We start from the raw sequence: 55,316 nt of genomic DNA, 5'->3' as shown, positions 1-55,316 counted from the left end.
TTCGGCGCGCTCGGTTTGGCGATCATCAAGAAATCGGTGATGATCTCGTTGGCGCGGTCGATCTCCGGAATCACCACTTCCTTGAGCTGGCGAATCTTCGGGTCGGGCGAGTCGCTTGGCAGCAGTTGCAGGAAGCCCTTCGCCGTCGTCAGCGGGTTGCGAATCTCGTGCGCAATCCCGGCGGCGAACTTTCCGAGCACGGAGAACTTCTCGGCGCGGCGCACCTGCTCTTCCAAGAACAGCCGATCGGTCAGGTCTTCAAATATCCCGATGGCGCCGAGGATTTCGCCGTCCTCGCCCATCAGCGAGCGCGTCGACGTCTTCAAGATGCGCTCCACGCCGTCCGACGACGAAATCGTCTGCTGAATGTCGGTGAAATGACTGCCCGTGCGCAGCGTTTCATGCAACAGCGAGAGCGAGTCGTCCATCTGCAATTTCTCCAGGAACAGCGAGCCTTTGTGGTTGATGATCTCGTTCTTCGGGATGCCGAACAACTGCTCGGCGCGCGAGTTAAACGTGGTGATCACGTTGTCTTTGTCGAGAATCACCAAGCCCTCGGTCATCGCGTTAAAAATAAACTCCGTCTGCGCCTGCAAGATGCGGTAGTACTCCAGCTCGCGCACGATCGGATAGCCGATCAAAATCGACCCGCGCCCGTCGGAGAGCGGGATCAGCTCCTGCGTGATCCAGATCTTCTTCCCCGAGCGGGAATAGCCGGGGAACGGCAGCAAGTTGTCGAAATGGCGGCCAATCAACTCGTCCTTGTCCATTTCCATCAGTTCGAGCGCGGTGTGGTTGGCATAGGTGAGCAACCCGTTCTCGTCGTACGTCAAAATCGAGTTCGGAATGCTGTCGAGCACGATCTCCAAGTTCTGCAGATGCGTCTCTTCCATCTTGCGCTCTCGGGAACTCACATAGCGCTCCAGCAACGAGGAATGATTGATTTCCAACAGCTTCATGGAGGCGTCCATCATCTCAAACGGATCGCCCGCTCCGTTCGACAGCCGGCTGACTTCGCGCAGCACGCGGAACAAAATGCGCCGGGTGCCTTCCAACACGTCCCGAACCTGCTGCAAAGAAGCCCCGCGATCGCTCAGCAGATCGCCAAGAGCCACAAATTCCGGGTAGACTTCCACCAGCCCTTCGCCTCCGAGGAGGCCGTTCAACAACCATTGCGTAAATCCATGTATCGGAGCGTTGAGATGCGTCGCATCCGGCCCGAACCCTTCCGCACGGGCAGCCGCGTCAATCATCTCCCCCAACTGGTCGCGTACAAACGAGTTCAACTCGATGTGGCTCAAGATCCCACCAACCTCTTACTGTAAAAGTCGTTCCTACTCCATCGTGTTCTACATTCGGCGGTTGGGTGCATTTTCCTCCTTGATCATTAAAATTATCACTTACTTTTCTCGACAAAAAAAGACCCAAGCCTCAACAGGCCGGGTCGATAAAATTACTTGGCAAACGTCTGTGCCAGTTGAATCAGCGTGCGGGTGGAGAACGCCGTGCCGCCGTTGATCGTGTAGCCCTTGGTGGAGCTTGCGCGCGACGTGTTCGCCATGTCGATGTGGCAGAACGGAACGTCGTCGGCAAACGCCGCGATGAACACGCCGCCCGCGATCGCTCCGGCGTTGCGGCCGGAATAGTTGATGTAATCGGCGACTTTGGATTCGATCAGCTCTTGGTACTCCTCAAAGTTCGGCAGCGTCCAGAGCTTTTCGCCGACCGCAGCGCCCGCTTGGCGGACTTGTTCGACGAACTCGTCGTCGTTGCCGTACAGCGAAGCGGACACGTAGCCGAGCGCCGCGACGACCGCGCCCGTCAGCGTCGCCGTGTCGACGATGCGGGTTGCGCCCAAATGTTTGGCGTACGCGACGCCGTCGGCGAGCACGAGGCGGCCTTCGCAGTCGGTGTCGATCATCTCGACCGTCTTGCCGTTAAACGCCACGGCGACGTCGCCCGGTTTGAACGCGCGTCCGGAGATCATGTTTTCGGCGAGGCAGAGCACGCCGATGACGTTGACGTTCAATTTCTTGCGGGCAATCGCTTGCATCGCAAACAGCACGCAGGCGGCGCCCGCCATGTCGGTGTGCATCGTCGGCATGCCCGATTCCGGCTTGATGATGTAGCCGCCGGTGTCGAACGTTACGCCTTTGCCGACCATCCCGAGCACTTCCTTCGATTCCGGAGCGCCTTCGTACTTCAGCACGACGAGGCGCGGCGGGATGTCGGAGCCGACGCCGACGGAGAGGAGCAGGTTCAAGCCTTGTTCCTTCAGTTGCTTTTCGTCGAGCACTTCGACTTTCAAGCCTTCCGCAAAGCCGACTTCCCGCGCTTTTTCCGCGAAGATCACCGGGTCGAGCAAGTTTGCCGGCATGTTCACATAATCGCGCGCCGCGTTGACCGCTTCGGCGTGAATCTGTGCCGCTGCCACAACCGTTGCGAGGTCGCCTTCGGAGAGCACGAGCAGTTCGGAAAAACGCTTGTCTTCTTCCGGCTTCGATTTGTGCGCGGAATAGACATAGCGGCCGAGCAGCAGACCTTCGACGGTCGCCTGTGCGTATTCGTCGGTGAACGGCGCGACGGCGACGGTGCGTCCCTTGAGCGAGCGCGCGGCGCTGCCCGCTGCGAGGCGGACTTGTTCCGCGTCCAATTTGTCGGCTTCTCCGAGCCCGACGAGGAACAGATGCGTGGCTTGCAGGCGGCCGGACGTGCGGATGTGCGCGACAGAGCCGTTCTGGCCGGTCAGTTCGCCGTCGGCGAGCATCGCTTTCAGTTCGCCGCCCAGTTCCGTGTCGAGGTCGAGCAAGTCCGGCGCGAGGGCGTCGCTTTTCGTGTAGAACAGGAGCAAGGAATCGGCTGGTACCGCTTCCAGTTTGGTCTGGTTATGTACTTGTACGTTCATTTGAATGCCTCCTTGGTGCTTGTCATTCTCAGTATACAATACAGAACGGCTTTTTACGATTCATCTGCCGAACAGCGGGCGGGCTACCAGTTTCCGCCTCCTGCGTGCTATACTGGGGAAAAGCAACAAAGAGAGCCTGCATTCGGCTCTCTCTTGTTTTTTTCTAGGTTTTTCAGACATACACTATCGGCAGGAGGTGAGCGACATGGAACAAGAACAGGACCCGAAACCCAACCCCTACCAGACAAACGGCCGGGAAGCGTGGCAAGCGATCGGGTTGGTTTCCGCGATCGGGGTCGATCTGGCTTCGTGTGTGGTCGCGGGGGTCTTTCTCGGCAAATGGCTGGACGGGTTGTGGGGCACGGCTCCGTGGATGTTGTTGCTGGGGATTTTGCTCGGTCTCACCGGCGGGGTGCTTGGCGTCGTGAAATTGCTCCAGAAGTTCGGGCCGGAAGCGCAAGCCAAGAAAAAGTGACGGGGGCGGCTCAAGTCTCCGTGTTGAAGCGGTTGTTTTTGAGGACGTCCTCGATGCGCTGCAGCTCTTCGGCAAACGACCGCAGCCGCTCCGCCGATTCCGCCTCCGCCTCCGCGATTCCGAGCCGTTTGGCTTCGGCAAACTCATCGAGCACGATGTAGATGTGCCCCATCAGAATTTCCCGAGAGAGCCTCAAGTCGAAGTCGGGCGCCGGTTTGCGCTCGGCAAACGGGCCGTCGTCCATGATCAGGCCGTTTACGTACAACGTCCGGTACAACTCGCCTCGTATCGTTTGATACTTCTCCCCCCGCAATTGCAGGTCGGTGATCAGCGCGTCGATCATTTTGACCATCCTGCCGTCGCTTTTCTTCACCCGCATGTACTCAATCAATACGTGCAGCGACTTTCCGTTCTCATACATGTAGAAAATCACTTCGTCGTCTTTCACGTAGAGATGGAAGATCAACGTTTTTCCTTTGCCTTTCTCTTCCAACTGAATCCCGGAACGAGCAACCCGCGACTTCCAGAGGTCTACTTGGGCACGGGTCGTCTCGCCTGAAATGTTCCGATAGATAACAATCTGGTTCTCCATCTAGCGACACCCCTCCTTCGTGCCCTCGTGTAGTACCCTCAATATATGCGGGGGGGTGTGCTTTTTGTTAGGGATTTCCCCTTTGTTTTGAGAAAGAAAAAAGCCCTCAGGCGGAAGCCCGGGGCTTTTTGGTCATGCGTATCGGGTTCTGTTACTGCGGTTGGACGAGCGCCGACGTCACGTAGCCGTACATGCCGCTCTCCGTCTGCACGTAGTACCAGTCGCCCACTTGGTCTTCCACGGTGAGGACGTCGCCTTGGAAGACTTGCCCGATCACTTGGTACTCCGTGCCGGGCTTGGCGCGCAAGTTGACCGTCTCACCGGTCACGACCACCGTTTTGCCGGAGCCGGACTTGGCGGGTTTGCTGCTGCCGTTCTGGCTTTTCGTGCCGGAGCCGCTGGCGGCGGCGGAATTGCCCGTGCCTGAGGAATTGGAGTTCGAATTGGAATTCCGTTCCGCAGTGCCGGAAGCGTTCGCGGCGGAATTCGGGTCGTTGAGGATGCCCTGCACATAGTCGCGCACGAGGCCGACGTTTGGCATCAGCACCGCTTCGTCGCCTACGTAAGTCTCCGTAAGAGCTTCCACCGGCGGGATCTGTTCGGTCTTCATGTTCGAAGCGTCGAGCGAGAGCGCGAGCGTCCCCAGCGAGAACAAGTTGTCGCCGAGGTTCGATTGCGTGTACGGCTCGATCGTTTTGAGAATTTGCGGCGCTTTGACGAGCATGCCGGGGGATTTCATCTTCTCCGCGATCAGTTTGATCACTTCGCGCTGGCGTTCCGTGCGGTCGAAGTCGGCGCGCGGCGTTCCCCGGAAGCGCACGTATTCGAGCGCCTGCTGCCCGTTCAAGTGCTGCTGACCTTTTTTCAAATTAATGTCGTAGATGCCGTCGTCCGCGTGCACGAAGTCTTCCGGCACGTTGACGTCGATCCCGCCGATGGCGTCGACGATCTTGGCAAATCCCTCAAAGTCGGTCGCGACATAATAGTGAATCGGGATCTTCAAGAAGTTCTGGACCGTGTCGATCAGCAGTTCCGGCCCGCCGTCGGCGAACGCGGCGTTGATTTTCGACTTGCCCACGCCGGGGATGTCCACATAGGTGTCGCGCATGATCGAGAACACCGATACTTGCTTCGTGTCCGGGTTGATGCTGGCGAGCAGCATCGTGTCGGAACGCGGCCGGTCGTTCGGGTCGCGGCGGTCCACCCCCATAAACAGGATGTTCACCACACCCTTGCCCTCCCATTTTGCCGTGTTCAGCGGTTGGTTCCCCGTTGAGAACGGTTTGTTCGCGCTGACCGTATGGAAGAACGAAAACATCGAATACACGTTGTATCCGGCAAACAGCACCACGACCACCAGCACGAAGCTGATGAGGCGCCAGATTATTTTTTTCTTCACAGAAATCTCCTCCACTTCTATCTGTATTCCACGCCTTGGCGACAATTCCCTTTGTATCTGGAATCTGGTACTCTGAGTAGAGGACGACCATTCAACGGCCAAGGAGGAATTTCTGTATGGATTGCATCTTCTGCAAAATCATCGCGGGCGAAATCCCGTCCAAGAAAATCTACGAGGACGAGCACGTCTTCGCGTTCCACGACATCAACCCGATCGCGCCCGTTCACGCGCTCGTCATTCCGAAAAAACACATCCGCAACGTGTTGGAAATCGCTCCGGAAGACAGTGAAACGCTCCTGAAGATTCACCAAGGCATCCAACACGTCGCCCGCGAACTCGGCGTCGATCAGTCCGGCTTCCGCGTGATCACCAACACGGGCGAACACGGGCAGCAGACCGTCTTCCACCTGCACTACCATGTGGTGGGCGGCCGCCAGTTGAAATGGGACATGTAAAACTGGAAATGACTGTTGTTTTTTTCAATGAAATGATATACTGAATGGTACCTGATGCAGAGAAGAGAGGGATCATTCTGTGGCAAGATTCGCTCCGTTTTTCAACACGTTGCTGTTCACCGTGGTTCTGACTGTGAGCGTCTCACGGGTTTTGGCCAACACGGCGGCCTCGCCGTATCTTCCCTATATCAATGTGGCGCTTTGCATCTTAATCGTGCTGATCTTCTACCGCAAGATGAAGATCACCATCGAGCGCTACTACCAAGCGAGCGCCCGCCGTCGCCGCGACTCGTAGTCCAGGATCTGAACTCCATACAACTTTCATGAAAAAACCGCGCCCGTCACTCGGCCGCGGTTTTTCTTTGCAGTTTTGCCCGAATCTTGCGGAACAACGTCCGGTACTGCTCGACTTCCTCCGGTTGCAAGTAGAACAGTTTGCGCACCGGATAGCCGGTCAGACGTCCGAAACTGTAGGCGGAGACGAGGAACATCGTCAAGTACGCCGCCGTCTTCGCCCACGCGCTGCCCACCATGCCAAAGTGCGGAATCAACAGCACGGACACGACGACGTTGGTGAGAATCGAGACGGCTTGCAGCAGTGTCGTCACACGCGGGCGTCCCAACTGGTTGTTGAAAAACGTCGTGAGCACCGTCGTTAACCCGTACAAAGCAATTCCCGGCACCACGATGCGGAAGATCGGCGTGGCAGCTTCAAACTTCGCACCGTACGCCAGCTCCATCACCCAGACCATCACGGTGTACATCCCGATCACCGAGAGGATGACCACGACCGCCGTGTGGCGGAACGTGCGCGCTGTCAGCAGCGTGGAGTCTTTCTCTTCCAGCGTGGACATGCGCGTCAAGACGACTTGCAACACGGACGACGAGAGCACGTTCAACAGCTCGGCTGTGATGATCGCAATGGAATAGACACCCATGTTGGTCGGCCCGAGCAACCAGAACACCAATTGAAAGTCGATGCGCGCGTTGAGAATCCAGAGCAAGTTCGCGCCGACGAGTTGCAAGCCGAAGCTCATCGTCTCGCGGCGAATCTCCCGATCCCCCCGCAACGAGATGCGGAAGTTCGTCTTGCGCCGCACGACATAGAGCGAGAACAGCGACGTCAACACGTACGACCCAAACCACGCCGCGATCACGGAGATCGTCTGCGAGAGCTCTTGCGGACGCAGCACGAACACGTCGAGGAGCATCAGCACGAGGAACACCACCGCTTGCACGGTGTTCAAGCGGTTCAGCCACTCCAGTTCGTTCAGACCCCACATCAAGCGCGTGACGTAGACGTGGAACATCGCAAACGGCGCCATGATTCCGACGATCCACGCCCCGCGCGTCGCCAGCGGGTCGATGTCCCAGAAGCCGTTCCACAGCCACTTCGTCCCGAGCAGCGCCAAGACGAACAGCAGGCCCGCCAGCACCGCGTAGTATTGCAGAGAGGTGGAGAACACCGCTTGCGGATCGCGCTTTTTCTTATTGATCCCGTACGGGATGTATTCGCTGAATGTGCCGATCACCGGCGAATAATAGCTGAAATACGTTTGCGTGTTCGTCAGGTATCCCCGGCCGGTCGGCCCCAAGTAGCGGGCCGTGACGATCGACGTCACAAACGATATCCCGGAGAGGAAAAACTTATAGAACAACGCCCAAAAGATCCGCATCAACGGAGTCATGTCCTACACCTTCAATTCACTTGACTTTGGAACACCTTCACATTGTAGCACAGTGTCGAAAAAAAGGGCATCGTCCGACGCGCGGAGATGCCCTTTTTTATCCAATTTTCATGATTTCATCATCTTCCCGTTACAGACGATGGAACAGCGTCTACGCCACTTCCGAGTTGGCGGAGACCCTCATCTGCTCTTGGCGCAAGTTGCGTTGGAAGACGGTGTACAGAATCAAACCGGACAGCGTCGCCGCAAGACCTGCCAAGACGATGACCGGACGGATGGTGTAGAGTTTCGCCAACCAGCCGGAAGCCAGCATCGTCACGACCATGAAGCCGTTAAACGCGGAAGACATCGACATCCCCGCGCGGCCTTGATATGCGAACTCCACTTTGATCTGCTTCATCGCTTGCATGCCGAACGTGACCATGATCATGCCGAAGGAAAACAGCACCAACGAAGCGGCCGTCGCGTAGAACGAGCGGAACGCGACCATCCCGGCGAGAAACACGCCCACCACGATCAGGCCGACCGGCATCATGCGGTGCAAAGAGAGCTTGAGCTTGTTGACGAACAGCGACCCCACCAGCATCCCCGCTCCCTGAACGGTGGCGAGAAGCGCCATCCATTCCTTGGGCAGCCCGAGGAAATCGGTGATGATAAACACTTCCAGCACGTTGATGATGCCGGCTGCGAAGCCGTAGATCATGTTCGTGAACAAGATCGGCCGCACATACGGGTTCGACCACGAGTAGCGAAACCCGTCCTGGACATCCTTCCAGATGCCGGCAAACGTCCGTTTCGTTGACATTTCCGGCTGTTCGACGCGAATCGTGGAGACGAGGAACACCGCCACCAAGAACATGAAGATGGTGATCGCCAAACTGCCGCCCGCCCCCATCATCAGATAAAACGAAGCTCCGGCCGTCGGCCCGAGCAACTGCACGGACGACGTCGCCGTCTGTCGCATCGCCGTCGCGGTTTTGCGCTCTTCCACGCCTTCGACGAACAGCATGAGAAACGACTGGTTCGCACTGCGGAAGAACAGTGTCCCGATCGCCGACACGAACCCGCACACGTAGATCAAAAGCAACGAGCCCGCCAGATACGCAAGGATTAAAAAGACCATGATGATGGCCCGGAATAAGATAGCTCCCATGATCGTTCGTTGCCGGTTCCAACGGTCCGCCAGCGCGCCCACAAACAACCCGAACAGAAAGATCGGAGCAAACTCGCAAAACAAATTGATCGACAAGGACATCGCCGAACCGTTTGAGAGGTCCAGTACCAAGAACATCATCGTGATGTTGCGCACCCAGTCTCCGATTTCAGAAGCCCAACCGGCTAACCAAAATCGAAAGAACCTGGGATTGCTCTTTAAGAAAGCGATCATCCTGACACCCCTCCCCCATTCCCCGTTCTCTTACATCTTACAAATTTCTCAACGAGCGAGTCAAATACTTTTGTATGATACGATTGTATTCTTAACAAAGCTCCCCTGTAAAGAAGAAATTCTCTGAAAACTAGGGGATGCCGCTTTTACACTCCCCGATACATGTCCGCAGTCCGCGGCGCATAGACATGACCAAGAGGGACAACGGTGGTGGAGGGAGAGGATCGCGGTGCCTTTTTTCAGTACGGTGGTGTTGGATTTTTTCGTGGCGCTCGGGATCGTGATCGGCGGGTCGGTGGTCGGTGCCCTCGGCGCGTTTCTCATGCACCATCCCCCGATGAACTCCATGCTGAAGCTCGCGGAGCAGTTGAAGATCTGGGCGTTGGTTTCCGCGCTCGGCGGCACATTTGACACGTTGAAACTGATCGACAACGGCGTGCTCGACTTGCAACTCGGCGGCATCGTCAAACAATTTTGCTATGTGATCGCGGCGTTTCTCGGCTGCAATGCCGGGTTTTATATCGTGAAGTGGCTGGTGGGAGATATCCGATGAAGAACCGCCAATTTATCGCCACGCTGTTGGTCGGCACCCTGTTTGGCGCATCGGCTCTCTTGGCGTTGCGCGGACACGACTTGGACCTGCTCTACCTCAAATATCTGCAATGCCGGGAAAGCTACCGGCAAGTGCTGGAAGACAAGCAAAAGTTGGAGGACGAACTGTCGCATGCACAAACGTACAAAGACCGCCGCTTGCGCAAACTCAACATCGTCGTCGAGAACGCCCCGGACGAGTTCGCCAAAGTCGCCGTCCAGCGCGAAGTCAAACGCCAACTGAACTCCATGCTCGACAAAGAACTTACCCTGCTCGAAAACGACCCCGGCCTGTTCAAAAAACTCCTCGACGGCCGTTCCTTGGAGATCGGCGGGCAAGCGCTGCACTTGCAGATTTCGTCGGTGTTCATCGGCGAGACGACCACGATCTACGTCGACGCGCTCAAGGAAGCCCAAACCCTCAAGCACGAAACGGACCCCCCGACTCCCATTCCATAAAAAAAAGACCCGCTGCAGCACGAGGGTGCCGCACCGGGTCTTTTTTTCATTCAGCCGAGTTCGATTGGGTCAAAAACTGCGCTTGGGCGTTCATCCGGATCATCTGAACGCGCAGGCGGTGCAGTTCTTGTTCGTCAAGTTGGCAAACGAACGTCGGAACGTTCGAGAGGTACGTCACCAGCTCTTCACGTCCGGCGAATTTCGGCGGCACTTCGTCGCTCAGGACGAGAATGCCCAGTTCCCCGATCGATTCGAGCATCGCTTTGTCGGCGTTCCACTCCAAGCGGAACAGCGCGGTGTGCTCGGCGTCGCGCAGCGCGTAGTCGACGCGGCCGATCAGATGGAACGTGTCTTCAAACACCACGAGACCCGTCACCATGCCGTACGTCAATTCTTGCTCGTCGCCGGGTGCCAAACGAACGTGCACGCCGCCTTGGGGCACGAGCATCGGCCACGTGAGTTCTTGGTCCGGGATGTGCAAGATGCCGGTTCCGACGGGCAACGGGAACTTGCGAAGCTCGTCCAGAGCTTCCTGCCCGGAGAGCAGGCCGAGGTAGGGTTGTTTCTCCATGTGAGTCATTCCTCGCTTTGGGTTTTGCTGAATTCGTATTGCAGAATTCGTTTTGGTGAATTTCAGCGGAGTTTCAGTGGGGATTCAGCCGGATTTCTGCCGTTTGTAAGTTGTGTTTCTACTATTGAAGTTGCAGTTTCACCGTGAGCATGTCGGTGCGGGAACCGTCCTTCGCGCTCTTAGTGTAGAAGTCGACGAACAGCGGCTGGCCTTTGTATTCGGGAACGAGGGCGAGGTCCGCTTTGATCGTGCCCCATTCCGGCGCGCCGGCGCTGGCTTTGATCGGGCTCTCCGACTCGATGACGACTTTGTTTTTGTCGCGCACGCGGAAGTAACCGACCGCTTCAAACGCGCGCATCTTGCCGACGAAGGAGAGGGTTTTGCTCGATTCGCTCCAGTCGATGCGCTCCAGTTGAAACGAGTTGTTGCCAAACGCATTGCCTTTCAACGGATAAGAACCGCTGCCGGAGAAGGCGGACAGCGTGATGAGATCGGAGTTGGTGTTCGAATCGGGCGTCGTGGTGCCGCCCTCAGCCGGTTTCGGGCTGTTGGTGTCGTTGCTCGGGGTCGTGCCGTTGTTTTCTGGTGCCGGTTGCGGCGTGGCGGTGTTGTCGGACGGTTTGGACGGAGCGGGATCTGCCGGAGCGGTAACCGGAGTGTCGTCTCCCTTCGTGAAGCGGTACGCGGTGTATCCGCCGCCGAGAACGATGACGACCGCGCCTGCCGCTGCCCATTTCTTGAAGCTCATTCAAACGCCCCCTAAGCATCCACAAGAGTGGTTTTGTTTCTAGTCTATACCAAGCGGCCGTTTTAAGACAATCTCTGCGGTTGTGGTATACTGAAACTATCTACTTTCTGAAGGCAAGGAGTCTTACCTGATGGCGAAATTATACCGAGACATGACCCGCGAAGAATTAGAAGCTGAGATGACCCGTTTGCAAGACGAAGGGCACCGGGCCCTCGCCGACGAACGATACGAAGAACTCGACGTGTTGGAGCGCAAGTATTACTTGGCGAAGTCCTACACGATGCCGCTTGACTCCATTGAAATCGGCAAGACTTACACCGTGATCGACACGACCGATCGGCTGGAAGTCACGCGCATGGACGGCGTGATGGCGTGGGGGTATCGCAACGGCGTGCGTTTGGAAGAGGCGTACCCGATGGCGATGTTGGTGTAGACGATGGCCCGCAAGCATCGTCACCGTGAAAACGGCGTGACCAAAATGCACACGATCATCGGCGGCTTTGAGGCGGTATTTGACGACCTCGCGAAACTTCCGCAGGTGCAGTCGGTGATCACCGGCGTGATCTCGCCGAACAAGTCGGAGCATGAAGAGTTGACGTTTCAATACTTTACCGACAGCGGCTTGAAGCTCTTGGCGAAGACGACAGACGCCGTGCAAGAGGTGTTTCTCGTCGCCAAGGACAAACACGGCGCGCTCGCCGAACTGCGGGCGCGCGGCCACCTGAACGAAAGGGTGAAATCCACGATGAGCACGAACAAGAAAAAACAAGGCAAGAAACCGGCATCCGGCATCGCCGGCAACACGCCGCGCCGCGACCAGCGCTACAACCAAAACGACCTGCCCAAGGACAAACCGACCACGCTCAAAGACCTCCTCTCCCCCGAGCAACTCGCCAAACTGACAGAACAGTCCAATGAGTTGAAGGAGAAGGAAAAAACCGAGCAGGAAGCCAAGCGCAAAGCGGAAGTTGACCGCCGGGAGAAAGAGAAGAAAGAGCTGGAGAGCAACTTCGAGTATCTGCTGAACAACTCGAAGATGGATTGGAAGAATTTTAAGTAGGACGATTTCCAAAAAACAGGCCAACCCGTGAGAATGCGGGTTGGCCTGTTTTGGACAAATTGGAATATAAAGAAAAGGAATTTGTCCCTACATCGTGCGAGGGATGAAGGAAAACTCCCTGGCAGGTTTCCTATTGTTTATATATCTTGCGGTGAACCTTACCACAAATAGCGCATGTTTTTTGGTGCGGTTTAGAAAAATAGGAGCCCGTAGATCGAGAGGAGTCGGTCTACGGGCTCATTTTTGTTTATTCCACACGAACGCTACCATCTTCTGAAACCCAAAAGATTTCAAAAGGCATCGTTTGCTTTAGCCAATCGACTCTAGGAGAGAGGTTTGCATAGGTTGTGAAACCTTCTGGAAGAGCTAGAGCGAGTTTGGCAGTAGAACTTGCTCCACGGTAAAGGACGAGGTCAAAGATGGCATGTGAGAACCAATGACGGGCTTGTGTACTGGAGCGTTTGCCGTTATCAGGGAAGCCCTTCACGCTGATCCAAAGTTCGTTTCCGTCTGGTGCGAGGGCAACAATATCTTTCCCATGTTCCCGTGAAGCAGTGTCCGCTACGCTACGGATAGAATAGCCGTTCTGGACGAGGTAGCTCACCACTTTTCCCTGAACATTGCCTTCCCAGAACCAAGCATTGGTTCCATCTGGCTCATTTTGCATCGGCTTACGGAATGCAACTTTCTGTTCATCATAGCGATTGGTGTCGGGGAATCGACTAACATTTTTATTTTTGCGGCAATGTTCACATTCTCCTTTGTAACGGATAATGAGAGATACTTCTGACAATTGATTGCAAATTTTGAAGACGGTATTTCTCGGGTGAACACCAGATAAGTCAGAAAGACAGTCGTCACAAATTTCCGCAGTTGTCATGACGGAAAGGATTCGATCTTTGTTGGTCATGATGGACCTCCAGTAAGGGATCGTTTTTCAACATTCTACCATATTCATTAATAGAGAGCAGGATTTATAGATCGACTACTAGTAGCAGCCCCTCATCATCGCAACGATCACCTACTGTCCCTCTCCTCGAGCAACTGTCGCACGATCTCATAGCATTCCTCAACATGGGAGTTTCCGACATACCGCATTGCGCTAAACCCAACAACTGCTGACGTTGCCTGTCCGACAAATGGGAGATACTTGACGATCTGCTTGGTTGTATAGCGAATGCCGACCTTTTTCAGAATTTGCAGGACAACTTGTTCCGTGACCAGTTTTCCGATGAAATGACTACCTGCCGCTTGGATGAACCGCAGGACGAGTGCCTTTGTTTGGGGGTCAAACTGGTTGATCTGTTCCTTGTCGAGACCGAACCGTTTGCTGATAGCAGGGATGAGTTGAAGAAGCATCCCAACATCGGCGGCGATGTCTGTTCCCGGAATGGGAATCAGGGAGGTCGAGCCGGATACGACTGCTCGAACTGCTACCATGCGGTAGCAGTCCTTTCGAATGTAGTCGAGTTCTTCCAGAGTTTTGGGCAGCATGTGAATCTCTCCTTTAGATGGCGATGGTGAACGGACGAATCTTGCCGATCCAGTTGGCTCTCTTTCTGGGCATACGAAAAGCCCCTTCCGCGTTAGCAGAAGGGGCTTGACCCAGGAAATAAGTTTGCACTTCTTCATCGAAGCAGAGCTCGATGCTCTCGATCTTTCGTCGGTCTTTCTTGATCGTGATCTTTTTAATGATGAGCCGTAAGAGTGCCTTTTGTTGCTCAGGTGGCGCAGAACGAAGGAGCTTGTCAAACTGGGTAAGGACGGACTGGACAAATGAATAGGAGATCGGGTTTCGGTTTTGGTCTTGGAGTTGCGGCGATATTTCTTCCTTCCGCGCCTCAAGCTTCGCGTACTCGTCTTTTAGTGCGTCAAACCGTTTGCTCAGGTCGTCCTTGTCGATCAGGTCGTCTTCGTAGAGCTTGAACAGCTTTTGCTTCTTTGCGTCGATGCTGGCTAAGGATTTGTCGATGCCACGAAGCTCGTCTTCTAACGGTTTGATCTTGCCAGACATCGTGGCGTTGATCTTCTTGACTACATCTTCGAGGATGCTGGGGTGCAGAATGACCTCCTTCAATCGGTTGATTACGTAGGCTTCCGCGACTTCCTTGCGGATGGTGTTGGCCTTGCAAACGGCAGAGCCTTTGTTTTTGAAGGCTCCGCAGGTGTAGTAGAGAAGAGTCACATTTCCTGTCTTCCGTCGGCTGGTGTTTCGTTGCATGACCATGCCTGCGCCGCATTGCGGGCATCTCAGGAGACCTGTGAGGAAGAAATCGTTGTCGTGAACTCGCTTTTGCTTCCCGCCCTTGCTTCGGATGAGTTTTTTCACCTGCTCCCAAAGCTCTTCCGAGATGATGGGATCGTGCTGGCCGTCTACGATGATCGGGTCAGGGTTCCTACCCTTGCGGCGTTTTTCGTTCCAGTCCTCACGAACGTTGTACCGAATCTTGCCCACGTAGAGCGGGTTTTTCAGGATGCCTTCGATGGAATTGATACCGAAAGGCTTACCTCGCTTCGTTTGGTGTCCTTCGTGGTTTAGGAGGTTGGCAATCGCCTTGTAGCCTCTGCCGGACGCGTACAGTTCAAAGATGCGCCTGACGAGGGCGGCCTCTTCGGGGACGATCTGTAATGTGTCGTCTATCGTTTGATAGCCTAGCACGATACCGCCATTCCATTTCCCTTGCCGCGCTCGTTGCTTCATGCCGAGCTTTACGTTGTCAACGATTGTGTTGCGTTCGAGTTCACCGACCGCCCCCAGCATGGTGAACAGAAATTTGCCTGTAGGTGTTGTGGTCTCGATGTTCGGCTCGCTATAGCTTCGGAAGCCGATGTTGTTTTTGTTGAGGTGGTCAACGATGTTGAGTAGATCGACCTGATTGCGGGCGAGACGGTTGATCTTCCAGACGATGACCTCGTCAAACTCGCTATTTGTTGCTGCTTCGAGCATCGCTTGAAGTTCGAGACGGCCTTTCATCGACTTCCCAGAAACGCCCCGGTCTACATACTTCTGGACGACGACTTTCTGAGTGGCTTTGCAGTAGCTCTCAAGCGTCTCTATTTGAGCGTCGATACTGAAGCCGTGTTCGGCTTGTTCTTCGGTGCTGACGCGGGCGTAGATGGCGACTCGAATGAATGTTTGCATAGTGATCTCCTTTCAATGTTCGTCTACAAGGGAGGAAAGTTTCGTGATTTTAGGACTTTTTTCAGTTGGTTTACTTTTAGGAGGATGATCGGCGTAGGTTTTCACCATGTCGGAAAGGATGCGGATGAAACTGTCGTAGGTCGGTACGCTTTGGCTAATCATCATCGGATGCCTCCATTTCGGTTCCATAGTTATAATATAGGTTTGAAATATTGGCCCTTTCGGGCGATATTGAAGCCAATCTCCCCACTTTTTATGGGGGGAGATCCACCTAATCCTCCGCAAGATATAGAGCGAAAACCTTGAAAAACTCCGCTATTAGGGCAACCCCCCCTCTCCCCCTATATGTTTAGTCTTGAGAGCATTATTGTTCGGGTTACGATTTCCAAACTGCACTCAAGCTCCTTTGCTAGAGGTGGGAAGGGGGAGTCGCTGTTTCTTCATAGGCGACTCCTTAATTCTCATCTCCATATGCGGGGAGGGTGGGAGGTGACTAGGAAGAAATGTTGTGCCTATTGTTACTGGTTCTCCGCGTCATCCAAGATGTTAACCACGTAGAGGCGATTGGCAGACCCCTTAGGACGTAATGTTCTTTTACGCGTCAATTTGCCATGATCACAGTCCAACCACTTCTTGGATGCCCAGCTTTTGAGAATCACTTGACAGTTCTCAAAGCCACCTTCCGTCAGGAGTTTTTCCATTATGGGGCGAAGAACTAGAACTTGTTTCAACTTACCATCTTTATGAATTAAGGCTCCCCACTGTTCATGACTGTGCTCAGTGAATTTTGAATGATGTTGAGTGACGGTTTCCCGGAAGTAATCGTAAGAGCGTTGTCCGAGGTCACGCTCTGTGCTATTCTGCTGAATTTGACACAAGAGCATCTCTAGAATCTTGTCAAAATTGAAATCAAGGCGTAAGGCTTCTCTTGCAAACCAAGCTGTCACGAGAATGATAGCGAACTTGTCCGCGAGACGATCTACGAAGTGGTCAGGATTTGCAATTTTTTCGCGAATCAGCTTTCGATATTCGTTCCACTTGGATAGCAAGGTTTCATCTTCTAGTGACAACAGGTGTCGGACAAATCTAGGCCCTGCTTGTCCATAATTTTTGAGCAGCCCGTGTTTCAAGTTATCTGCGTTGGAGGCCGATTTGGTCCAAGTGATGTCTTGAAACTCGAAGAGCCGCATCCGAACTCCGTTGTTTTTCGAACTTTTTGCAAGAAGGGAATGCTCGGCAGTAGACAGGACAAGCCCGTTCCAATCGCCGTTTTCTTTCAGTTCAGATTCCTTGTTGAGTCTGGTCTTCTCTTGACCGCTTGCCAACTTATATACGAAGTTAGAGAATTTGCCCTCATGCATGGATGCCTCATCGAACGCTAATGGGAGTCCATGAATCCCGCGTAATTGTGCGAACAGACCGTTGGAAGTTGAGTCCCATGTTCTGACAAGCCCTCCATTTTTTGAGTCGGGGCAACCAAATGGTGAAACGGCAAGTCGAATCGCGGTGGTCTTGCCTTGGGTACTGTCTCCACAGAGATGAACGAAGAGAACTTCTAGGCCGGTATGACGAGCGATCAGTGAGGCCACGGGAGCGGATAGACCAAAAAGCAAGGCTAACTCCAAGGGGATGTTACCTAAGACCTCCTTCTTCACAAGAGCCTTCCAGAGTTTGTATTTGCCCAATGGTTTGATATTGAGGGGGCCTTGGTACAACGATTCGAGAGATGGAAGGCCATGAGCTTTCCAGTGCTTGTAAATCGTCTTCCCTTCAAACTCTCCGAAACCCACATTGCTATGAACATAAGTTGGGGAACAATTCTTTTCTTGCTCGGAAAGATACTTGTGCATGTCATGGGCTGTGTGTTCGAAAAAATCCATTCCGAAGTTAAGGAGTTCTCGACTCTTCGAACGGGAAAAAAGGGACTCACGAGAAACCGTTCGAGTATAGGTGGTATTCAGGTAGTCATAAGTGACTTCAAGTAAAATTTCGTCAGTGTCGATGTTGCGTTTAATGCCAGTGATATTGATTCTTTGATTGATGTTCGAAGGCAGAATTGTCGAGTTTGGCTTGCTTGAATGAGGAGAATTAAATCTTGTCATGCGTTTTTTGTTGTTTGAGAGATTATTGTTAGGCAAGGGGAACAACTCCTTTTCAAAAGTTTTTCGAGCTTGGGTTCGAGGGTAGTAGCTTTGCAGGTCAATCTCACACAGAGATCATCCCCTTTTCTTGGAAGATGGCAGAGTGAAAAAAAAGACGCCATCAATAGCAAGAGACCCCCATAGGGAAATCTTGTTATTGATGGCGTCTTGTTTGGACGAATCGAATTCATCCAAGCATAATGACTTGAGTTCGCATGCACACGTTCTTCTCGTACTTTGAAGAACAGCAGAGGCGGCCTAAAACGTATTGATTTGTGACACCAATATATAACGGTCTTATTACGGTGTCAATGATGTTTTTTTCCATGAGTAAGAATAGGTTGTCACGACCATGAGAACTCAAGCCATATCCTCATTTTAGGAGAGTATCGGTGCTTTTTATCTCAGGGCAGTTCGATATCGTCAAGGTCAAACTGAGGCAAGTCGTCAGCGCTGTCGCAGAATAGGAGAAAGAGTTGGCCATCATCTTCGTGCCAGTAGCTCGCTTGACGATAGAAATGTCCGAAGATCATTCCGTGTCTAGCCATTTCCTCGAAGCTGTTTGAATCCACTAATTTCACTTTTTCGTATGGTCTTTTTTCGCAGTTCACTTCGAGGAATGAGGTATCCGGGCTACAGTACTCGTAGGTATCGTTTTCGATTGCTTCATGAACCAGAAGCTCTTGAGTGGCGTGGTCTGGGGTATCACCTCGGTAGAACAGGAGGTAGGGAACATAGGCTTCTTCCCACCAGCCGTCCTCTTCAGGAACAAGCACCTGAACCACGCCGTCGAAGTCGCGGTGGGCGATTCCATAGGACGCGACTCCGTCAAAGTCGTCCGACTCGGCCACGATGCGGATGAGGTAGTTTTGTTTCTCCTCAGTTTGCATGGCGAACCCTCCTAGACAGAGAAATAGCGTGGCGGGAACACTCCTTGTCCAGCCATGCTTCGATTTCATGGTCATGGATGCCGACTTCTGAGAAAAAGGTCATCGTGTAGGCATCCGAGTAGTTGATGTTCATGATGTAGACCGAACTGTCTCCAAGAGGTAGAGCGTCGATCCAATCCAGCCCGCCGAGCAAGCCTCCTTCGTCCCGATGGAGGCCGACCGTGCTCAAATCGCGCAGGTCGTCGCAACTTTGCAAGACCACGATGTACCCGTGACCGTCAAGCGAAAATTCCTCCTCCGTTTCGGTTTCCCGATGGCGGAGCGTGTCCATCAGGCATGTGAAGTTTTCTTCGATCAGGGCTACGTAGCTGTCAGGCAGTGCTCTGGAGCCTTTGAGACAGCGCAGGTTAGCCAAGGTTTTGATTGCAATCAACGATCATCACTCCCAACAACAAAAATGGCTCCCGTGTGGAAGCGTGGTTTAGTAGCAGAAGAATTCAATTCTCCTCCCCCTCGATGTGCTCACGAATCCAGGCAGCGATACTTTCGGTGTGCAAAGCGTACAGAAAGGCATAGCACTCGTTGTCCAAGAGATAGCACACCTTGCAGACTTCTGTTTGGCCAGAGGACAGAATCTCTGCGTACTCGGGCTTTCTGTACATGAGCGGCCCGATGAAGGGCGGAGAGATGAGGGAAGCGATCAGAGTGAAAAACTCAAGCTCCTCCTCCAGCACGAAAAAGCGGATGTAATGCTCATCGAGAGAGAGCGCATCATGAGCCGCTTCGGTGCTGTAGACTGACATAAGACTCTGGAACTCCGATTCAATGATGTCAGCAAGTTCCTTCGGGAAGTTGTTCACCAACTTGAATTGTTGGAGATGGGCGAACGTAGAGATGATGCGCAAATGTGGTAAACCTCCTAACTAGTGTTGTGTAATTCAAATTTATAATATATAATTTAAATATAATTTAATCCGATTGAGAGCCTGGAGGTGCCGCAATGTTGGACAAGTTCGAGCGGTTTGTGGAGGAGATAGAAGGTGAGCCAGAGATTGTTGAGGTAAAGGAGAAAATGCTTGTGACCGAATCAAAAATCAAAGTGGCAGCTGACGAATTGACATGGGATATGTTGCTGGAGTGGGAATCGCTTTGGGGGGAGTATGTAGAGATTTGTATTAGGAAATTTTTATTGAGTCAAGGTGTAGATATAGTGTAAGAATGGAATAGTATCCCAATAGTTGTATAAAGCACTTATGTTGTAGGTATCTAAAATAAATCTGATTATCCTTTATAGTGATTGGCGGCATATTCGCTAATCACTTTTATTATCAAACAAACCCCTGTTCGCACAAAGTTATTGAAATGATCTCGAATATTTGATATGGTTAGATTGACTCTATAATGGGAGGGATTATTTTGTCTTGTGAATTTACTTATTTAAAAGATTTTGAGGCTCGTGATGATTTGAATGAATACGGGGATGATGCTCTATTGCTTTTCGCCCTTTTAATGAGATATAGAATTGAAGACATTTACTCAGTGGCATCTGATGCTTTGGTAGATGGAGGAAATGATAAAGGTTGTGACCTAGTCTACATTAATCAGGAAAACGGCCACGTTGTAATAGCTCAAGGATATTTTTGCAAAAAAGAACGTTTGCCGGAAGCAGCGCCAGAGAATAAAGCAAAGATTTTAAACACAGCTATATCTTGGCTCTTTGCAAGGCCGATTGATGAACTTCCGAAAAACATTCGACCGACTGCGACTGCTCTTAGAGACGCTATTCTCTCGGATCAGATTAAGTCTATAAAAATTTGGTATGTGCATAACTTGAATGAATCTAAAAACGTCATGGAGGAATTGAAAACAGTTGAACATACCGCCCTTAATGCACTCCATAAAAACTTTCCTGGATCTGAAATTGAAATTGAGGCAGAAGAGGTAGGTAATAAAACTCTTGAGGATTGGTATACTGATTTAGTTGCAAATATTCTTGTAACTGACTCGTTTTCTATAGAGGTTCCTGGCGGATACCGTTTAGATAAGACAAGTTGGTCGGCGTTTGTTACAGCGGTTCCAGCACAATGGCTTCATGAAATCTACTCAACTTATAAGGATAAGTTGTTTTCTGCTAATGTAAGGGAGTACTTAGGTAGCCGAAGAAGTGATAAGAACATTAACCACAGGATCAAAACAACTGCGTCCTCTAACCCAGAGAATTTTTGGGTGTACAATAATGGACTGACTGTCTTAGTGCATAGTTTTGATAACCTACGCAATGAAAATGGTAAATCTTTTTTGGACATTACTGGTATCTCGATTGTAAACGGGGCTCAAACAACAGGCTCTCTTGGTTCCCTTACAAAGGCACCTTCTTCCGAAGTAATGGTTCCTGTAAGATTCGTAATGTGCAAGAATGCAGATACCATACAAGGTATAATTAAATATAATAACAGTCAAAATAAAGTTGAAGCTTCTGATTTTAGAAGTAATGATGCAATTCAACGTAGATTGAGGGAGGAGTTTGAAAAAATCCCTAACGCTACATATCTGGGAGGAAGGCGTGGAAATAATGATGATGCTATTAGACGCCCCCAAAATCTTATTCCTTCGGATTCTGTTGCAATGGCGTTGACAGCATTTCACGGGGATCCAATTGTTGCGTATAATCAAAAATCAAAAATATGGATGGAAAACAACCTATATCAAAATGTATTTAATGATAGTACAACAGCAGAACATGCAGTTTTTGTATATTCATTGCTTAGATCAATTGAGAACAAGAAGAAAAACTTGATTGCAAGAAATAATGCTGGGCTATTAAAAGATACAGAAAAACAGCATCTTGAATTTCTGCGTTATAGAGGCTCGGCATACCTTCTGTTGTATGCAATTTCTTACTGTTTGGAGGTTGTTCTCAATAAACCTGTACCAAATAAATTTCGACTTTCTTTTGGTACAAAGGTGCCTCCTGAAACTGCAGTAAAGCATTGGGACTTAGTAGTTTCATTTACTTTACCATTTGCCAACAAGCTCAAAGTAGCTGTTGAAAACAGTTTGAAAAACAGGGAAACTGTAAGAAAAGCAACAGTTGATTTTCGAAGCATGGTTGAAGTAATAGCAACAGCAACCCCTGATATCTTCGAGAACTTTGCAAAAAAAGTACAAGGATGATGATTTACGGTTACTCCCCTGCATCATGTAGGGGAGTTTTTGTAACAACATGCGGTAAAACCGTCACGGTGAACCGTATCATAAGTAAGGTAACGTTGAGATTCCATCACAAATTGTGGTAGAATGATCTCACACGCAACGAATAAACTAAAAAATGACCGCAGGTGCGGGAACACCTACGGTCGTTGCACAACTGATACCCTTCAAGGGTGTCGGCTCAATATGGTTTTGTTAGACGAAATAGATCGCCCGAGCTGCCAAACTCTAAGGGCGATCTATTTCTTTTTATTTTGGTTGTCTAACATATGCTTCATGATCGTCACGACTAAAGTAAGAGCTGCGATCAAAAACAGCCCAAACTGGAGCATGAGCGAAATGACTTCATGTGCAGACATGGCAACACCCCCTTTCTACAGGGGATGAGCCGATCACCCTTGAGGAGCCTATTCAATTGTGTTGGTTGTATTCTATCACAGAGAAATCAAAAGAGGAACGATTGTTCGTTAGACTCAGATAACAAATGTATCGGAGCCCCCTCCCTTGATAAAAAACTCCTCGGCGACCCGGTGGTCACCGCTTCCATGCAAAAAAGCCCCCGGTTCGCCGGAGGGCTTTTTCTCAATTCCTTATAAAAACGTATCCGTGAAATTGCTGACGAGCGCGTACAAAGCCAAGAACGGAGCACTTGCAACAGCGACGAAAGGCAGAAGCATTCCCAACAGAAATCCACCGAGTTTCTTCATGGCGAAATCCTCTCCTTCGTAGGAAGTTGGCGCAGCTCAGAACTTTTAAGTTGAACCCCATTATACGCCTCTCGCGGAAATTGTCAAAATAGCCTGTCTAATCTCTGACAAAAAGCGCCTCGCGAAACTCCGCTTCGATCTCCGCCAACTCGCGCACCGTTTCCACCAGCGCCTCCCGCTTCTCGGCCACACGCCCTTGCTTCACGCCGTGCTCCTCTGCGTACGCCCGCGCATCCTCATACGTGGACTTGAAGTACTGAATCGCCTTCGCATAGATGTCGTCCTCTCTCTTGAGTTTCTGTTTGCAGTGTAGCATGTGCGCGGAAGACTTTCTTGACGTTTTCCCACATTCGAGCACCATTTCCTACGAGTATAGAAAGTATTGTCGAAGTCCATTCTAACTTCGTCAAAGGAGGTGATTGATCCCATGACCGTCTCTCAACAGGTTAAAACAACGCTGGCTTCTTTGAAAAGCGCCCAAGCCAGCTTGGAAACGTTCGCTCTGGGAACGCAGAACCAAAAAGCCAAACAACTGTACACGCAAGCCGCGCAACAAACCCAATCCATCGTAAACTCGGTGCAGCAGCGAGTGCATGAATTGGAGAAGGAAGAACCGACCTACAAAGGATTTTAAGCGTTTCGAAGCCTGACCAAGGGAGAGGTGCAACGCCTCTCCTTTTTATGGAGGTGTTTGGTATGCCCGAATGGGTGTCGATCCTCATCCGCTCCTTCGTCTCGATTGCGGCCGTTTTTGTTTTTACCAAAATGATCGGCAAACGGCAACTTTCACAGATGACGTTTTTCGAATATACAGTGGGAATTGCCATCGGGGACATGGCGGCGATCATCGCCGACGATGTCAACGGGCCGATGTACAAAGGTCTGCTCGCGATGTCGATCTACGCCCTCTTCCCGATCTTGCTCGGCTGGTTGGCGCTGAAAAGCAAAACCATCCGCAACTTTGTCGAGGGCAAAGCCCGCATCTTGATCAAAAACGGCAAGGTCATGGAAGACAACCTCAAAAAAGAGCGCATGTCGTCCGACGAGTTGCTGGAACAACTGCGTCTCAAAAACGCATTTAAAGTCGCCGACGTGGAATTTGCCCTGATGGAGCCCAACGGCAAAGTGAGCGTCCTGCTCAAATCGGAAAGCCAACCGATCACCCCCAAGAAGATGGGCTGGAAAGTCTCGCCGGAACAAGAACCGCAAGCGGTGATCCTGGACGGAGAGATCATGGACGAGTCGCTCGCAACGGTCGGACTGAACCGACTGTGGTTGCAGGGAGAATTGGAGATGCAAGGCGTGGCGCTGGAGAACGTATTTCTCGGGCAGGTGGATTCCAACGGGGAATTGACGCTCGATCTCTTCGACGACAAGCTGCAAGTCCCCGCTCCGCAAACGCGCCCCCTCGCGTACGCAACGTTAAAAAAATGCCAAGCCGACTTCGAGCTCTACGCGCTCTCCACCCAAAACGAAAAAGCCAAACTGCTCTATGAAACCAGCGCCGCGCAATTGCAAGAGATCCTCGACGGACTCACGCCCCACCTGATGCGGTGAAAGGAGTGCCTGCCAGACATGGCCGACGCCAAGAAGAAAAAACTGACCCTCGTCCAACAGCAATACCAAGAGCTCGCCAAATCACACGAACCCCCCCGCCCCATCGCGATGAATTTTGTTCGCGCGTTTCTGGTCGGAGGGTTGATTTGCGCGCTCGGGCAAGGCATTCAAACGGTCTTCATCCACTACTTCGGTTTTGATCCAAAAACGGCGGGCAATCCGACCGTTGCCGTGTTGATCCTCCTCGCCGCGCTGCTCACCGGATTTGGCGTGTTCGACCGCATCGCGCAATGGGCGGGCGCGGGAACTGCCGTGCCGGTCACCGGATTTGCCAATTCCATCGTCTCCGCCGCGCTGGAGCACAAAAGCGAAGGCTATGTGCTGGGTGTGGGCGGAAACATGTTCAAAATCGCCAGCCCCGTCATCGTGTTTGGCGTCGCCGCCGCGTTTGTGGTTGGCTTGATTCGCACGCTGATCGAAATGGGAGGCTGATTCCCGATGCTCAAAGGACACCAATCGTGGGAGTTTGCCAGCAGACCGGTGATTCTGTCCTCCGCCGCCGTCGGCGGACCGTTTGAAGCCGAAGGGCCGCTTGCCGAGGATTTTGACTTGCTGCACGGAGATACCCTGATGAAACAAAAAAGCTGGGAGCAAGCCGAGAAAGTTCTCTTGGAAGAAGCGTGCGACAAAGCGCTGGAGAAAGCCGGAATCTCCAAGGAACACATCAACTTTTTTCTCGGCGGCGATTTGATGAACCAGATCATCTCGTCTTCGTTTGCCGCGAGGACGCTCGCCGCCCCCTACCTCGGATTGTTTGGTGCGTGCTCCACTTCGATGGAAGGATTGGCGCTTGCGTCGCTGTTGGTGGACAAACAATCCGCCGACTATGCGCTGGCGGGCACGTGCAGCCACAACTCGTCCGCCGAAAAACAATACCGCTACCCCACCGAATACGGCGCGCAAAAACCTCCGACCGCGCAATGGACCGTCACGGCAGGCGGAGCGGCCGTCGTCGGACGAAACGACGGCACGAGAAACCGCCTCCACGTCACGTCCGCGACGATCGGACGTGTCGTGGACATGGGTCTGACCGATCCGTTTAATATGGGCGCAGCAATGGCACCCGCGGCGTTTCACACCATCGAAGCGCACTTTCGCGACCGACAACTGCCTTATGATACATACGATTTGGTGATCACGGGAGACCTCGGGCGCGTGGGACACAGCATCCTGTGCGATCTGTTCCAACGGCACGGGATCAACATCCCCCTGGACACGTACCAAGACGCCGGAATTCTGATCTACGGCGACAACCCCGGCGTTTGGTCGGGAGGAAGCGGTTGCGGCTGTTCCGCCGCCGTCACCTACGGACATCTGTTGAAAAAAATGCGGCAAGGCGCATGGCAAAAAATCTTGGTCGTCGCCACGGGCGCGCTGCTCTCTCCGCTGACGTTTCAGCAAGGCGAGAGCATCCCCTGCATCGCCCACGCCGTCTCGATTGAAGCGTAAGAAGAGGAGCGAATGCAGATGATGAGTTTCGTGTGGGCTTTTTTGGTCGGAGGTGTCATCTGTGTGGTCGGCCAATTTCTGATGGACGTCGTCAAACTGACCCCCGCGCATACGATGTCCGCTCTGGTGGTCGCCGGCGCCGTTCTGGGCGGCTTCAATTTGTATGAACCATTGGTGAAGTTTGCCGGGGCCGGCGCTTCTGTGCCGATCACGTCGTTTGGAAACTCCTTGGTCAAAGGAGCGATTGCCGAAGCGAAGTTGCACGGGCTGACCGGGGTTTTGACGGGAATTTTTGAAGTGACCAGCGCCGGAATCTCGGCGGCGATCATCTTCGGTTTCTTGGCAACGCTGGTGTTTCGGGCGCGCGGGTAGCAAAAAGAGACGGAGCTGCGCAAGGGGCGCAACTCCGTTTTTTGCGGGTTGAAGTTTACGGATTGGGTCTACGGTTTGGTGTACGAGTACCACGCGGTGTCGTACTGCAGGCCGTTTTTGTTGTACGTATACGAATAGGAGACGTTCTGTCCCGAACTCAAACCGCCCGCCGTGTACTCCCAGCGTCCGGTGCCGGAGTTGTACGTCATGTTGACGTTTTGCTGCGCTTGACCCGGAATGGTGTAGTGCAAGATCACGTATTGCGCGCTGTAACCGTTCGGTTGGAAGTAGAAATTCGCTTGCGACGAAGAGACGTTGTTCACGCCGTAGGAGGTATCGGTCGTCGTGCCGCCGCCGCCGTTGCCCGGTTTCGTCCAGACGGTGACGTAATCGACCAGCATCGCCGCGCCGGAAACGGTCGAAGCGGTCGGGCTGCCCGGCCAGTCGCCGCCCATCGCGAGGTTCAAGAGAAGAAACCAGCCGTGATCGGTTGCGTTCGACCATGTTGTCGCATCGACTTGGTTGGAGTTCACCGTGAAGAAGTTCACGCCGTCGACATACCAGCGGATCTGTTGCGGCGAGACGCTTTTGTCAACTTCCACGGCGTACTTGTGGAACGCGGTTTGCAGCGACGGAGAGAAGCCCGTTTTGTTCCCGCCGATCCCCGACGTTTCGTTGCACGGGCCGCCGGGAGAGGAGCCGCAGTGCAGCGTGCCGTACTCCGTGTTCACGCCGTTGACGTTCTCCATGATGTCGATTTCCCCGACGCTCGGCCAGTTTTGGTAATTCCCGCGGAACGGCGCGCCGAGCATCCAGAACGCCGGCCAATACCCTTGCGCGGCGGAACCGGTTACGTTCGGAAGTTGCAGCGAAGCCTCCACGTGCATCACGCCGCCCGCCGGTGGTTGGAAGTTCGTCGATTGCGTTTCCACGCGTCCCGACGTCCAGTTTCCGCTGCCGTCGCGGGTCGCTTTGATCACCAGATGGCCTGCGCCGTCCTGGTAGACGTTCGACGTGGAGCTCGTGTACGACTCGATCTCGCCCCTCCCCCAGTTCCACGCACCGCCCGGATACGAGTGTCCGGTGTCATACAGCCAGTTCGCCGTATTGAGACCGCTTCCGGAAGCTCCGTTAAAATCATCGGTGAACACGTTCGTCCAGCCGGTCGGCGCGGACGGTGCCGAAGCGTGAGCCGGCAGCGGTTGCGAGACGGCAACCGTTGCGAGCAAAGCGGCGGAAAATGAGGCGGAAAGCAGGCGCAGCATCCTTTTTTTCATGTCGTATCTCCCTTTCTTTTCTGTGTAAACAATGTGTTAAGACATGAAAATCATATTCCAGCATCGCCTGCCGCATTCCTGAAAGTCCGAAAGCGGTTTCGTGATCAGACAAAAAAATGCCCCGGCACAAACTGACTGTGCCCAGAGCATTTTTTCTTCTATCGCAACCATTGGTCGAAGAACTTTTCGTACCCTTGCTTCATCACGGTGGCGGAGAAGTTTTCGAACCCGTACGCGCGGTTCTCGCGCGACACCCGATGCGGAGATGCGAGCGCCATGTTGACGAGATCGAACCAGTTCTTCTCGTTGCCCGCAAACGCGTGCTTGGAAGAGATGTGGTCGTAGCAGGGGTGTTCCGGCTTGACGACGATCTTGCCCATCGCCAGCGCCTCGGTGAGCGGCATGGCAAACGTGTCGAACTTCGAGCAGCTCCAATACACTTTGGAGGAGTTCATCAGCGCGAAGATCTCATCTTGCGTCAGCGCGAACTTCAACGTCACGTTGAACGGGATGTCGTACTTCTTCATGCTCTCTTCGTAGCGGCGGCCGCCGAAGACCATCACCACGTCCGTCTCCGGATTCTGCCGCGCATACTCCAAGACGAGGTCGGGACGGCGGTTCTCTTCGTCGCGCCCGATCCAGAGCACGCGGTTCTCCACGACTTGCGACGGGTCGAAGTGCCGCTTCGCCAACTCCTCGTTGAAGCCGATCGGAATCACGTCCACGTCGGTGACGCCGAAGTTGCGGCCCAGTTCCCTTTTTAGAAACTGCGTCTGCACGATCGCTTTATCCACAATCGAGTAGAACGGCTTCATCATCTCGTACCCGGTCAGCGCCGGATCGGGGAAGCTGTGCGGAAACAGCACGCTTTTCTCCACGAACAGTTTCAAGAACGTGAACCCGGAAACGGTGTAGATCACGTGCTCGATGTTGTGCGCGTGGATCTGGTCGAGGATGACGTCGTAGTTGACCAGATCGCCCCGTTCATGCTCATAGCCGGGCAGCCAATCATGTCCGCTGACGTGACGCTCCGGAGAGAGAAAGACGATCTCCACTCCGAAGTCCCGGCACAATGCTTGCAATCGCTCGGCAAAGACGCGCGGGCCCTGTGCTTCTGCAAATTGAATTTTGCGCATCACCAAGCCGACTTTTTTCATTCGTGTACCCCCATGCGATTCGATGCGGTTCTGGTTGTCGCTTGCTTTGTTCGCGGGCGGATCAGCACCAGATGTCGGTCATAGAATCCCTGCCGCGCCAAAAACGTATGCAGCGGGTCCTCGACGAACATCCGCCACAGCACGCGGCGGGTGCCGGACTCCGGGAAGATCACATAGCGGCGGATCGGCTCGGCGCGATGATCGGCGAGCCACAGCGACGTCGTGTCGCCGAAATCGCAAATCCGCTTGAAGAGCACCGCGCGGCGGCAGCGCGGGCAGACTTGCGCTTGCCACAGCACTTCTTCAAACGAGCCTTCCGACACGGGAATCTCGTCAAAGTGCGCGCCCTTCGCTTCACAGTGCGGGCAGGTCACCCGATCTCCGTACCGTTCCTCATAGACCATCATCTTGCCTCCACGCTCCTCTCCTCTGCTCCGGTCAGGAAAAAATCCCCATACACGCCATCCTAACGCAACGTCCGGCTCGGATGCAAGGTCCGCTTCGTCTTCATCTCAAACAGCCCGACCGACGACAACCGCACTTCCGGCAGATGCGCCGACGAGAGGAACAACAGCGTGTAGACCGGATCATAGTGCGGATGCCCCAAGTCTTTGAGCACCGCCAACAGCTCCTTCGACTTCTGCACCAGCTCTTCCACCGTCTGCGCGCCCATCGAGCCGCCGATGACGAGCGGCAGTTCATAGAGCACGCTGTGGTGCTCGTCGACGATGACGATGCCGCCTCCGATCTCCTGCATGCGCTCGACGGCGGCGGCCATCGCTTCTCGATCCCGTCCGATCACGAGGTATTCGCGGGCGCCCGTGTAGCTCGACGCAAGGCCCGCCACGTTCGTCGCGAAGTTTTGGATGATGCCGTTGCAGACCCACTCGGCGTTGCGCGAGAGCAACGAGACGTAGCAGAGGTCTTCCGAATTCTCGACCAGCCCGACGACGCGGCCGCTTTCGTCCGTCTCCACCGGCGTTTCGGCGAGGCGGGTGATCGCCGGGTTCGTCAAGCGCATCACCGGGAACGTTTCGCGGTCGGTGTACACGTCAAACCACTCCGGTTGAATCGGCTCCGCGAGCTTCTTGACCGGCGGCATGCCGATGTCCGCCCACGAAATTTCCTTCAACGGCTCGACCAGTTTGCCGTCCTTCGCCACGACGCGGCCCTCGGCGATGACCAACTCCGGCGTCGGGTTCAAGAGGTCGGACAGCAAGAGGATGTCCGCAATCCGGCCCGGCGCCAACCCGCCGATCTCCGCGTCGACGCCGTAGTACGTCGCCGGGTTGATCGTGACGAGTTGATACGCCGTGATCGGGTCCATGCCAAGCTCAATGGCGTGGCGAATCAGGAAGTCGGTGTAGCCGTTCTGCAAGTATTCCGGCGTCGGGCCGTCGGTCGTCATCATCACGCGGCTCCAGTTTTTGACCTGCGGAATCAACTCCGGCAAGATCTGCGGGAAGTCCGGGCGCAGCGACGAGTGGCGCAGCGTCGTCCAGACGCCGAGACGCAAGCGGCGCAGCGCTTCGTCCGCGTTGATCGCTTCATGGTCGGCGGTGATGCCCGCCGCCGCCAGCACGTTCAGCGTGTCCCACGAAACGCCGGCTGCGTGCCCTTCCACCCGCTTGTGCATGGCGCGCGCCGCCAGCGCGTTGTCGCGCATCTCTTCGTCGCCGTCCACCCACGATTTCCAGTCGGTCACTTCCCCGACTTGCCAGACGTAGGGGTTTTTCAACATCCGCGAGACGGGGATGTGGCCGAACTTGTGCCGCTTCTCCGGCAGATGCGCCTGCGGGTCGAGCCGCAAGCCCCAGATCATCTTGATCGGCAACTGCGCCATCCCTTCAAAAAAACGCCCCACCTGCGCAAACTCCATGCCGAGCACGAGCATCAAGTTGTCGTTGACGGAAAGCGTCGTCCCGCGCGCGAGAATCGTCTCCGCATAGCGCATCGGGTTGTAGAGCTGAAACGGATGGGCATGCGGCTCGATGTAGCCGGGCGACACCACTTTGCCCGTCGCGTCGATCACGTGCGCCTGTGTGCCTTCGTAAACGCGCGGCCCGACATACGCGATGCGGTTGCCGACCACCCAGAGGTTCGCTTCCATCAGTTCGCCGCTGTACACGTTCAGCACCGTGCCGCCTTGGACGACCAGATCCGGTTCAGACTTGCCCTTGGCACAAGACACCAGCCTGCCCCATTCTTCCTCCGTGATTCCACGCACTGTATTTGCCGCCATGCCGACCCCTCCTACCGGTTCTCTACCGAATGTGAATCTCTATTCATTACCACTACGACAAAAACGCCGTCGGCTCCTCTCCGGGCCGCGGCGTTTTTTATGAACATTATCGCAAAATTTGAGCGATCACGTAAAAAAGCAACGCGTTCACCACGCCGATCACCAGCCACAGCCACGTCTGCGACTGGCCGGAGCGGGCATGATAACGGTACGGCAGCAGCGCGCCGATCAGACCGGCTTCGACGACGGTGATCGACGAGATCGCCGACGCCATGCTTTGGTCCGGCGTGCCGATGTTTTTCAAGACGGAGATTCCGAGGTAGAACGCAAACATGATCGTCAAGACCAAGCCCGCGAGATAGATGACGAGTTTCGCGACGCCGCCGAACACGATGGAGTTGTCCGCTTGCAGCGCGCGTCGGCGAATCACCGCAAATAAAATCACCGCCATCGCGGCCCCGAAGATCAACGTGAACAAAAGCGGTCCCCAATGGGTCGCCGAAATCACCGGATGGTTCATGGGAATCCCGTTCATTGCGAGCTCTCTCCTTCTGGTTCGCGATCATCCGATTCGGACCACTCGCCTGCGAATCGTTCTACATATTGAGCAAACACCGCTTCGGTGATCGGGCCGAGATTGGCTTTGTACATGCCAAGCGAAATTTCAAACCCGTCGCGGTTGTCCCGACTTTCAAACTTCGCATGCAGCGTGCGGCCGTCCTCGACTTTGTAGGATGTGTGAAATGCCATAAGTTCGATACGCTCCTCTCTACTTTCTTACTATACTTCATTTTTTTCAGGAGAAAAACAGAGCCTTCAAAAAACACCCTTTGATTCTCTGTAGGCAAACCCATCCGAAACCTCTATACTATAATGGAACATCACAACGAAATTGAAAACTCAAAACCACCAGAAATGAGGTCAGACATGATCCTTCTTCCCACGCTGAACCCACGCTTGGAACAACGACTGATCGACTTGTACCGAGACCATCTCGAACGCGCCGCCGCCATCGACTGGAGCTACCACGAATTTGTGCCCTGGGGGCAAGGCCAATGCTTTCGAGAGAATCCTTGGAGCCTCGAACAGCGCAAACTTCCGCCTGCCATCTACACGGCGATTGAAACGGCTCTGTTGACCGAAGTTAATTTACCGTGGTTTACCACGTATCTGTGCCAGACTTTTGTCGGCTCGCTGAACGTCATGCGGGAGTTTATCCACACTTGGGTCGCGGAAGAGGACCAACACAGCAACCTCTTGGAGAATTATCTGATCCTCACGCGCAACTCCAACCCGTCCGACCTGCACCACCTGCGCAAATCGGTCGTGTACGGCGGATTTGAATCGAGTTTCACCACGCCGATCGAAGCGATCACCTACGCTTCGTTCCAAGAGTTGTCCACCTTGGTCTTCTACAACAACGTCGCCAAGGCCGCCACGCCTTACGACCGGACGCTGAGCACGCTGCTGCGCCGTCTCGCCAAGGATGAGTCCTTGCACTACGCGTTCTACCGGGACGCTGTGAAAGCGCATCTGGACTTGGAGCCGAACTACATCTACTACGTGCGCAACGTCTTGCTCGGGTTCTTCATGCCGGGCGAGAACATGCCGGACTTTGCAGAGCGCATGAAGACCATCGCCCGCGACGCCAACTACGGACCGCAGCACTACTACAAGCAAGTGGTGCAGGCGCTGGTCGACTACTGGGATTTCGAAAACCTCAAACCGACGGCTCCCGAAGCGGAACTCGCCCGTCAAGAAGTTCTCAAATACTGCAACCGCCTGGAGCGCATCGCCAAGCGGTACGCTTAAGTTGAAAAAACCGCCGAGCCGCCGCAAGTGGCTCAGGCGGTTTTTGGTTGGATGCGCAGAGGACAACCCACGTAAAAAAACGCCGAGCAGACACGGTGCTCAGGCGTTTTTTGGGGACGCGGGGACTATCCTCCATGTAAAAACCGCCGAGCAGCCGATGTGCTCATGCGGTTTTTTTTGTTGAATCCGTATGGGACTATTCCAACGCGGACGGATCGAGGCCGAACGCGGCGGCGATCAACTTGGAGTTGTTGTCGTTGTTGACGATCACCCACTTGTCGCCTTTTTTCTTGACGTCGATGGTGAGGTCGGTGTTTTTCTTCGGCGCGCTCGGGTCTTTCGCTGCTTTGGCGACCGCGTCTTGCGCTTTTTTCTCCATCTCGGCTTGATCCGGCTGTTTGGTCGGATCGGCGAGCGCCGCGCTCATCGCTTCGGTCATCATGTCGGACATCACGGTTTGCATCAGGTTGGTGAAGTCAACGGCGGAGATTTTCACGGCAACGGTCGCTTTGTTGCCGTCCGCTTTCACTTCGCCGATTTCGTAGGTCAACGCGCTCAGCATGTCGTTGAGCACTTGTTGCGATTCTTTGGTTTCTTCCGAAGAGAACATGTCTTTGTTGTTGTCTTCCGTGTACGCGGCGGCCCCCGTGAGGTCGACTTTCTTCAAGCTGTCCAGAAACCCTTTGACCGCGTCTTCCGGTACGGATTTCACCGCTTCTTGCTTGGTCGCCGTATCGCCGCCGTTCGACGACGTCGCGGTGGACGAGCCGCATCCAATCAACGTCGTGGCGAGTACCGCCAACAGACCCAGTGCCAGTGCTTTTTTCATGTTTCGAACCCCCGTATGATTCATTTCTATTTATATTCGCTTAAACTGCCTCTTGAAGAATAGCACACTTTTCCATCTCCGGCACCAACACGGACCGTACAAAAAAAGCGCGGGAGGCTCTCCTCCTGCGCTTTTCCTGAAATTGCTATGTTTTTCTAACTTTGCCTATTACTTCCGTACCAGTTCAAAAATGTCCGTCACCCGCACATAATCGTTCGCAGCGAGGCGACCGATCGGTTGCAGCCCTTGCACGTCGATCTTGCCGCCGGGCAGATGGATGGAGTCGTCGACGTGGATGTGAACCACTTCGCCGATCACGAGCGCCGACGCGCCCGGTTGATCGCCGCCGACTTCGACGATCTGGTGCAGTTTGCACTCGAAGTTGATCTTCGACTCCGCCACGCGGGGCGGTTGGACGACCGTGCTCGGAGCCGGAGTGAGGCCGGACTGTTCAAACTCGGAGACCTCCGGCGGGAATTCGGTCGCCGTGACGTTCATCGGGACGGCGAACGACTCGCTGACGATGTTCACGACAAATTCCTTGGTGGCTTCGATGTTTTGCAGCGTGTCTTTCTTCGCACCGTCGGTGCCGCGGCGCATGACGGAGAAGCAGATCGTCAGCGGATTCGCCGCCACCGCGGTAAAAAACGAAAACGGCGCGAGGTTGAGCGTCCCGTTTTCGTCCATCGTGGAGACGAACGCGATCGGGCGCGGCAAGATGGAGCCGTTCAGATACTTGTACGCGTCTCTCCACGGGAGGGACTTCGGATCGATTTGCATGAAAAAACGCCTCCGTTACGCTTGCGGATTCCAGGACATCATGTACTTGGGATCTTCCACGCGGCCCGCGAGCTTCGCGATTTTCAGCGGGCGGAACGTGTCGACCATCACGGCGAGCTCCTGCGTGTCCTTCTTCCCGATCGACGCTTCAATCGTGCCCGGATGCGGGCCGTGCGGGATGCCCATCGGGTGCAGCGTGATCGAGCCTTCCTCGATGCCCTTGCGGCTCATGAAGTTGCCGTCCACATAGTATAGCACTTCGTCCGACTCGATGTTGGAGTGGAAGTACGGCGCCGGGATGGAGAGCGGATGATAATCGTAGAGGCGCGGCACGAACGAGCAGATGACGAAATTGTGCGCTTGGAACGTCTGGTGCACCGGCGGCGGCTGGTGCAGACGGCCCGTGATCGGCTCGAAGTCCTCGATGTTGAACGCATACGGGAACAGATAGCCGTCCCAGCCCACCACGTCGAGCGGATGGAATTCGAAGAAGTACGCGGTCAGCATCCCGCGCGCTTTCACGCGCACTTCAAACTCGCCCTGCTCGGTGTGCGTTTCCAGAGAGGACGGCGGGCGGATGTCGCGCTCGCAGAACGGCGAATGCTCCAGCAGCTGGCCGAACTCGTTGCGGTAGCGCTTCGGCGTCTCGATGGCGCTCGCCGATTCGATGACGAGAAACTTCGAGGGAGTTTCCGTGACCACGCGGTACGTCGTGCCCATCGGGATCACGAGGTAGTCGCCCTCGCGGTACGGAATCGTGCCGAAGACCGTCTCCAGTTTCCCGGTGCCCTTGTGCACGAACAACACTTCGTCTTGCTCGCCGTTGCGGTAGAAGTAGTTCATCGGCTCGGTCGGCTGGCAGAGGCCGATCGTCACGTCGTCGTTGAACAACAGCGTGGTGCGACCGTCAATCGGGTCGCCGCCCTTCTCCAGTCGCGACGTGAAAAAGTGACGGTGCGCGAGCGGCCCTTGCGGTTCCGCTTCCAGCACGAAGTCGCGGACTTTCTCCACGCGTTTGACTTGCGTCGGCGGGTTGGTGTGGTACAAGAGCGACGAGATGCCGGAAAACCCTTTGGTGCCCATCAGCTCTTCACGATACAGCGATCCGTCCGCTTGGCGGAATTGAGTATGCCGTTTGTGCGGAATCTCGCCGAGGCTTTGGTAAAAAGGCATGGGATGATACCTCCTTTGTAGTAGAAATGCCAGAGTTGGCTTGTGGACATGCTGACAAGTTTTCGAACTTCAGGCTTTATTTCACGCGGTTTCGGAGCACGCCAAGGCGTTCGACTTCCAGCTCCACGACGTCACCCGGTTCCAGCCAGCGGTGCACATCCGTCGTCAACTCCAAGATGCAGCCTGTGCCGACCGTGCCGGTGCCGAGCACGTCGCCCGGATAGAGGGTCACGCTGTCGGAGGCGCGGGCGATCAATTCGCCCGCCGAGAAATAGATGTCGCGGAAATTCCCGCGCGACAATTCGCGCCCGTTGACGCGGGCGGTCATCGCGAGGTTCCAGCGGTCGCCGTCGCGCACGTCTTCCAACTCGTCCATCGTGAGCAGATACGGGCCCGTCGAAGTCGCGAAGTCCTTGCCCTTGGCGGGACCGAGTCCGACCGCGACTTCCCTCATTTGAACATCGCGGGCGCTCCAGTCGTTGAGCACCATCAGGCCGGCGATGTGCTCCCGTGCGTTCTCCGGCGCGATGTTGCGACCCTCCTTGCCGATCACGATGCCGATTTCCAACTCGTAGTCGAGCCGTTCCGTGTAGCGCGGTCGTTCTACGTCTGCATCCGGACCGACGATCGCTTGGTGGTTGGAGAAGTAGAACACGGGAAAGTCGTACCACTGCGGCACCATGTCTGCGCCGCGGTTGGCGCGCGCCGTTTTCACATGCTCTTCAAACGCGTAAAAATCGCGGAACGAGCGCGGGTTCGGCAAGGGTGCGAGCAGGGTCGTTTTTGCCAAAGGGACGGCAAAGGGTTCCTCGTGCCAGGCGGTGTCTTCCATCAGATACGCCGCCAATTCGCCCGCGTCGCAACCCAACTCCAAGAAACGGAGAAGGGACGCCGGGAAGGAACGTTGCGCTTGGCAACGTCCCTTCTCCTGCGCCCATTGCAGCCCCCGTTCCAAGTCGGCGATGTGCTCGCGGATCAAGAGACCCGCGCGCGCCACGCCATCTGTGTCGAGGTAGGTAACGTATTTCATTAGAGAGTTCCGCGCAGGGCTTGTTCTTTTTCAATCGCTTCAAACAGCGCTTTGAAGTTGCCCTTGCCAAACGAAGTCGCGCCCTTGCGTTGGATGATTTCAAAGAAGAACGTCGGGCGGTCCATGATCGGTTTGGAGAAGATTTGCAGCAGGTAGCCGTCTTCGTCGCGGTCGACGAGGATGTTGAGCTTCTTGATCGTTTCGATCTCTTCGTCGATGTCGCCGACGCGGGATTTCAGTTCTTCGTAGTAGGAGTCCGGTGCTTGGAGGAATTCCGCGCCGTTCTCTTTGAGTTTGGCGACGGTGGAGATGATGTCGTGCGTCATCAGCGCCATGTGTTGCGCGCCCGGAGATTTATAGAAGTCGAGGTACTCTTCGATCTGCGATTTCTTCTTGCCTTGTGCCGGTTCGTTCAGCGGGAACTTGATGCGTCCGGAGCCGTTTTGCATCACTTTGGACATCAGCGCGGTGTATTCGGTGGAGATGTCCTTGTCGTCGAAGGAGAGCAGTTGCGAGAAGCCGAGGACGTTGGCGTAGAAGTTCACCCATTCGTCCATCTTGCCTTCTTCGACGTTGCCGACGATGTGGTCGCACGCGACGAGGCCCGCGTCGTTGACCGGCATGGTGCCTTTGAATTCCACGAAGCCCGGCAGGAAGATGCCGTTGTAGTCGTCGCGCTCAACGAACGTGTGCAGGGTTTCGCCGTAGGTGTAGATCGCGGCGGTTTTCATCGTGCCGAACTCGTCGACATGCGTTTGCGGAGCCATCGCGGAAACAGCGCCGCGCTTGATCGCTTCGTTGTACGCTTGTTCTGCGTCGTCAACGCGCATCGCGATGTCTTTGACGCCGTCGCCGTGGAGTTTGACGTGTGCTGCGATATCGGTGCTGTCATCCAGCGTCCCCGTGAGGACGACGTGGATGTCGCCGGATTGCATGTAATAGGAAACGCGGTCGCGGGAGCCGGTTTCCAAGCCTTTGTACGCGACCGGACGGAAGCCGAAAGCCGATGCGAAGTAGTACGCTGCTTGCTTGGCGTTGCCCACCCAGAACTCCACGTAATCGACGTGGCGAATCGGTAAGAAATCGTATTGGTCTGCCATGTGTATGACCTCCTTGGGGTAAGAGAAGAAACCGTTTTCAGATTGTTGTCACAGCTAGAGTAACAACCGAACGGTTGGTCACGCAAGCGTCTACGTTGAAACGAAAAGGTTTTGAAGCGTTAAAGCAATATAGGAATCGGGTAGGAATGAAGCGGCTGGGCATACTACGTCTAGACCCTGATTTGAAAGGAGTGCATGTGGATGCCGGAAGTACGTTGCTCTGTTTCCAACTGTTCGTATTGGGCAGAAGGCGGCGCGTGTGCGGCCAACTCGATTCTCGTCGAGATCGACGCACACGCCAACCGCGAGTTTAACACCGAGTTCGGAGGCGACCTCGGTGAAAACGTGCACAAGGACACCGCGGCCAACAGCCGTTGCACCATGTGCCATACTTTCAAAGCGAAAGCGTAAGTTGGGTTGTGGAGAAAGGCGGCGGTCTGCGGACTGCCGCCTTTTTTCGTTTTTCTTTTCTGCGTTTTCCGTTAGAATGGGAATATCTTACTACTACGAATTTTCGGAGGATTCCCGTCATGAAGAGGACTGTTGCAGAGACAGCAAGCGCGATTGCAGAGGAAGTTTCAAAGTCGATCATCGGTCACACGCACGCGATTCGGTTGTTGCTCACCGGACTTTTTTCCGGCGGTCATGTGTTGTTGGAGGACGTGCCGGGCACGGGAAAAACGGCACTGGCAAAAGCCCTCGCCCAAAGCATCGGCTGTGAATTTTCCCGCATCCAATGCACGCCGGACCTCTTGCCGTCCGACGTGGTCGGCACGATGGTGTACAACCAACCGGCAGGCGACTTTCAGTTCCGGCGCGGCCCGTTGTTTTCGCAGATCGTGTTGGCCGACGAGATCAACCGCGGCATTCCGCGCACGCAATCGGCGCTGCTTGAAGCGATGGCGGAGGGACAAATTACGGTGGACGGAAACACCCATGTGTTGGAACAGCCGTTTTTTCTGATGGCGACGCAGAATCCGATCGAATCGCAAGGCACGTTCCCGTTGCCGGATGCGCAATTAGACCGGTTTCAGATGAAATTGGCGCTGGGGTATCCGGAGTTGGAAGACGAGCGGCGCGTATTTCGCCTGTCGCGTGCGGGGCAGGCACAGAGCGCCGGGAATGTGCAGGCGGTGGTCGATCCGCAGACGATTTTGGAAGTTCGAGAGCAGGTGCGACACGTGCTGGTCTCGGAAGCGGTGGAAAGCTACCTGCTCTCCCTCGTGCGTCAGACCCGCGAGCATCCTGCCGTTCTGCTCGGGGCCTCTCCCCGCGCGATGATCGCGCTTGGTGCGGCGGCGCAAGCGTATGCCGCGATGGACGGACGGGACTTCGTGATTCCCGATGATGTGAAGAGTTTGGCTCCTTATGTGCTGGCTCACCGCTTGGTGTTGAACGCGGGGGCTCGGATGAAACAGACGACAGCAGGAGTTGTGATCGAAGACATTTTGCAGAGCCTCCCCGTTCCGGTGGAAACCGGGAGCGGACGATGAGCGTTTGGTTTCTGCTGCTCTCGATCGCGTTGGTGGTCTGGGGGTACAGTTCGCTTTGGAAAAAAGCCGTCTCACAGCGTCTGCGCGTGACGTTCGAGCAGTCCGGCGTCGACGGGCCGCTCTGACGGCGGGCGATGTGGTGCGGCTGACGACGGTGGTGGAAAATCACTCGTGGATGCCGATGCCCTTGGTGGAGTTGCACATCCCCTTGCCGGAAGGACTTGCCGCAGACTTCGGCGTCAAGCACGGGGGATTATGGCGGACGGAATTGGTGTACCGCACCTATCTCCTCCCCCGTCAGCGCGTGACGTTTCAGCAAGACGTGCTGTGTGCGGAGCGCGGGTTGCATCGGATTACGAAGACGGAGATCAAATTGGGAGACGGGTTGGGGTTGTCTACTTTATTTGAAGAGTTGGAAACGCCGCTGTCGCTTCTCGTGCGTCCTCGTCCGGTGACAGAGGACGGGTTGCTGTTGCGTTGTGAAGAATTGATCGGCGAGACGGCTGTGCAAAGATGGTATCAGGAAGATGCCAGCCGGTTGCAGGGCGTTCGTTCGTATCAAGCGGGCGATCCGTACCGCTTCATTCATTGGGCGGCGAGCGCGAGGTCGAATCAGTTGATGGTGAAGCAGTTTGAGACGACTTCGGAGACGACCCTGTATGTGATACCGAACGCTCAGTTTTTTGATGCGCATTGGGCAGGCGGCGTGAAGAGCGTCTCGGAGTTTCAGTACCGGGTGGCGGCGACTTTGCTTTGGATGGCGTCGGAGCGGCAGTTCTCGTGCGGGCTGTGCACGAATGCCGCTTGGCAAGGGGCCGGGTGGCTGTTGCAGGCGGCAGATCGCGGGCCCGGGCATCTCGATCTCTTGCTGGGGTTGCTCGGCGGGTTGACGCGGCAGGCGCAGTGTTCGTATGCGGAGCTGTTGCGTTTTTTCCGAGAGCGGGTGTCGCAGGCGTCGACGCTGTTGTTGATCACGCCGTATTGGAGTGACGAGTTGGAAGATGTGTTGCGGTTGTTGTTGGGAGATCGCCATCGGGTTTTGATTTTGACGACGACGGAGGACGCCGCGGTGTGGCAAGGGATTGATCCGGCGGTGTCGGTTGTCGTCTTGAACCAGGAGGAGGCGTCATGAAACGTACGGGATGGGTTCCGGCAGTCTGGAGCGTTGTGCTCGGCTTTTTGACGCTGGCGGTGATTTGCAGCGGGTTGCCGGAGAACGGGAGCCGGGCTTTGGCTGTGTATCTGGGCGTTGCAGGGGCTTTTTTGGTTGTTTGCGTGCTGCCTGCTCGGGTGTCGCGCTGGATGTTGGTGTACGGGTTCGCCGTTCTGGTTGGCGGCGTTGCTTGGCTGTGGGTGCGGTACGACGGGTTTGCAGGAGTTCCGACGCTGAATTTGTTGGTGTGGGGAGCTTTGTTGTTGTACCGGTTGCATCAGTTGCATCAGTTGGAGAGAAGCGGTTCGCAGTTAAACTATGAGTTGCGGGAACAGTCGAAAGTGGACGCGGGGGCGATTTTGGCGCTCTATTTCGTGACTTCGATCGGTGGGCACGGGGCGGATGATGCGTGGAGGCAGGCGGTGGTGCCTTTTTTGACGGCGTTTGCGGGCTTGCGGTTGGTCGCGCTGTCGGCGTCGTTTCAGGCAGAACGGCAGGCGAAGTTGGAGTTGAAGGAGCGGAGGCAGCCTGTTGCCCGGCTGGTGTATTTGCTGGCGGGGGTCGGGTTGTTGTTTTGGTGTTTGAACGCGGGCGGGAGCGCCTTGCGGGACGCGGTGTATGCCGTGTTGGATGTGCTGCTGTTTCCGGTTGTGTATGTGGTGGGGCATGTGTTGCAGTTTTTTCTGGAGCGGTATCACATTCATTGGGCGATCACAGAGATCGACTCGCAGAATGCTGCGAATTCGTTTGATCAATTGGGGGATTCGGGGCAAACGGTGGAGTGGAATACCGCCGGGTTGGAGTTGACCCTGTTGATTCTGGCGGGGGTGGTTGGAGGTTGGCTGCTGTGGAAGTTGAGGCGGGGTGCGCGGCGGAGGGTGGCTGTTTCGGCAGAGGATTATGTCGTGACCACGCGGGAGTTTATGAGCCAGCCGATTGAAGCTCCCCCCTCCCCTGTTTGGGATGAGGAAGATCCGACATTGACGGAGATTCGGCGGTTGTACCGCGAGTTTTTGCAGGCGATGGAGCGGAAGGGGTTTGAGCGGAGGAGGGATGAGACGCCGTTGGAGTTTGTGGAGCGGCTTTCTCCTGAAATGCCGGAGGTGAAAACGGAGCTGTTGGAGTTGACGAATGTTTACATGCGGGAGAGATACGGGCATGCAGGCGTTTCGGAAACGAACGCAGAGGCTCTGGTGGAAGAGATTTTGAAATCCTCATGAGACTATAAGGCAAGCGTAAAGACCTTGTTCCACTAGGGCACAAGGTCTTTATTCTGAAGACAAATAGGTCGCATTCCTTGTGTGTTAGGCCCAGTTGCCTGCGATTGAAGGAACAATTGGGACATACTCCGCCACATGTTGGCTGTTCGGCACAATCGGCACATATTCAGCTTGATACGATTGGGAAAGCAGTCCCAGTATTGAAACAAAAACAGCTACTGCACAGACAAAACCGAGGGCACGTTTCAACTAAAACTCCTCCATATGCAAGATGTCAGTTGCCTCTAGAATCTTCTTCTCCATTCTATAATATTTCATTAACGCGACAGAATCACCCAAAACACTAAAATGATTGATAAGCACTCGACAAGCAAGTGCCCGAACTGTTTTACCTGCACTTGCAGTAACAGCGACTTTCTCCGCGTAACGGATGTCATGATTTGCAAGCGTCAGGAGAATGTCGTATTTCCCCTTCAGCTCTCCTCTCTCTTGGACGAGATGGTAGTGCTCCTCAATCATCTCAACAGCTCGTCCAAATTCCTCCAACTTAATGAGTACCTTCGCATACTCTTTTACCGCGATCGGCAGAATCTGAGCATCACCAAGAAGATTTTGAATCGCTTCATCGAAGTGCCCTCTTGCCTTGTTGTAATTCCGATTTTTGAACTCGAAGTAGCCCAAATTCACTTGTGCTCTGCCAATATGGTTACGCATCCCTGTAAGTTCCAATTCTGAGAGTGATCTCGTCAGATACTCACGGGTTTGGTTTGTATTGTTAAACTGCTCCGCAATCATTGCCTTTGAGTGGTAAATGACACCCATTTTTTCATGGTCGGAGTGGAAGACCTCCTCGACCGTTGCAAGAACGCCAGCCAATTCGGTGAACCGCTTTCGAGTTGTGTAGGACACCATCAATTTGAGTAGAACCGCATAAAGTCGTTGCGTTGCGCCGTACTTCTCAGCGATGACTTTCGAGATTCCAAAAGCCGAGTTCCATAGTTTATGGGCTTCTTCATAGTCACCTAACTCAAAAACAACATGCGCAAGGTAGTTTAAGGCGTCACACTTTTCCGATAACCCCAACGCAATAGAAACGTAATACTCGCATAGCTTTTTTGCACGCTGCAGGTCATCCTTTCGTTCGATCGAGCGGCGGATATCGGAAACCAAATTTTCGGTGTCAGTCTGTTTCAGCCGTTCGACTGTAACACCGAATGCTTTCGCGAATTTCCCCACTTCCGAGGGGCGGCAATGCCTTGCTCCCTTCATGATTTTCCGTAGCGTTTCACGACACATCGTTTCTTCAGGATCGTGACATTCTAATAACTTTCCAAGAGAACGAAGCGACATTCGTTTGCTCTCCATGATTTCGCTTATGCGACGAAAGATTGGTACAGGGTTTCCGAATTTCTCTTCGAATCTAGACTCAGTCAATGTCTATTACCTCTCTGTCGAAGGGTATGTATGGAAGTAAATAAATACAATAGTAATTATAGCAAGACATAAAAGGTTTGAATACTATTTTTGTGACAGTTGAGGAAAAAAATTTCACAAGAGGAGAGAGGTTATTTTTTGAGTGAACGCCTATTGCCGCGGTTTTCCTCCTGCTTACACTTCTGGTTGCTCTTTTCGTTTTGAAAAGGATACACTGGGGAGTAAGAAACCAAATTCGGAGTTGATCGCATGAAGATCGAGTGGATGAAACTCGAAAATTTTCATGGTTTTCGGGAAAAAGAAATTTCGTTCCACCCGCAGTTTACGGTATTGGTCGGAGATAATGCTTCGGGGAAGACGGCGGTACTGGAAGGAGTTTCGGTGGCGATTGGGGCGTTTGCGAATGCTTTAGTCAAAAATGCAGATTTGCGGGAGATTGAACCCGAGGAAGTACGATTAAAAAAATTCCAGCATGGAGAAATTCCTACATTGGAGCCCCAATACCCTTCTTATGTACACTTTTGTTCCTCGATAGACAATCAAATGGTAGACGCAATGGTTTTGAAGGAAGAAAGAAATACGCACTTAGGTGTTGATCTCATTTATGAAGTCTATTCCAATGCGGAAGCACTTGGAAGGAAGATTCTGTCCGGTGAAAGTGTCAAACTACCAATATTTTCGTTTTTTAGGACCTCTCGTTTATGGAGCCAAAATGAAGACTTGGTTAATTCCCCCTATTCACCAGGCTCTCGACTCGAAGGATACCGAAACTACCTCAATCCTAACGCGAACGAGTCGTTTTTTACAAAATGGTTCATCCAGATGTCCATTGCCGAAATTAAACGGCGCGAACCGTTAAAAGTCCTCGAATCCGTCCGCCGCGCCATTGTCAGTTGCATGAACAAACTTGGCGTAGAAAAAATTGACTACGACCCCCTCCGCGACGAGATCCAAGTCTTTTTGGAGAACGGCGACCAAATCCCGCTCCGTCTTCTCAGCGACGGCTATCGTAACACAATGGGTCTCGTGGCGGACATCGCACACCGCATGGCGGTGTTGAATCCTTTTATGGAAGATCATCTACGAACGTCCGGCATCGTCTTGATCGACGAAATCGACTTGCACCTGCACCCGAAGTGGCAACGTCATATTGTTGAGGACTTGAAGAACACCTTCCCGAACGTGCAATTTATTGTAACCACGCACTCCCCTTTCATCGTGCAATCCTTAGAGGAGGGCGAACTGCGCGTGCTCGACGAAGATGTTGAAGCAAAGGTGGTTTCACCTGCTGATTACGTCAATAAAAGCATTGAGGATATCACGGAATATGTCATGGGCGTAGATAAGGTCCAACGAAGCGAAAAACTCCACCGCCTCTACGAAAAAACCAAAACCTACTACCTGCTCATCGACCAACTCAGCGCCACCGAAGACGAAACACAACGCGCAGAGCTGGAACGCCAAATCCAAACAACCAAAGACGAGATCGACGAACTCGACTCACTCTTCAGCGACGACATCTCCTTCCACGCGATCTTGGAACTAGAACGTCTCCGCCTGCTCAGGAGAGACAAACAATGAGACCTATCGAACGCGGGACTCATCCTGTGAACCCTAACGGCATCGCCGTCTCTTTCTCTCACTACTCAGACGCCCGCATTCATTTAATCGACCACTTAGGCGAATACTGTTCGTACTGCGAAATGAAGCTGGAATCGGGTTTGGCCGTCGAACACGTCAAACCCAAATCGAGGCACCCGCAACTCGAACGAACGTGGGAGAATTTTTTGCTCGCCTGCCCGAACTGCAACCCTACCAAAGGAGATGAAGATGAAGATGTCCATCTCCCGGACTATGTTTGGCCGGACTCAGATGACACGCATCTCGCCTTTACATACAATCCGGACGGTCGCGTCCTTGCAGCTCTCACGCCGATGCACACCCAAGCCCAAAACATGCTCCAACTCGTCGGTCTCGACAAAATTCCCTTACCGCACGAGAGTTCAGATCGCCGTCTCCGCAATCGTCATACCAAATATCAGATGGCGCTCCGCTACCACCGTGAGCTGTCTCAACGTCCCGATGATAAACAGTACCGCCAAATCATCACCGACCTCGCCAAAGAAAGCGGCTACTGGTCCGTCTGGGTCACCGTTTTCCGCGACGACCCCGACATGATCCGCCGCTTCAACGAAGCATACCCCGGAACCAGTCCGCACTGCTTCGAAACGGAAACTTACCAAGCCAAATCACGCCACAACAGACCCTGAACCACCGGAGGCCCAACCCTATGTCAGAAACCAATACTATATCCCGCCGCTGGGTGGAACACACTATAACCGAATCCGAAGCAGGACAAACCGTCGAGGACGTCCTGACCGGCACCCTCTCGATCTCCCGCCGCATGATCCAAAAACTTACGCGCAGCAAGGGCATTCAACTCAACCGCAAGCCTGCCTTCCTCAGCAAAAAAGTCCGCGTCGGCGATGTCGTTCGCGCCGCGCTGTCATTTGAGGAAGAAGCGGGCCTCGAACCTGTCGAGATGCCGCTCAACATCCTCTTCGAAGACGCCGACCTGCTCGTGTTGAACAAACCGCCGTTCCTGCTCGTCCACCCGACGAGCCCGCAGCAGACCGGCACGCTTTCACACGGCCTCGCCTACCACTACCAACAGCAAGGCCTCTCCGCCAAAGTTCGCCCGGTGCACCGCATCGACCGCGACACGTCCGGCCTGCTCGTCGTCGCCAAAACCGCGTTCGCCCATCAGCATCTCGACCGCCAACTGCGCGAGCGCGAACTGAAGCGCGAATACCTCGCGATCGTCGACGGCACGATCTCCGAAGACTCCGGCGTCATCGACGCCCCGATCGGAAAAAACAAACTCGACCCGAACCTGCGCGCCGTCCGCCCGAATGCGGGCGAATTTGCCCTGACCCGCTATCTCGTCCGCGAGCGCTATGACAACGCCACCCTCGTCCACCTCGAACTGGAAACGGGCCGCACGCACCAAATTCGCGTGCACATGACGCACATCGGACACCCCCTGCTCGGCGACCGTCAATACGGGAGCGTCGGCCTGGAACTCATCAAACGCCAAGCTCTGCACGCCGCGCGCTTGACGCTGACACACCCGACCACAGGCGAAGTCCTGACGTTTGACGCTCCGCTTCCGCCGGACCTCGCGTCCCTGCAAGCCTATTTGAAAGAAGGAAACTAACGCATGGCACGCCTGACCAAAAAACAACGCGTCCTGCTCCAAAACCTCCTCACCTACGTATCATTTCTCATCACCGTCGCCGGAACTGCGCTCTGGTGGCGCATGAAGAGCGCGGGCGACTCGTCCCCGCTCTGGCTGCTCGGCGTCATCGGCTACGGCTGGACGTTCCTCGCCCTGCTGCTCATGGACAAGTTCGGCCGCCGGGTCGCACGAAAACGCCGCTCTTCGTAAAAAAGGCAGGCTCCACAACCAAACCGGAGCCTGCCTTTTTAGCAGTTCGCATTTTTACGAACTCGTACCGTTGAATGGCTGTTGGACAATTGAATTTAAACACAAAAAAATAGACCCGGCTCCACACACAGCCAGGTCTTATTTCTATCGGCTATACCACGTATACCCCCGACTCGAAGTCCGCATCCGATATGGTAAAAATACGGACTTCATCACACGGTCCTTCCCCAACCGCGCCCCCGTCGAGTCAAACGAGCTAATGCTCTCAAAGGTAGCCTTCTCCCCCATATCATCCAAGTACTGCATCAACACATGAGCACTCATCGCCGCCCGTTCCCCCAGCACATAGCTGAAACTCACCCCGAGGCTCTCCACCCGCTCCTGTGCCACTGGTTGTACAAAACTCCCACGCTTGCCCAAGTAGTTGATGTGCAACAACAACGCCTGCAACAGCTCTACTTGCTCCTCCTCCAACCCCTCCAGACAAACTCCGACCCGCAAATCCCCTTCAAAGCTCACATACTCCCGATACGCCACAGAGGAGATAAATGCCGGCCCGTTTTTCTTGTCCTTCGGCTCACTCAAAATCTTGATGAAGCTGTTGTTCACCACCGCATGCTCCGGCGGTTCGAAGGAGATGTGCAGATCGCGCACCCAAGGAAAAATCCCCTTCCCATCCACCCCCATCCGAAACGCCGCATCCAACAACGCCATTTTCATGCTGTACATGCTCGGCACAAGATTCGTCTTCCCACCAGAAGATGTCGCCAGAGAGGAGCGCAACGAAAACAACGCGGTGTGACGATACGTCGTCAGCAGCCACATCGCCCTCTACCTCACTTGCTCGATCAAGTCGACCATGATCTTGGTGAACTCCGACTGCGAGTGGAACGCAAACGTTTGAATCCCTCGCGAATTCAGACGGTTCAAGTTGTGCGCAATCTCCTCGATCTCCTTCTGGTAGGACTGATTCAACGGACTCACCGTCGGAGCCGGAATCGTCGAGGTCGAGATCGACACAACCCCTTCAAAATTCACCATGTGCGGCAGTTGCGTGCTCCGATGTGCCCCCAACGGTTTGACGAAGCTGAGCAAGATGCTTTCCAGAAGGGCTTTCACACGTTCCTTCCGCTCGTCCTCCCCAATTTGATGCTCGCGTGCCATGTCGTTGAACCCGACACGCCCCAACTCCGCATTCAACACCAGCGCGTACTTGCCGGAACTCGCCGGTCGGTAAAAAATGTTCTGCCCGCGGTTGGAGCCGTCCTCCGCCCCTGAACCTTCGCCCCGGCCGGTGTCGAACTTCACATGGAAGTACGATTCCGTCCGCGTCACATCCGGCAACCCGATCAACCAGCCGAACTCAACGGTCGATTTTCTCGCCATCGAGTTTTTCTTGGCGGTGATCAAGACGCCTTCCAGATCGTCCACAGCGCAGTGGTGGAGGACTTTTTTCAGCGTCTCGCGGCTGTCCGCTTTCTCGCCGATCTCCTGCAAAAATGCATCGTCGTCGTTGATCCGATTTGCGCTAAGGCGCTTGCACCCTTCGCACAGGGGAAGTCCGCGCTCCACCGCAATCCCATGCAAGTGCTCGGCTTGGATGTGCTTGAACATGTCGCCGGAGATGGCGTTGACGACGGTTGGTTGCCCTTCTGCGTCCAAGATGTGAACCATGCGAGTTTGCAGGTGGTTGCCTTCGGAGCCTTCATTGTTCAGCGCGTGCATGTCGAGCGTCAACAGGCCGGAGATGGATAGAGATTGAAACGGGATGGTCATGGGGTTATTCCTCCTCGTTCTCTTGGGAATCGGATTTCTCGCCGGACGATGCGGATGCGTAAGCGATCAGCAGCATGGCGATGGTTTCGGAGTATCTGTGGTGTTCGATGAAGAGTTGGTTCAACTTGTCCAAGTCATCAAGCGAGACATTTTTTCTCCGACGGCCCTGTCGGTCTTTCAACTGTTCGGATCGGCGTGCGTTTTCAAAGTTGTACTCGCTGACGAATTCTGAAACCACGGCGACCAATTGCTCCGGGAACCGTGCCTTGCGTTTGATCTCTTGGAACAGCCCGTACTTGATGTCAAAGACCTGATTCCCCTTGGACTTGTGGAATTGCTCGCTGACCGTCGCTTGTTTCATCGCGGCGGCTACATTGCGAAAGCCTTCATTGCGAATGACCTCGGCAATCGGCAGGCGTTTCTGTTCTTCATTCCCTTTCATCAACAACCCCTCCAAGTGATTGATCGTGAAGGAACGGATCGGTCGGCCTCTTTCACGTCGTCTCATGACGAGACACCCGTACGCTCCTAAAAACTCCAAAAACGCTCTCCAATCGCCAGCCGACAGGAAGTCACGATACAGATTGAGCAGAGCGGCCTCTTCACTTTTTTCCTCGTCCAACAGCTGAAGGACGCGGCGATGTTCGTGGAGCAACTCCCTCCAGAGCTCCACATCGTCGTCCGTTTCGACGGGAAACCACCCCGGCAAGCCAAGGCTTGAAATGTTGGTCACGGCTTTTCCAGACCCCAACGATTTGAAGTACCCGGTCTGGACGGCGGAGATGATTTCGTTGGGACGTTTGCCGAATGGAATCCAGGGGTCTACCCTGTTTTTTCCCGACATTTTCAACAAAAACGCAACTTGATCCATGACCACAAACAGGTCAACTTTTCGTGAATGCCAAGCCGCTGTCAGATTCTCCAGCGCCATCTCCTGTAGTTTGTCGATTGAAATGTCAGCAGGTACAGGAACCGACATCTTGATGTCATCCCCTACGGAAAATCCATTCAGCACATGCTCGCTCCCGATAAACCGCAACCATTCGTCAAACCAATCCACATACCCGCCGGGTAATGACCCCCTGCTGGCACTGTCCGCTTTGAGCCGGTTGACCCCCTTGCCTACCATCGGGTTGAACACTTGCAAGTCCGACACGCTGGGTTGAAAAGGAGTCTTGGCAGTGGTACGGGCTTGCCCTGACTCCAACAACTTCAGTCGTTCGATGACCGTATTTCGGAAAGCATCCCCATCCGCTTTGGTGATGTCGAGATACAATTTGTTGCGTGCTCCGAAGCCTTGTAACATGTTGATGCGTTGAATATGCGGGAATCTCCGGTTGTAACCGGTGACCTGCTCCGGGTTCTCATCGAGCAGGTCGTTTGCAGCCTTGCTCTGTTTGTTGCGTTCGCGCCAGATTTCATAGAGTCGTTTCTGTTGCGGGTAGTCGAGATAGCCTGTATCCGGGCAGTCCGGGTCCTCTGTGTCATCCTTCAATCGAGCGTATTGAAAAGCAGGTCTGCTCTGCAAGCCCACGAAATCAACCTGCTCTATGTTCAGTTCGGGCCCCGTCACGCGAAACGAATCGTTCTCCTCCAGAATCCTGACCTTTTGGTCATCGCCAACCAATCGCCCGATCAAAACCGCCAACCCGACAGCGGCCAAGGAATCTGCATACGTGCCGGACCACTTCGGGAGAATCCAGCTAGTCGCCATGAATCCGTTCCCCCTCCTTTCTTTTTTCCTCTGCCAGCCGTTCTTGGGAGAGGCGGTCGTTCAAACGCAATCTCCTCACGAGATACCAGTAGAGAACCAACAAATCGGGGTCGCTGAGATCGCGGTAGTACTCATACTCGTGGGAAGATTTCGTTTCCACAAGTTCCATCTTCCCTTCGAACAAACCGGCAAGGCTCTCCCGAACTACAGCCTTCGTACCGTTTGCAACAACGAATTTGTCTTTGCACTTGCACTCCTTACTAAACGCATGATGGTGTCTCATAATCGCCAAGACCATCGTTTCAAACAGGAGACCGTGCTGTTCTGTCTCCCCTTGTTGCGCCATCTGTGACAAGAGAGGAATTGCCAGAATCGATCCTTCCACGGAATGAGGCGGGCGCTGATACTTTGAAAGCTTCGCGGCTTTTCGATCCTCAAGACTGCTCCCTATATAATCGGTATGCGCCAACAGGTCCTTCTCCTTGATTCCGCGAGTATCGTGTTGCCAATCTTGAAGCGCTTTTTGGAACTGCAGGGTCAACTTCCCGATGTCATGCAAGGCGCCTGTAAATTCCGCCAATTTAGCTGGCGAAACTGCAGGAGGAAGGCTTAGATGTCTGATCAGCTTTGCATCTGCAACCTGATGGACACCTTCTTTCTCCTCTTCCTGGTACAAGGCACGAATTCTCGTCACATGCTCCAGATAAGTCTCCCGGAAATAATCAAACCTCTCCCCGGTGCGCTCGGGTTCCGTCCGTGTCTCTTTTGAAAAAACCCCGACCCCATCCTCCGTCGGTGTAAACAGCAACCCGACCTCTTCGTGGTAGTGTACATATTTCGGAGAGAGGCAGATCAACCGTTGGCCCATCAAATCGCCGGCCTTGGTGAGTTCCTTCCAGATCGGCACTGCCCGACCCCACGAGTTCTCTTCAAAATCGGGGTACCATCCCACGGGATCTGACTTCCCTTCGTGGGCTTTGAGATGGTGAAACACCATTTGAAACGACACCGAGATCCGCTCCGGTCTCAACTCCAAGCGCAAGGAGGATGGTTCCGGGTGAATCATGACACTTACACTGTCAATCGACCGGACCAGTTTGCTCGTATCAGGTTCCCCATTGACATGAGCGTCGTTAATTTCTTTCTTTCGATCCGGCAAGAGATGGAGTGTGTCCTGCATCTTCGCCGCGTCGTACTCCCCATGCACAAACTCGATCAGGTCATGCTCCCATTCGGACTGGAGGACGATTGTTTCCTGACGCGACAAAAACGCCGATGTCATCTTCATCAGGTCTTTTTCATAAGGCCGATATTGTTCGTCGACGGAGAAGACGTGTACATGTCCTTCTTCGTTGTGATAGCGTGCGCATCGTCCAATCCGCTGCAAAAGTGCATTCGCCGGGCAAAGATCCGTCAGCAAAACATCCGAGGAGATGTCCAATCCGGCTTCCACCACTTGTGTCGCGATGAGCAAAGCGTGTTCCTCTGCTCCCTTCTTGAACCGTTTTAAAACCCACTCCTCCGTCTCGTACCGTCCACTTCCAAAAAGTCGCGAGTGAAGACAGCGCATCTCAAGCGTTTTTCCTTGTTCTTGCAAGATGTTTTGGAGGTCGAGAAAAAGTTGCTGGGCCCGCGCGACTGTATTGACGACCACCAGTGTTTTTTTCCGTGCTTGCTCCAACACGAGCTCTGCGGTGAGAGGAGTGTCGTGCCAGGTGAGTGCCCGCGTTTGCTGGGGAAGTTCTTTTCTTTCCTCAGGATTCAGATCGAGCGCCTCGCCTTGCAGGACTCCCCTGATCTTCTCGACGTTCTGTTTTGGCACAGTAGCCGTCATGACGAGGAACTGCGTATAGGGGTGCAACCTCTTCATCATGTCAAGAAACGTCGGAAGTGCCTCCCCGTAGGAGAGCAAATGAAACTCGTCGATCACGACCAAAGCACCGATCAGGGCCCCCGGCGGGATGTTGGCAGATGCTTTTGACGTGCCGTACGGGAGTCCCACGTATGCGCTCAGCAGTTGGTCGATGGTCGTAAACACGACATCCCCTTCAAAAAACGGATCGTCCGGCTGATTGCCCATCTGGATGGTGATCTTCGGGTTTTGCTCATCTGGAAAATGTTCCGAAATCGAAGCGTGCAAGGCTGAAGCAAGCGAACGCAAAGGCAACGCATAGAGCACCCGGTCTGCGATTGGACGCCCCATCTGTTTGGCATAGAAAAACGGAGCCAGCGCAGCCATCGTTTTGCCGGCTCCTGTGGGAGCGACCAGTACCACATTTTTTCCGGCCAGTACTTCGTCCTTGACACGCTCTTGGTAGCGGCGAGGCTTGTATCCGAACGTCGTTTGAAAAAATTCCTCGTACAGCATCAACCGTCACCCCACTCGAATTCGTCCAAGATCGAACACGGTATTTTTTCCGATATGCAGCAATTCCGCGACCCGCAACCACGGCAGAAACTCCGCCAGATCGCCCTCATACTGCACCCAGCCCATGATGCCGCCCAGCTTCATCTTGGTCTCTTGGCGGTTGGAGTAGCGGCTGTAGTCCACCCAGCGCGTTTCTTGGCGAATCAGTTTGATCGTCTCCGCACGGCGGAGCAGATCGGCGAAATTGACTTCCCACGATTCTCCGTGATGGAACTGCAACAGCCCGGTGACGCGGCGCAGGATGTTACGGAAGATCACGTGGAACTGCGGGTCGCTGGTGTACTGTCCGTTCCATTTGATACGAAGGGGGGTGTCAAAAAAGAGCGTTACACGCTCGGAACGGGAGGCGTCGGCTTGCTGGCTTCGGTGGCGAATGTCGACCCCTGTGGTGATGAGTGGGGCGTGGATTTGTTCAGCGCCTTCCTGATAGATCGTGACCGGGAACTGGTTGAAGCCCTCCGATTCGACCTGCACCAACTGGTACGGCAACCGTCCCTTCCCGATGCCGTCCTTCCCCATCTCTTGAAAAGTCGTGACAAAAAGCGGCGCGTAGTCGATGGCTCGTCCAAACAGACGCAACCGCAGCGCCAGGAGTTCACCCGGTTCAAATTCCGTTTGTCGGTTCAGCGGGATTTCGAGCACGTAGGGGCGGGGGATCTGGTCGTACTTCCCCATAAAGCCGGAGTCCTGCTCAGGTGTGGTTTCGAATACGTAGCCGTACGCACAAGCAGAGGGACACTCGCAACTGGTGCAGGCTTGTCCCGTGTTCATACAAGCCAATCTCTTAAATACATGGCCGAATCCCCCACGGAACGTGGATGCCTTCCACGGTGGGAGTACGAGACCTTTGGTCCCCGCTTGGAGGGTAAAGCGATAGGTAGCGATTCGCAGGTTGTCAAACATGGTGGTTCCTCCGATCGTAATGAAAGGGGGGAGGCTTGCGACTCCCCCTATCCATGGTACTACTTTTTAATTTTCCTGCTGAAACGTACTGTGAGAAAGAGGAATTTAAATTCGATCTTGGTCGTCTTCATCTGAACCCTCCTTCCCTGTAGAAGTTTTCACTCTAAATCCTATATGCTGTCTTCACAAGTACTATATTGATTTCGGTTTGGAATATGCACGATTCGCTAAATAAACATTAATGTCACGCACAATATCCAAGAAGGCATAACAGGAAATTAAACGAATTTCCCCCAACGCATAAAGTCCCCTATAAAACGGGTCTAATCCTCCGGCGGTCATTAGAACTGTTAAACTACTACATTTTCAGTCCCCTGTAGCTCGGGTCTTGGGTTTAGACGGTCGGGCTCAAATATTTTTGGCGGTGATTTCGGTTCTTTCAGTCCCCTGTAGATGAATCTAGCATTTCATATACATTATGAAAGCTACCTTCTCCTTCACAAACAAAAAAAAACTAAAACTTAAGCTCTTCTTATCACTATTCCTACATTACATATCCATAAAAAAAGACCTCCCTGTTCGGATAGGCCATTGACTATCATTGTTCTGAGAAAGTATACCTTCATCGCTATCCCGTGCTGATGAGGCGTTCGTCCATTTTGGAGATGGCTTAGCTGAAGCCGGGGTTGGATGTCCGGGTTGTGGCTTGGAGGCTGGGGGAGACGACCTTGGCAAACGGGCGACCTTGGGAGGTGAGAAAGTGGATGGAGATGCCCTCTTCGACACAGCTCTCGATGACGTCGGAAGAAAGGGTGACGCCGCGGGAGAGGATGAGAAGATCGTGGACGTCGAAGAAGGGGACTTCTTGGATGATTTTGCGGTCGCGATCGCGGATGACCAAGCGCTCGCTTGCCTTGCGGACGGACATGCCGTATTCGTCGATGAGAAGTTGCATGGGGAACACATCCTTGCGAATTTTTTGGATGGTATCTATTTTCGCAAGATTTCGGGGAGTTTATACGGGTGGGAGGGATTTTTTTGTGGGTTGTTGACTGGTTGAAGATTAATTTCAGCCCCTTGTAGTTCGGGTCTTGGGTTGAAACGGGTTCATTTTCGCTAGTTGGGCGCGCGGATCGCGGCTTTCAGTCCCCTGTAGTTTGGGTCTTGGATTGAAACAGTTTTCTATTGACTGACCGCTATAAACCCGTCAGAGCTTTCAGTCCCCTGTAGTTTGGGTCTTGGATTGAAACTCTGTCGCATCTTGTGAGCCGCCCCATACGTATGAGCTTTCAGTCCCCTGTAGTTTGGGTCTTGGATTGAAACTTCGGGAGGTTCACTTGCATCGCGGCCTCTCCGATCACTTTCAGTCCCCTGTAGTTTGGGTCTTGGATTGAAACCGACCGCGAAACCCATATCAAAATCCAGTCGTATTGCGGGTTCCAGCCGTATCAATCAGGGTGTGAATGTTGATTTTTTTCGAGGATCACTTTTTTGCTCCAAAACCCGCCCGATCCTCGAAACTCGTCTTTTCCCACATTTAGTATCCCAACACCAGTATATCTCATCCCTTTCATGGGGAGAATAGCTCTTTTTCACAAAAAAGCCGTCTCTTCATGAGAGAACAGAAACCCTACCTTATTCCACTTCTACCTCGCGTGCTCTGCCCAAGCAGGAGGCCGACACCAACACACTCCGAACAACTGCCCACGTGACAATAAAATTCTGAAGTTAACTGCTAAATGCCTTGCGTATTGCATTCGCAAAAATCCTTTTATTCTCCTGAAACTAGGGTCTAGGATCGATACCCAAGACGAGCAAGTGGACTTTCCCGAAGGCGCATACCTTTCAGTCCCTTGTTACTCGGGTCTTGGATTGATGCTCGCACTTTGATGCCAATGATATTTCTTTCAGTCCCCTGTTACTCGGGTCTAGGATTGATACGATGACTACTGTTTTGATCGCTCGCCCACTTCCTAGTCTTTCAGTCCCCTGTTACTCGGGTCTAGGATTGATACCCAGGTTTGAGTTGTTGTCTTTGATAGCGAACCGGCTCTTTCAGTCCCCTGTTACTCGGGTCTAGGATTGATACCGAATGGTTTCAACGCTACCTGCCGCTTCTTCCGAAGACTTTCAGTCCCCTGTTACTCGGGTCTAGGATTGATACCTACACGAAGCGACTAGAGGCAAAGGCGAACAAGGACACTTTCAGTCCCCTGTTACTCGGGTCTAGGATTGATACCTTGTAACGCTTGATTCGACGCTCATCTGCCGTTTCTCTTTCAGTCCCCTGTTACTCGGGTCTAGGATTGATACGATGAAGCTATGGATGCAGCGTATATTAAGGCGTTCAACTTTCAGTCCCCTGTTACTCGGGTCTAGGATTGATACCACGGCGATTGGGCGGCATATTGTGACGTGACTGGTTCTTTCAGTCCCCTGTTACTCGGGTCTAGGATTGATACTCATGGGCTTTGAGCCAGCCACTGTTA

Annotated in this window: 61 protein-coding genes and 1 CRISPR repeat array (1 of these 62 running past the window's edge); of the genes, 24 read left to right on the top strand and 37 right to left on the bottom strand. The window is 53.9% G+C overall.

All coding sequences use genetic code 11. The features are described 5' to 3' along the window. Together EL26_RS08750 and EL26_RS08745 are read right to left on the bottom strand one after the other, a co-directional pair. On the bottom strand, positions 1-1,301 hold the 5' portion of the coding sequence (locus EL26_RS08750) for an ATP-binding protein (RefSeq protein WP_038086970.1). Its footprint begins 445 nt before the window's first position; only the first 1,301 of its 1,746 coding nucleotides appear in the window; the start codon lies at positions 1,299-1,301; its stop codon lies off the left edge, out of view. Positions 1,302-1,453: 152 nt separating this feature from the next. After that, positions 1,454-2,905, bottom strand: coding sequence for a leucyl aminopeptidase (locus EL26_RS08745; RefSeq protein WP_038086967.1), 1,452 nt, complete (start codon positions 2,903-2,905; stop codon positions 1,454-1,456). A 205-nt stretch (positions 2,906-3,110) separates the two neighbouring features. On the opposite strand from EL26_RS08745, the gene EL26_RS08740 reads away from it, so the two are divergent. Next, on the top strand, positions 3,111-3,380 hold the full coding sequence (locus tag EL26_RS08740; RefSeq protein WP_052036158.1) for an AtpZ/AtpI family protein: 270 nt from the start codon (positions 3,111-3,113) through the stop codon (positions 3,378-3,380). A 10-nt stretch (positions 3,381-3,390) separates the two neighbouring features. On the opposite strand, the gene EL26_RS08735 is transcribed toward EL26_RS08740, so the two are convergent. Together EL26_RS08735 and EL26_RS08730 are read right to left on the bottom strand one after the other, a co-directional pair. Next, positions 3,391-3,972 carry a hypothetical protein gene (locus EL26_RS08735; RefSeq protein WP_038086966.1) on the bottom strand — a complete coding sequence of 194 codons (582 nt, stop codon included), beginning with the start codon at positions 3,970-3,972 and terminating at the stop codon, positions 3,391-3,393. 151 nt (positions 3,973-4,123) lie between these two features. Beyond that, positions 4,124-5,371, bottom strand: coding sequence for an LCP family protein (locus EL26_RS08730; RefSeq protein WP_052036157.1), 1,248 nt, complete (start codon positions 5,369-5,371; stop codon positions 4,124-4,126). 116 nt (positions 5,372-5,487) lie between these two features. On the opposite strand from EL26_RS08730, the gene EL26_RS08725 reads away from it, so the two are divergent. Both EL26_RS08725 and EL26_RS08720 read left to right on the top strand, forming a co-directional pair. Then, entirely contained in the window at positions 5,488-5,826 is a 339-nt protein-coding gene (locus EL26_RS08725) for a histidine triad nucleotide-binding protein (RefSeq protein ID WP_038086965.1), read from the top strand. A 79-nt stretch (positions 5,827-5,905) separates the two neighbouring features. Continuing rightward, on the top strand, positions 5,906-6,121 hold the full coding sequence (locus EL26_RS08720) for a hypothetical protein (RefSeq protein WP_038086963.1): 216 nt from the start codon (positions 5,906-5,908) through the stop codon (positions 6,119-6,121). 46 nt (positions 6,122-6,167) lie between these two features. Here the strand turns inward: EL26_RS08720 and EL26_RS08715 are convergent, their stop codons facing one another. Next, positions 6,168-7,514 carry a flippase gene (locus tag EL26_RS08715; RefSeq protein ID WP_038086960.1) on the bottom strand — a complete coding sequence of 449 codons (1,347 nt, stop codon included), beginning with the start codon at positions 7,512-7,514 and terminating at the stop codon, positions 6,168-6,170. Between the two features lie 151 nt (positions 7,515-7,665). After that, on the bottom strand, positions 7,666-8,901 hold the full coding sequence (locus EL26_RS08710) for an MFS transporter (RefSeq protein WP_038086957.1): 1,236 nt from the start codon (positions 8,899-8,901) through the stop codon (positions 7,666-7,668). A 229-nt stretch (positions 8,902-9,130) separates the two neighbouring features. Here EL26_RS08710 and EL26_RS08705 point away from each other — a divergent pair, with 229 nt between their 5' ends. Both EL26_RS08705 and EL26_RS08700 read left to right on the top strand, forming a co-directional pair. After that, entirely contained in the window at positions 9,131-9,454 is a 324-nt protein-coding gene (locus EL26_RS08705; protein WP_038086955.1) for a YtrH family sporulation protein, read from the top strand. Beyond that, positions 9,451-9,951 (top strand): sporulation membrane protein YtrI, encoded by a 501-nt coding sequence (locus EL26_RS08700; RefSeq protein ID WP_038086952.1) that lies wholly within the window; start codon positions 9,451-9,453, stop codon positions 9,949-9,951. The genes EL26_RS08705 and EL26_RS08700 overlap by 4 nt, the downstream gene beginning before the upstream one ends. A 46-nt stretch (positions 9,952-9,997) precedes the next feature. On the opposite strand, the gene EL26_RS08695 is transcribed toward EL26_RS08700, so the two are convergent. Then, on the bottom strand, positions 9,998-10,522 hold the full coding sequence (locus tag EL26_RS08695; protein WP_038086949.1) for a hypothetical protein: 525 nt from the start codon (positions 10,520-10,522) through the stop codon (positions 9,998-10,000). A 121-nt stretch (positions 10,523-10,643) separates the two neighbouring features. Continuing rightward, on the bottom strand, positions 10,644-11,270 hold the full coding sequence (locus tag EL26_RS08690; RefSeq protein WP_038086947.1) for a Gmad2 immunoglobulin-like domain-containing protein: 627 nt from the start codon (positions 11,268-11,270) through the stop codon (positions 10,644-10,646). A gap of 130 nt (positions 11,271-11,400) precedes the next feature. Here EL26_RS08690 and EL26_RS08685 point away from each other — a divergent pair, with 130 nt between their 5' ends. Continuing rightward, a complete protein-coding gene (locus EL26_RS08685; protein WP_038086945.1) occupies positions 11,401-11,703 on the top strand; it encodes a DUF1811 family protein in 303 nt (100 codons plus the stop codon). Between the two features lie 3 nt (positions 11,704-11,706). Then, positions 11,707-12,330, top strand: coding sequence for a YqkE family protein (locus EL26_RS24490; RefSeq protein ID WP_081857074.1), 624 nt, complete (start codon positions 11,707-11,709; stop codon positions 12,328-12,330). A 247-nt stretch (positions 12,331-12,577) separates the two neighbouring features. Here the strand turns inward: EL26_RS24490 and EL26_RS23610 are convergent, their stop codons facing one another. The 8 genes from EL26_RS23610 to EL26_RS08645 all read right to left on the bottom strand — a co-directional run bounded on the left by EL26_RS23610 (position 12,578) and on the right by EL26_RS08645 (position 19,408). Further along, positions 12,578-13,240 (bottom strand): hypothetical protein, encoded by a 663-nt coding sequence (locus tag EL26_RS23610; RefSeq protein WP_052036156.1) that lies wholly within the window; start codon positions 13,238-13,240, stop codon positions 12,578-12,580. A 107-nt stretch (positions 13,241-13,347) separates the two neighbouring features. Then, positions 13,348-13,824 carry a hypothetical protein gene (locus EL26_RS08670; protein WP_038086943.1) on the bottom strand — a complete coding sequence of 159 codons (477 nt, stop codon included), beginning with the start codon at positions 13,822-13,824 and terminating at the stop codon, positions 13,348-13,350. 13 nt (positions 13,825-13,837) lie between these two features. Beyond that, positions 13,838-15,472, bottom strand: coding sequence for a recombinase family protein (locus tag EL26_RS08665; protein WP_038086941.1), 1,635 nt, complete (start codon positions 15,470-15,472; stop codon positions 13,838-13,840). Positions 15,473-15,484: 12 nt separating this feature from the next. Beyond that, complete coding sequence (locus tag EL26_RS25410; protein WP_161780689.1) at positions 15,485-15,637, bottom strand: hypothetical protein; 153 nt, start codon at positions 15,635-15,637, stop codon at positions 15,485-15,487. A 353-nt stretch (positions 15,638-15,990) separates the two neighbouring features. After that, positions 15,991-17,610: a DUF927 domain-containing protein gene (locus EL26_RS08660; protein WP_038086938.1), complete on the bottom strand. Its 1,620-nt coding sequence runs from the start codon at positions 17,608-17,610 to the stop codon at positions 15,991-15,993. Positions 17,611-18,017: 407 nt separating this feature from the next. Then, the gene (locus tag EL26_RS08655) at positions 18,018-18,503 is read right to left on the bottom strand and encodes a hypothetical protein (protein ID WP_038086935.1); all 486 of its coding nucleotides are present in this window, start codon (positions 18,501-18,503) and stop codon (positions 18,018-18,020) included. Continuing rightward, the gene (locus EL26_RS08650; RefSeq protein ID WP_052036155.1) at positions 18,493-18,936 is read right to left on the bottom strand and encodes a hypothetical protein; all 444 of its coding nucleotides are present in this window, start codon (positions 18,934-18,936) and stop codon (positions 18,493-18,495) included. Before EL26_RS08650 ends, EL26_RS08655 begins: the two co-directional genes overlap by 11 nt. A 64-nt stretch (positions 18,937-19,000) precedes the next feature. Further along, positions 19,001-19,408 (bottom strand): hypothetical protein, encoded by a 408-nt coding sequence (locus EL26_RS08645; RefSeq protein WP_038086933.1) that lies wholly within the window; start codon positions 19,406-19,408, stop codon positions 19,001-19,003. A 95-nt stretch (positions 19,409-19,503) separates the two neighbouring features. Between EL26_RS08645 and EL26_RS08640 the strand changes: the two genes are divergently transcribed. Together EL26_RS08640 and EL26_RS08635 are read left to right on the top strand one after the other, a co-directional pair. Then, positions 19,504-19,719 (top strand): hypothetical protein, encoded by a 216-nt coding sequence (locus EL26_RS08640; RefSeq protein WP_038086932.1) that lies wholly within the window; start codon positions 19,504-19,506, stop codon positions 19,717-19,719. A gap of 200 nt (positions 19,720-19,919) precedes the next feature. Then, entirely contained in the window at positions 19,920-21,677 is a 1,758-nt protein-coding gene (locus EL26_RS08635; RefSeq protein ID WP_052036154.1) for an AIPR family protein, read from the top strand. Between the two features lie 275 nt (positions 21,678-21,952). Here the strand turns inward: EL26_RS08635 and EL26_RS24485 are convergent, their stop codons facing one another. Next, entirely contained in the window at positions 21,953-22,072 is a 120-nt protein-coding gene (locus EL26_RS24485; RefSeq protein ID WP_081857073.1) for a putative holin-like toxin, read from the bottom strand. A 445-nt stretch (positions 22,073-22,517) separates the two neighbouring features. Continuing rightward, complete coding sequence (locus tag EL26_RS08630) at positions 22,518-22,736, bottom strand: Ish1 domain-containing protein (RefSeq protein WP_038086926.1); 219 nt, start codon at positions 22,734-22,736, stop codon at positions 22,518-22,520. Between the two features lie 111 nt (positions 22,737-22,847). Here EL26_RS08630 and EL26_RS08625 point away from each other — a divergent pair, with 111 nt between their 5' ends. From EL26_RS08625 to spoVAE, 5 genes are all read left to right on the top strand, one after another. Next, positions 22,848-23,054 carry a DUF1657 domain-containing protein gene (locus EL26_RS08625; protein WP_038086923.1) on the top strand — a complete coding sequence of 69 codons (207 nt, stop codon included), beginning with the start codon at positions 22,848-22,850 and terminating at the stop codon, positions 23,052-23,054. A gap of 62 nt (positions 23,055-23,116) precedes the next feature. After that, entirely contained in the window at positions 23,117-23,977 is an 861-nt protein-coding gene (locus EL26_RS08620; protein WP_038086921.1) for a DUF421 domain-containing protein, read from the top strand. Between the two features lie 18 nt (positions 23,978-23,995). Beyond that, positions 23,996-24,469: a stage V sporulation protein AC gene (gene spoVAC / locus EL26_RS08615; protein ID WP_038086913.1), complete on the top strand. Its 474-nt coding sequence runs from the start codon at positions 23,996-23,998 to the stop codon at positions 24,467-24,469. A gap of 6 nt (positions 24,470-24,475) precedes the next feature. Continuing rightward, entirely contained in the window at positions 24,476-25,486 is a 1,011-nt protein-coding gene (gene spoVAD / locus EL26_RS08610; protein WP_038086910.1) for a stage V sporulation protein AD, read from the top strand. Positions 25,487-25,507: 21 nt separating this feature from the next. Continuing rightward, positions 25,508-25,858 carry a stage V sporulation protein AE gene (gene spoVAE, locus EL26_RS08605; RefSeq protein WP_038087116.1) on the top strand — a complete coding sequence of 117 codons (351 nt, stop codon included), beginning with the start codon at positions 25,508-25,510 and terminating at the stop codon, positions 25,856-25,858. Between the two features lie 68 nt (positions 25,859-25,926). Here the strand turns inward: spoVAE and EL26_RS08600 are convergent, their stop codons facing one another. From EL26_RS08600 to EL26_RS08575, 6 genes are all read right to left on the bottom strand, one after another. Then, complete coding sequence (locus EL26_RS08600) at positions 25,927-27,135, bottom strand: glycoside hydrolase family 16 protein (protein ID WP_052036153.1); 1,209 nt, start codon at positions 27,133-27,135, stop codon at positions 25,927-25,929. Positions 27,136-27,293: 158 nt separating this feature from the next. Then, entirely contained in the window at positions 27,294-28,292 is a 999-nt protein-coding gene (locus EL26_RS08595) for a glycosyltransferase (RefSeq protein WP_038086907.1), read from the bottom strand. After that, positions 28,289-28,699: a hypothetical protein gene (locus tag EL26_RS08590; protein WP_152559214.1), complete on the bottom strand. Its 411-nt coding sequence runs from the start codon at positions 28,697-28,699 to the stop codon at positions 28,289-28,291. The genes EL26_RS08595 and EL26_RS08590 overlap by 4 nt, the downstream gene beginning before the upstream one ends. A 59-nt stretch (positions 28,700-28,758) precedes the next feature. Then, complete coding sequence (locus EL26_RS08585) at positions 28,759-30,534, bottom strand: adenine deaminase C-terminal domain-containing protein (protein ID WP_052036152.1); 1,776 nt, start codon at positions 30,532-30,534, stop codon at positions 28,759-28,761. Between the two features lie 106 nt (positions 30,535-30,640). Further along, positions 30,641-31,069 (bottom strand): hypothetical protein, encoded by a 429-nt coding sequence (locus EL26_RS08580; RefSeq protein ID WP_038086901.1) that lies wholly within the window; start codon positions 31,067-31,069, stop codon positions 30,641-30,643. Then, positions 31,066-31,284 (bottom strand): hypothetical protein, encoded by a 219-nt coding sequence (locus tag EL26_RS08575; protein WP_038086897.1) that lies wholly within the window; start codon positions 31,282-31,284, stop codon positions 31,066-31,068. Before EL26_RS08575 ends, EL26_RS08580 begins: the two co-directional genes overlap by 4 nt. A gap of 180 nt (positions 31,285-31,464) precedes the next feature. Here EL26_RS08575 and EL26_RS08570 point away from each other — a divergent pair, with 180 nt between their 5' ends. Further along, positions 31,465-32,346 (top strand): acyl-ACP desaturase, encoded by an 882-nt coding sequence (locus EL26_RS08570; RefSeq protein WP_038087107.1) that lies wholly within the window; start codon positions 31,465-31,467, stop codon positions 32,344-32,346. Between the two features lie 196 nt (positions 32,347-32,542). Here the strand turns inward: EL26_RS08570 and EL26_RS08565 are convergent, their stop codons facing one another. From EL26_RS08565 to hppD, 5 genes are all read right to left on the bottom strand, one after another. Beyond that, a complete protein-coding gene (locus EL26_RS08565; protein ID WP_038086891.1) occupies positions 32,543-33,175 on the bottom strand; it encodes a hypothetical protein in 633 nt (210 codons plus the stop codon). A gap of 168 nt (positions 33,176-33,343) precedes the next feature. Then, positions 33,344-33,955, bottom strand: coding sequence for a flavin reductase family protein (locus EL26_RS08560; RefSeq protein WP_038086889.1), 612 nt, complete (start codon positions 33,953-33,955; stop codon positions 33,344-33,346). 15 nt (positions 33,956-33,970) lie between these two features. Further along, entirely contained in the window at positions 33,971-35,128 is a 1,158-nt protein-coding gene (locus EL26_RS08555; protein ID WP_038086887.1) for a homogentisate 1,2-dioxygenase, read from the bottom strand. A 76-nt stretch (positions 35,129-35,204) separates the two neighbouring features. After that, on the bottom strand, positions 35,205-36,158 hold the full coding sequence (locus EL26_RS08550; RefSeq protein ID WP_038086885.1) for a fumarylacetoacetate hydrolase family protein: 954 nt from the start codon (positions 36,156-36,158) through the stop codon (positions 35,205-35,207). After that, entirely contained in the window at positions 36,158-37,258 is a 1,101-nt protein-coding gene (hppD, locus tag EL26_RS08545) for a 4-hydroxyphenylpyruvate dioxygenase (protein ID WP_038086884.1), read from the bottom strand. The genes EL26_RS08550 and hppD overlap by 1 nt, the downstream gene beginning before the upstream one ends. Positions 37,259-37,459: 201 nt before the next feature. On the opposite strand from hppD, the gene EL26_RS08540 reads away from it, so the two are divergent. The 5 genes from EL26_RS08540 (at position 37,460) to EL26_RS08525 (ending at position 41,124) form a co-directional block, all read left to right on the top strand. Next, entirely contained in the window at positions 37,460-37,669 is a 210-nt protein-coding gene (locus EL26_RS08540) for a DUF1540 domain-containing protein (RefSeq protein WP_038086882.1), read from the top strand. 119 nt (positions 37,670-37,788) lie between these two features. Continuing rightward, entirely contained in the window at positions 37,789-38,751 is a 963-nt protein-coding gene (locus EL26_RS08535) for an AAA family ATPase (protein ID WP_052036151.1), read from the top strand. Beyond that, positions 38,748-38,876, top strand: a complete 129-nt coding sequence (locus EL26_RS26430; protein ID WP_274518875.1) for a hypothetical protein — start codon at positions 38,748-38,750, stop codon at positions 38,874-38,876. Before EL26_RS08535 ends, EL26_RS26430 begins: the two co-directional genes overlap by 4 nt. A gap of 14 nt (positions 38,877-38,890) precedes the next feature. Then, entirely contained in the window at positions 38,891-39,883 is a 993-nt protein-coding gene (locus tag EL26_RS08530) for a DUF58 domain-containing protein (protein WP_152559213.1), read from the top strand. Continuing rightward, positions 39,880-41,124 (top strand): DUF4129 domain-containing protein, encoded by a 1,245-nt coding sequence (locus EL26_RS08525; protein ID WP_038086878.1) that lies wholly within the window; start codon positions 39,880-39,882, stop codon positions 41,122-41,124. Before EL26_RS08530 ends, EL26_RS08525 begins: the two co-directional genes overlap by 4 nt. Before the next feature lie 84 nt (positions 41,125-41,208). Here EL26_RS08525 and EL26_RS25405 read toward each other — a convergent pair whose 3' ends face one another. Continuing rightward, positions 41,209-41,373, bottom strand: coding sequence for a hypothetical protein (locus tag EL26_RS25405; protein ID WP_161780688.1), 165 nt, complete (start codon positions 41,371-41,373; stop codon positions 41,209-41,211). Continuing rightward, on the bottom strand, positions 41,374-42,474 hold the full coding sequence (locus EL26_RS08520; protein ID WP_038086876.1) for a tetratricopeptide repeat protein: 1,101 nt from the start codon (positions 42,472-42,474) through the stop codon (positions 41,374-41,376). A 333-nt stretch (positions 42,475-42,807) separates the two neighbouring features. Here EL26_RS08520 and EL26_RS08515 point away from each other — a divergent pair, with 333 nt between their 5' ends. From EL26_RS08515 to EL26_RS08500, 4 genes are read left to right on the top strand one after another with little or no spacing between them, the layout of a single operon-like run. Beyond that, positions 42,808-44,139 (top strand): AAA family ATPase, encoded by a 1,332-nt coding sequence (locus tag EL26_RS08515; RefSeq protein WP_038086873.1) that lies wholly within the window; start codon positions 42,808-42,810, stop codon positions 44,137-44,139. After that, on the top strand, positions 44,136-44,828 hold the full coding sequence (locus EL26_RS08510) for an HNH endonuclease (protein WP_052036150.1): 693 nt from the start codon (positions 44,136-44,138) through the stop codon (positions 44,826-44,828). The genes EL26_RS08515 and EL26_RS08510 overlap by 4 nt, the downstream gene beginning before the upstream one ends. A 20-nt stretch (positions 44,829-44,848) precedes the next feature. Then, positions 44,849-45,775, top strand: a complete 927-nt coding sequence (locus EL26_RS08505) for an RluA family pseudouridine synthase (protein WP_081857072.1) — start codon at positions 44,849-44,851, stop codon at positions 45,773-45,775. A gap of 3 nt (positions 45,776-45,778) precedes the next feature. Then, positions 45,779-46,006 (top strand): hypothetical protein, encoded by a 228-nt coding sequence (locus EL26_RS08500; protein ID WP_038086871.1) that lies wholly within the window; start codon positions 45,779-45,781, stop codon positions 46,004-46,006. Between the two features lie 144 nt (positions 46,007-46,150). Here EL26_RS08500 and EL26_RS08495 read toward each other — a convergent pair whose 3' ends face one another. The 6 genes from EL26_RS08495 to EL26_RS08470 form a co-directional block, all read right to left on the bottom strand. Continuing rightward, positions 46,151-46,831: a hypothetical protein gene (locus EL26_RS08495; RefSeq protein WP_038086869.1), complete on the bottom strand. Its 681-nt coding sequence runs from the start codon at positions 46,829-46,831 to the stop codon at positions 46,151-46,153. Between the two features lie 6 nt (positions 46,832-46,837). Further along, the gene (locus EL26_RS08490; RefSeq protein ID WP_038086866.1) at positions 46,838-47,782 is read right to left on the bottom strand and encodes a DevR family CRISPR-associated autoregulator; all 945 of its coding nucleotides are present in this window, start codon (positions 47,780-47,782) and stop codon (positions 46,838-46,840) included. Positions 47,783-47,786: 4 nt separating this feature from the next. After that, positions 47,787-49,496, bottom strand: coding sequence for a hypothetical protein (locus tag EL26_RS08485; protein WP_038086863.1), 1,710 nt, complete (start codon positions 49,494-49,496; stop codon positions 47,787-47,789). Continuing rightward, positions 49,486-51,864, bottom strand: a complete 2,379-nt coding sequence (gene cas3, locus EL26_RS08480; protein ID WP_038086858.1) for a CRISPR-associated helicase Cas3' — start codon at positions 51,862-51,864, stop codon at positions 49,486-49,488. The genes EL26_RS08485 and cas3 overlap by 11 nt, the downstream gene beginning before the upstream one ends. A 6-nt stretch (positions 51,865-51,870) precedes the next feature. Beyond that, positions 51,871-52,695, bottom strand: a complete 825-nt coding sequence (gene cas6 / locus EL26_RS08475) for a CRISPR system precrRNA processing endoribonuclease RAMP protein Cas6 (RefSeq protein ID WP_161780687.1) — start codon at positions 52,693-52,695, stop codon at positions 51,871-51,873. Positions 52,696-53,497: 802 nt separating this feature from the next. Further along, positions 53,498-53,782 carry a CRISPR-associated endonuclease Cas1 gene (locus EL26_RS08470; protein WP_038086851.1) on the bottom strand — a complete coding sequence of 95 codons (285 nt, stop codon included), beginning with the start codon at positions 53,780-53,782 and terminating at the stop codon, positions 53,498-53,500. An 812-nt stretch (positions 53,783-54,594) separates the two neighbouring features. Continuing rightward, positions 54,595-55,289: a CRISPR direct-repeat array (repeat unit 37 nt; unit sequence CTTTCAGTCCCCTGTTACTCGGGTCTAGGATTGATAC). Positions 55,290-55,316: the final 27 nt, after the last annotated feature.

Source organism: Tumebacillus flagellatus (genome assembly GCF_000714935.1).
GTDB classification, from domain to species: Bacteria; Bacillota; Bacilli; order Tumebacillales; family Tumebacillaceae; genus Tumebacillus; species Tumebacillus flagellatus.
Note: the sequence above shows the minus strand (reverse complement) of the source record. Positions and strands in the feature narration are given on the sequence as shown.

Excerpts from the sequence above, each read along its gene's own strand:
- EL26_RS08740 (WP_052036158.1), top strand. The coding sequence starts at position 3,111 with ATGGAACAAGAACAGGACCCGAAACCCAACCCCTACCAGACAAACGGC.
- EL26_RS08590 (WP_152559214.1), bottom strand. The coding sequence starts at position 28,699 with ATGATGGTCTATGAGGAACGGTACGGAGATCGGGTGACCTGCCCGCAC.
- EL26_RS08565 (WP_038086891.1), bottom strand. The coding sequence starts at position 33,175 with ATGAAAAAAGCACTGGCACTGGGTCTGTTGGCGGTACTCGCCACGACG.
- EL26_RS08525 (WP_038086878.1), top strand. The coding sequence starts at position 39,880 with ATGAAACGTACGGGATGGGTTCCGGCAGTCTGGAGCGTTGTGCTCGGC.
- EL26_RS23610 (WP_052036156.1), bottom strand. The coding sequence starts at position 13,240 with ATGACCAACAAAGATCGAATCCTTTCCGTCATGACAACTGCGGAAATT.
- EL26_RS08665 (WP_038086941.1), bottom strand. The coding sequence starts at position 15,472 with ATGCAAACATTCATTCGAGTCGCCATCTACGCCCGCGTCAGCACCGAA.
- spoVAC (WP_038086913.1), top strand. The coding sequence starts at position 23,996 with ATGGCCGACGCCAAGAAGAAAAAACTGACCCTCGTCCAACAGCAATAC.
- EL26_RS08710 (WP_038086957.1), bottom strand. The coding sequence starts at position 8,901 with ATGATCGCTTTCTTAAAGAGCAATCCCAGGTTCTTTCGATTTTGGTTA.
- EL26_RS08670 (WP_038086943.1), bottom strand. The coding sequence starts at position 13,824 with ATGCTGCCCAAAACTCTGGAAGAACTCGACTACATTCGAAAGGACTGC.
- EL26_RS08685 (WP_038086945.1), top strand. The coding sequence starts at position 11,401 with ATGGCGAAATTATACCGAGACATGACCCGCGAAGAATTAGAAGCTGAG.
- EL26_RS08535 (WP_052036151.1), top strand. The coding sequence starts at position 37,789 with ATGAAGAGGACTGTTGCAGAGACAGCAAGCGCGATTGCAGAGGAAGTT.
- EL26_RS08470 (WP_038086851.1), bottom strand. The coding sequence starts at position 53,782 with ATGCAACTTCTCATCGACGAATACGGCATGTCCGTCCGCAAGGCAAGC.
- EL26_RS08725 (WP_038086965.1), top strand. The coding sequence starts at position 5,488 with ATGGATTGCATCTTCTGCAAAATCATCGCGGGCGAAATCCCGTCCAAG.
- EL26_RS08555 (WP_038086887.1), bottom strand. The coding sequence starts at position 35,128 with ATGCCTTTTTACCAAAGCCTCGGCGAGATTCCGCACAAACGGCATACT.
- EL26_RS08495 (WP_038086869.1), bottom strand. The coding sequence starts at position 46,831 with ATGTGGCTGCTGACGACGTATCGTCACACCGCGTTGTTTTCGTTGCGC.
- EL26_RS08700 (WP_038086952.1), top strand. The coding sequence starts at position 9,451 with ATGAAGAACCGCCAATTTATCGCCACGCTGTTGGTCGGCACCCTGTTT.
- EL26_RS26430 (WP_274518875.1), top strand. The coding sequence starts at position 38,748 with ATGAGCGTTTGGTTTCTGCTGCTCTCGATCGCGTTGGTGGTCTGGGGG.
- EL26_RS08540 (WP_038086882.1), top strand. The coding sequence starts at position 37,460 with ATGCCGGAAGTACGTTGCTCTGTTTCCAACTGTTCGTATTGGGCAGAA.
- EL26_RS08510 (WP_052036150.1), top strand. The coding sequence starts at position 44,136 with ATGAGACCTATCGAACGCGGGACTCATCCTGTGAACCCTAACGGCATC.
- EL26_RS08600 (WP_052036153.1), bottom strand. The coding sequence starts at position 27,135 with ATGAAAAAAAGGATGCTGCGCCTGCTTTCCGCCTCATTTTCCGCCGCT.
- EL26_RS08630 (WP_038086926.1), bottom strand. The coding sequence starts at position 22,736 with ATGCTACACTGCAAACAGAAACTCAAGAGAGAGGACGACATCTATGCG.
- EL26_RS24490 (WP_081857074.1), top strand. The coding sequence starts at position 11,707 with ATGGCCCGCAAGCATCGTCACCGTGAAAACGGCGTGACCAAAATGCAC.
- EL26_RS08515 (WP_038086873.1), top strand. The coding sequence starts at position 42,808 with ATGAAGATCGAGTGGATGAAACTCGAAAATTTTCATGGTTTTCGGGAA.
- spoVAD (WP_038086910.1), top strand. The coding sequence starts at position 24,476 with ATGCTCAAAGGACACCAATCGTGGGAGTTTGCCAGCAGACCGGTGATT.
- EL26_RS08715 (WP_038086960.1), bottom strand. The coding sequence starts at position 7,514 with ATGACTCCGTTGATGCGGATCTTTTGGGCGTTGTTCTATAAGTTTTTC.
- EL26_RS08640 (WP_038086932.1), top strand. The coding sequence starts at position 19,504 with ATGTTGGACAAGTTCGAGCGGTTTGTGGAGGAGATAGAAGGTGAGCCA.
- EL26_RS08550 (WP_038086885.1), bottom strand. The coding sequence starts at position 36,158 with ATGAAATACGTTACCTACCTCGACACAGATGGCGTGGCGCGCGCGGGT.
- EL26_RS25410 (WP_161780689.1), bottom strand. The coding sequence starts at position 15,637 with ATGATGATTAGCCAAAGCGTACCGACCTACGACAGTTTCATCCGCATC.
- EL26_RS08625 (WP_038086923.1), top strand. The coding sequence starts at position 22,848 with ATGACCGTCTCTCAACAGGTTAAAACAACGCTGGCTTCTTTGAAAAGC.
- EL26_RS08690 (WP_038086947.1), bottom strand. The coding sequence starts at position 11,270 with ATGAGCTTCAAGAAATGGGCAGCGGCAGGCGCGGTCGTCATCGTTCTC.
- EL26_RS08520 (WP_038086876.1), bottom strand. The coding sequence starts at position 42,474 with ATGTCGCTTCGTTCTCTTGGAAAGTTATTAGAATGTCACGATCCTGAA.
- EL26_RS08745 (WP_038086967.1), bottom strand. The coding sequence starts at position 2,905 with ATGAACGTACAAGTACATAACCAGACCAAACTGGAAGCGGTACCAGCC.
- EL26_RS08585 (WP_052036152.1), bottom strand. The coding sequence starts at position 30,534 with ATGGCGGCAAATACAGTGCGTGGAATCACGGAGGAAGAATGGGGCAGG.
- EL26_RS08620 (WP_038086921.1), top strand. The coding sequence starts at position 23,117 with ATGCCCGAATGGGTGTCGATCCTCATCCGCTCCTTCGTCTCGATTGCG.
- EL26_RS08485 (WP_038086863.1), bottom strand. The coding sequence starts at position 49,496 with ATGGCGACTAGCTGGATTCTCCCGAAGTGGTCCGGCACGTATGCAGAT.
- EL26_RS08655 (WP_038086935.1), bottom strand. The coding sequence starts at position 18,503 with ATGCAAACTGAGGAGAAACAAAACTACCTCATCCGCATCGTGGCCGAG.
- EL26_RS08560 (WP_038086889.1), bottom strand. The coding sequence starts at position 33,955 with ATGCAAATCGATCCGAAGTCCCTCCCGTGGAGAGACGCGTACAAGTAT.
- EL26_RS08575 (WP_038086897.1), bottom strand. The coding sequence starts at position 31,284 with ATGGCATTTCACACATCCTACAAAGTCGAGGACGGCCGCACGCTGCAT.
- EL26_RS08695 (WP_038086949.1), bottom strand. The coding sequence starts at position 10,522 with ATGGAGAAACAACCCTACCTCGGCCTGCTCTCCGGGCAGGAAGCTCTG.
- EL26_RS08500 (WP_038086871.1), top strand. The coding sequence starts at position 45,779 with ATGGCACGCCTGACCAAAAAACAACGCGTCCTGCTCCAAAACCTCCTC.
- cas3 (WP_038086858.1), bottom strand. The coding sequence starts at position 51,864 with ATGCTGTACGAGGAATTTTTTCAAACGACGTTCGGATACAAGCCTCGC.
- cas6 (WP_161780687.1), bottom strand. The coding sequence starts at position 52,695 with ATGAACACGGGACAAGCCTGCACCAGTTGCGAGTGTCCCTCTGCTTGT.
- EL26_RS08490 (WP_038086866.1), bottom strand. The coding sequence starts at position 47,782 with ATGACCATCCCGTTTCAATCTCTATCCATCTCCGGCCTGTTGACGCTC.
- EL26_RS08580 (WP_038086901.1), bottom strand. The coding sequence starts at position 31,069 with ATGAACGGGATTCCCATGAACCATCCGGTGATTTCGGCGACCCATTGG.
- EL26_RS24485 (WP_081857073.1), bottom strand. The coding sequence starts at position 22,072 with ATGTCTGCACATGAAGTCATTTCGCTCATGCTCCAGTTTGGGCTGTTT.
- EL26_RS08595 (WP_038086907.1), bottom strand. The coding sequence starts at position 28,292 with ATGAAAAAAGTCGGCTTGGTGATGCGCAAAATTCAATTTGCAGAAGCA.
- EL26_RS08735 (WP_038086966.1), bottom strand. The coding sequence starts at position 3,972 with ATGGAGAACCAGATTGTTATCTATCGGAACATTTCAGGCGAGACGACC.
- hppD (WP_038086884.1), bottom strand. The coding sequence starts at position 37,258 with ATGGCAGACCAATACGATTTCTTACCGATTCGCCACGTCGATTACGTG.
- spoVAE (WP_038087116.1), top strand. The coding sequence starts at position 25,508 with ATGAGTTTCGTGTGGGCTTTTTTGGTCGGAGGTGTCATCTGTGTGGTC.
- EL26_RS08505 (WP_081857072.1), top strand. The coding sequence starts at position 44,849 with ATGTCAGAAACCAATACTATATCCCGCCGCTGGGTGGAACACACTATA.